This is a genomic window from Bartonella sp. AC329YNZD, assembly GCF_042196685.1.
In the GTDB taxonomy this organism is placed as follows: domain Bacteria; phylum Pseudomonadota; class Alphaproteobacteria; order Rhizobiales; family Rhizobiaceae; genus Bartonella.
This window is the reverse complement of record NZ_JBHIQS010000003.1, coordinates 115,344-173,014: the sequence shown is the minus strand read 5'-3', so window position 1 is coordinate 173,014 and position 57,671 is coordinate 115,344. Positions and strand designations below refer to the sequence as shown.

At 35.9% G+C, this 57,671-nt stretch carries 40 protein-coding genes and 7 pseudogenes (2 of these 47 cut by a window edge); 14 read left to right on the top strand and 33 right to left on the bottom strand.

The features are described 5' to 3' along the window. From ACFIMW_RS03045 to ACFIMW_RS03025, 5 genes are all read left to right on the top strand, one after another. Positions 1-580, top strand: partial view of a BID domain-containing T4SS effector gene (locus tag ACFIMW_RS03045; protein WP_375608077.1) — the final stretch only. The gene continues 1,076 nt to the left of window position 1, outside the view; only the last 580 of its 1,656 coding nucleotides appear in the window; the start codon falls outside the window, past its left edge; the stop codon is at positions 578-580. A 778-nt stretch (positions 581-1,358) separates the two neighbouring features. Continuing rightward, on the top strand, positions 1,359-2,930 hold the full coding sequence (murJ, locus tag ACFIMW_RS03040) for a murein biosynthesis integral membrane protein MurJ (protein WP_375608076.1): 1,572 nt from the start codon (positions 1,359-1,361) through the stop codon (positions 2,928-2,930). A gap of 60 nt (positions 2,931-2,990) precedes the next feature. Then, the gene (gene trpS, locus ACFIMW_RS03035) at positions 2,991-4,061 is read left to right on the top strand and encodes a tryptophan--tRNA ligase (RefSeq protein WP_375607239.1); all 1,071 of its coding nucleotides are present in this window, start codon (positions 2,991-2,993) and stop codon (positions 4,059-4,061) included. A 62-nt stretch (positions 4,062-4,123) separates the two neighbouring features. Next, on the top strand, positions 4,124-4,615 hold the full coding sequence (locus ACFIMW_RS03030; protein ID WP_375607238.1) for a universal stress protein: 492 nt from the start codon (positions 4,124-4,126) through the stop codon (positions 4,613-4,615). 59 nt (positions 4,616-4,674) lie between these two features. Further along, positions 4,675-5,253: a NifU family protein gene (locus ACFIMW_RS03025; RefSeq protein ID WP_375607237.1), complete on the top strand. Its 579-nt coding sequence runs from the start codon at positions 4,675-4,677 to the stop codon at positions 5,251-5,253. A 444-nt stretch (positions 5,254-5,697) separates the two neighbouring features. Here ACFIMW_RS03025 and ACFIMW_RS03020 read toward each other — a convergent pair. The 3 genes and pseudogenes from ACFIMW_RS03020 to ACFIMW_RS03010 form a co-directional block, all read right to left on the bottom strand. Beyond that, positions 5,698-5,780: pseudogene (locus ACFIMW_RS03020) on the bottom strand (DUF4102 domain-containing protein); the annotation flags it as partial. 1,051 nt (positions 5,781-6,831) lie between these two features. Continuing rightward, positions 6,832-7,167 (bottom strand): zinc ribbon domain-containing protein YjdM, encoded by a 336-nt coding sequence (locus ACFIMW_RS03015; protein ID WP_375608075.1) that lies wholly within the window; start codon positions 7,165-7,167, stop codon positions 6,832-6,834. 1,276 nt (positions 7,168-8,443) lie between these two features. Then, on the bottom strand, positions 8,444-10,072 hold the full coding sequence (locus ACFIMW_RS03010) for an alpha-D-glucose phosphate-specific phosphoglucomutase (RefSeq protein WP_375607235.1): 1,629 nt from the start codon (positions 10,070-10,072) through the stop codon (positions 8,444-8,446). A 217-nt stretch (positions 10,073-10,289) separates the two neighbouring features. Between ACFIMW_RS03010 and ACFIMW_RS03005 the strand changes: the two genes are divergently transcribed. After that, positions 10,290-10,814: a peroxiredoxin gene (locus ACFIMW_RS03005; protein WP_375607278.1), complete on the top strand. Its 525-nt coding sequence runs from the start codon at positions 10,290-10,292 to the stop codon at positions 10,812-10,814. A 554-nt stretch (positions 10,815-11,368) separates the two neighbouring features. On the opposite strand, the gene ACFIMW_RS03000 is transcribed toward ACFIMW_RS03005, so the two are convergent. The 3 genes from ACFIMW_RS03000 to pyrF form a co-directional block, all read right to left on the bottom strand. Then, positions 11,369-11,914, bottom strand: coding sequence for a replication protein (locus ACFIMW_RS03000; protein WP_375608074.1), 546 nt, complete (start codon positions 11,912-11,914; stop codon positions 11,369-11,371). Between the two features lie 1,119 nt (positions 11,915-13,033). After that, positions 13,034-14,527, bottom strand: a complete 1,494-nt coding sequence (gene hisS, locus ACFIMW_RS02995) for a histidine--tRNA ligase (protein ID WP_375608073.1) — start codon at positions 14,525-14,527, stop codon at positions 13,034-13,036. A 513-nt stretch (positions 14,528-15,040) separates the two neighbouring features. Beyond that, complete coding sequence (pyrF, locus tag ACFIMW_RS02990) at positions 15,041-15,886, bottom strand: orotidine-5'-phosphate decarboxylase (RefSeq protein WP_375608072.1); 846 nt, start codon at positions 15,884-15,886, stop codon at positions 15,041-15,043. 520 nt (positions 15,887-16,406) lie between these two features. Between pyrF and ACFIMW_RS02985 the strand changes: the two are divergent. Continuing rightward, positions 16,407-16,556: pseudogene (locus ACFIMW_RS02985) on the top strand (transcriptional regulator); the annotation flags it as partial. Positions 16,557-16,999: 443 nt separating this feature from the next. Here ACFIMW_RS02985 and ACFIMW_RS02980 read toward each other — a convergent pair. Together ACFIMW_RS02980 and ACFIMW_RS02975 are read right to left on the bottom strand one after the other, a co-directional pair. Beyond that, positions 17,000-17,190, bottom strand: a pseudogene (locus ACFIMW_RS02980) (helix-turn-helix transcriptional regulator). A 97-nt stretch (positions 17,191-17,287) separates the two neighbouring features. Then, entirely contained in the window at positions 17,288-17,437 is a 150-nt protein-coding gene (locus ACFIMW_RS02975) for a hypothetical protein (protein WP_375608071.1), read from the bottom strand. Between the two features lie 846 nt (positions 17,438-18,283). On the opposite strand from ACFIMW_RS02975, the pseudogene ACFIMW_RS02970 reads away from it, so the two are divergent. Next, positions 18,284-18,948 (top strand): annotated as a pseudogene (locus tag ACFIMW_RS02970) (lysozyme). After that, positions 18,945-19,171 (top strand): annotated as a pseudogene (locus ACFIMW_RS02965) (hypothetical protein). The pseudogenes ACFIMW_RS02970 and ACFIMW_RS02965 overlap by 4 nt, the downstream one beginning before the upstream one ends. Before the next feature lie 636 nt (positions 19,172-19,807). Here the strand turns inward: ACFIMW_RS02965 and ACFIMW_RS02960 are convergent. Continuing rightward, positions 19,808-20,105 (bottom strand): annotated as a pseudogene (locus ACFIMW_RS02960) (integrase); the annotation flags it as partial. A 332-nt stretch (positions 20,106-20,437) separates the two neighbouring features. Here ACFIMW_RS02960 and ACFIMW_RS02955 point away from each other — a divergent pair. Both ACFIMW_RS02955 and ACFIMW_RS02950 read left to right on the top strand, forming a co-directional pair. Then, entirely contained in the window at positions 20,438-20,617 is a 180-nt protein-coding gene (locus ACFIMW_RS02955) for a hypothetical protein (RefSeq protein WP_375608070.1), read from the top strand. A 180-nt stretch (positions 20,618-20,797) separates the two neighbouring features. After that, positions 20,798-21,070, top strand: coding sequence for a hypothetical protein (locus ACFIMW_RS02950; RefSeq protein ID WP_375608069.1), 273 nt, complete (start codon positions 20,798-20,800; stop codon positions 21,068-21,070). Between the two features lie 339 nt (positions 21,071-21,409). Here ACFIMW_RS02950 and ACFIMW_RS02945 read toward each other — a convergent pair whose 3' ends face one another. The 3 genes from ACFIMW_RS02945 to ACFIMW_RS02935 form a co-directional block, all read right to left on the bottom strand. Further along, a complete protein-coding gene (locus ACFIMW_RS02945; RefSeq protein WP_375608068.1) occupies positions 21,410-21,607 on the bottom strand; it encodes a hypothetical protein in 198 nt (65 codons plus the stop codon). A 1,323-nt stretch (positions 21,608-22,930) separates the two neighbouring features. Beyond that, on the bottom strand, positions 22,931-24,082 hold the full coding sequence (gene lldD, locus ACFIMW_RS02940; protein ID WP_375608067.1) for an FMN-dependent L-lactate dehydrogenase LldD: 1,152 nt from the start codon (positions 24,080-24,082) through the stop codon (positions 22,931-22,933). Between the two features lie 1,156 nt (positions 24,083-25,238). Beyond that, positions 25,239-26,327: a 2'-deoxycytidine 5'-triphosphate deaminase gene (locus tag ACFIMW_RS02935; protein WP_375608066.1), complete on the bottom strand. Its 1,089-nt coding sequence runs from the start codon at positions 26,325-26,327 to the stop codon at positions 25,239-25,241. A 278-nt stretch (positions 26,328-26,605) separates the two neighbouring features. On the opposite strand from ACFIMW_RS02935, the gene mutL reads away from it, so the two are divergent. Both mutL and ACFIMW_RS02925 read left to right on the top strand, forming a co-directional pair. Then, positions 26,606-28,459 carry a DNA mismatch repair endonuclease MutL gene (gene mutL, locus ACFIMW_RS02930; protein WP_375608065.1) on the top strand — a complete coding sequence of 618 codons (1,854 nt, stop codon included), beginning with the start codon at positions 26,606-26,608 and terminating at the stop codon, positions 28,457-28,459. A gap of 109 nt (positions 28,460-28,568) precedes the next feature. Beyond that, positions 28,569-28,805, top strand: a complete 237-nt coding sequence (locus tag ACFIMW_RS02925) for a DUF2093 domain-containing protein (RefSeq protein WP_375608064.1) — start codon at positions 28,569-28,571, stop codon at positions 28,803-28,805. A 19-nt stretch (positions 28,806-28,824) separates the two neighbouring features. Here ACFIMW_RS02925 and lpxK read toward each other — a convergent pair whose 3' ends face one another. From lpxK to ACFIMW_RS02880, 9 genes and pseudogenes are all read right to left on the bottom strand, one after another. After that, positions 28,825-29,865 (bottom strand): tetraacyldisaccharide 4'-kinase, encoded by a 1,041-nt coding sequence (gene lpxK, locus ACFIMW_RS02920; protein ID WP_375608063.1) that lies wholly within the window; start codon positions 29,863-29,865, stop codon positions 28,825-28,827. After that, positions 29,855-31,177, bottom strand: coding sequence for a lipid IV(A) 3-deoxy-D-manno-octulosonic acid transferase (waaA, locus tag ACFIMW_RS02915; protein WP_375608062.1), 1,323 nt, complete (start codon positions 31,175-31,177; stop codon positions 29,855-29,857). The genes lpxK and waaA overlap by 11 nt, the downstream gene beginning before the upstream one ends. Before the next feature lie 675 nt (positions 31,178-31,852). Next, a pseudogene (locus tag ACFIMW_RS02910) lies at positions 31,853-32,416 on the bottom strand (integrase); the annotation flags it as partial. 996 nt (positions 32,417-33,412) lie between these two features. Beyond that, entirely contained in the window at positions 33,413-33,658 is a 246-nt protein-coding gene (locus ACFIMW_RS02905; protein WP_375607340.1) for a DUF4170 domain-containing protein, read from the bottom strand. A 45-nt stretch (positions 33,659-33,703) separates the two neighbouring features. Further along, on the bottom strand, positions 33,704-34,507 hold the full coding sequence (locus ACFIMW_RS02900; protein ID WP_375607339.1) for a 3'(2'),5'-bisphosphate nucleotidase CysQ: 804 nt from the start codon (positions 34,505-34,507) through the stop codon (positions 33,704-33,706). Beyond that, the gene (locus tag ACFIMW_RS02895) at positions 34,494-35,825 is read right to left on the bottom strand and encodes a TldD/PmbA family protein (RefSeq protein WP_375607338.1); all 1,332 of its coding nucleotides are present in this window, start codon (positions 35,823-35,825) and stop codon (positions 34,494-34,496) included. Before ACFIMW_RS02895 ends, ACFIMW_RS02900 begins: the two co-directional genes overlap by 14 nt. 1,156 nt (positions 35,826-36,981) lie before the next feature. Beyond that, positions 36,982-37,431, bottom strand: a complete 450-nt coding sequence (locus ACFIMW_RS02890; protein WP_375608061.1) for a hypothetical protein — start codon at positions 37,429-37,431, stop codon at positions 36,982-36,984. A 544-nt stretch (positions 37,432-37,975) separates the two neighbouring features. Further along, entirely contained in the window at positions 37,976-38,542 is a 567-nt protein-coding gene (gene rsmD, locus ACFIMW_RS02885; protein ID WP_375607336.1) for a 16S rRNA (guanine(966)-N(2))-methyltransferase RsmD, read from the bottom strand. Continuing rightward, positions 38,523-39,923 (bottom strand): pseudouridine synthase, encoded by a 1,401-nt coding sequence (locus tag ACFIMW_RS02880; protein WP_375608060.1) that lies wholly within the window; start codon positions 39,921-39,923, stop codon positions 38,523-38,525. The genes rsmD and ACFIMW_RS02880 overlap by 20 nt, the downstream gene beginning before the upstream one ends. A 269-nt stretch (positions 39,924-40,192) precedes the next feature. On the opposite strand from ACFIMW_RS02880, the gene ACFIMW_RS02875 reads away from it, so the two are divergent. After that, on the top strand, positions 40,193-40,639 hold the full coding sequence (locus ACFIMW_RS02875) for a nucleoside deaminase (protein ID WP_375608059.1): 447 nt from the start codon (positions 40,193-40,195) through the stop codon (positions 40,637-40,639). 647 nt (positions 40,640-41,286) lie between these two features. Here ACFIMW_RS02875 and ACFIMW_RS02870 read toward each other — a convergent pair. The 12 genes from ACFIMW_RS02870 to mutM all read right to left on the bottom strand — a co-directional run. After that, the gene (locus tag ACFIMW_RS02870; protein ID WP_375608058.1) at positions 41,287-41,772 is read right to left on the bottom strand and encodes a hypothetical protein; all 486 of its coding nucleotides are present in this window, start codon (positions 41,770-41,772) and stop codon (positions 41,287-41,289) included. A 178-nt stretch (positions 41,773-41,950) separates the two neighbouring features. Continuing rightward, complete coding sequence (ileS, locus tag ACFIMW_RS02865; protein WP_375608057.1) at positions 41,951-44,866, bottom strand: isoleucine--tRNA ligase; 2,916 nt, start codon at positions 44,864-44,866, stop codon at positions 41,951-41,953. A 247-nt stretch (positions 44,867-45,113) separates the two neighbouring features. Beyond that, a complete protein-coding gene (locus tag ACFIMW_RS02860; protein WP_375608056.1) occupies positions 45,114-46,904 on the bottom strand; it encodes an outer membrane beta-barrel protein in 1,791 nt (596 codons plus the stop codon). Positions 46,905-48,143: 1,239 nt separating this feature from the next. After that, positions 48,144-48,272, bottom strand: coding sequence for a hypothetical protein (locus ACFIMW_RS02855; RefSeq protein ID WP_375608055.1), 129 nt, complete (start codon positions 48,270-48,272; stop codon positions 48,144-48,146). 343 nt (positions 48,273-48,615) lie between these two features. After that, on the bottom strand, positions 48,616-49,494 hold the full coding sequence (locus ACFIMW_RS02850) for an outer membrane protein (RefSeq protein WP_375608054.1): 879 nt from the start codon (positions 49,492-49,494) through the stop codon (positions 48,616-48,618). A 183-nt stretch (positions 49,495-49,677) separates the two neighbouring features. Further along, positions 49,678-49,809 (bottom strand): outer membrane protein, encoded by a 132-nt coding sequence (locus ACFIMW_RS02845; RefSeq protein WP_375608053.1) that lies wholly within the window; start codon positions 49,807-49,809, stop codon positions 49,678-49,680. A 1,055-nt stretch (positions 49,810-50,864) separates the two neighbouring features. Continuing rightward, positions 50,865-51,734: a porin gene (locus tag ACFIMW_RS02840; RefSeq protein ID WP_375617357.1), complete on the bottom strand. Its 870-nt coding sequence runs from the start codon at positions 51,732-51,734 to the stop codon at positions 50,865-50,867. Between the two features lie 337 nt (positions 51,735-52,071). Next, on the bottom strand, positions 52,072-52,905 hold the full coding sequence (locus tag ACFIMW_RS02835) for an outer membrane protein (RefSeq protein ID WP_375608051.1): 834 nt from the start codon (positions 52,903-52,905) through the stop codon (positions 52,072-52,074). Between the two features lie 969 nt (positions 52,906-53,874). After that, positions 53,875-54,204: a hypothetical protein gene (locus tag ACFIMW_RS02830; RefSeq protein ID WP_375608050.1), complete on the bottom strand. Its 330-nt coding sequence runs from the start codon at positions 54,202-54,204 to the stop codon at positions 53,875-53,877. Between the two features lie 782 nt (positions 54,205-54,986). Beyond that, entirely contained in the window at positions 54,987-55,607 is a 621-nt protein-coding gene (locus ACFIMW_RS02825; protein WP_375608049.1) for a ribonuclease D, read from the bottom strand. Continuing rightward, on the bottom strand, positions 55,600-56,994 hold the full coding sequence (locus ACFIMW_RS02820; RefSeq protein ID WP_375608048.1) for a M20/M25/M40 family metallo-hydrolase: 1,395 nt from the start codon (positions 56,992-56,994) through the stop codon (positions 55,600-55,602). Before ACFIMW_RS02820 ends, ACFIMW_RS02825 begins: the two co-directional genes overlap by 8 nt. 85 nt (positions 56,995-57,079) lie before the next feature. Beyond that, positions 57,080-57,671, bottom strand: partial view of a bifunctional DNA-formamidopyrimidine glycosylase/DNA-(apurinic or apyrimidinic site) lyase gene (mutM, locus tag ACFIMW_RS02815; RefSeq protein WP_375606811.1) — the 3' portion only. Its footprint extends 284 nt past the window's final position; 592 of the gene's 876 nt are visible here — the last part of the coding sequence; its start codon lies off the right edge, out of view — the gene reads right to left on this strand; its stop codon occupies positions 57,080-57,082.

The window sequence follows — 57,671 nt, the reverse complement described above, 5'->3', positions numbered from 1 at the left end:
TAAAGCCATTGATCGTTATATCAATATTTCTAAACAAACAGAAAGAGACATTCTCCATACCCATCATGTAAAACAAAGGCGGTGTGAACAGTCGGTAGAAATACCTAAAGCTTGGATAACAAATCTCTTTTCCGTGTCAAAAACACAACAGCAAGAAACGTTATCAAACTCTCCCGAATTAAGGGGGGAGATAAGGACTTATATCAAAAAAATCAATGAGCGCTTATCCTCAAGCGAGCATGAAGCTATAAAAGAAAATAATCCTGAAAGACTTGCGAAGAGTCTTGGCACATCAACCATCAAAGCAAAAGAGATTATGGAAATAGTCAAGCAGATAAAAGAGATAGAACAGCATATACAACCCATGTATTTTTATAATCATAAATTCGATGAGCGTTTCGCACCAAACCAGCATCAATCTATAAAGAAAAACAATGAAAAAAAATGTTCCAACACTCTTGATAAAGAGGCAATTAAAGTGCAAAAAATGACAGAAAACGTCAATCAGAATCCCAAAAGACAAGAAAATATTCAACCTCACAAAACGGCACACGCAAAAGCAATGGCAATGAATGTCTAAAAGGTTCATAAACTTTAACTTTTTCGCCCTCTCTGGTAAAAATGATAGCCTTTATCCCCCTTGCCTTCATCGGCAAATCAATCGCACCTCAAAGAGAATGGAAACCATGAGAGAGTAATTTTTATCTTATTTCCTCAGATTTTATCCTCATCAACTGTGAAAAGAAACCTGAACAGGAAAAATGCTGTTGAAAGATCATGTCTTCCTATCCTCTTGTTTATGTAATCTCTAAAATGGGAGGGCCGGCAAATTTGGGGAAAACATAAAGCCGTAAAAGTGAAAACCAATCACCAACTTTACCATTACCTTTTAGCTCAGCCTTACGACTTTTTAAAAGATCTAAAGCGCTGTTTTCTTAATAATGAATAAATAATGGAAATGGCGCATTGCTCCACGCTTTTATTTTATTGGAGTTCTTTTAATAGGGTCACACCCCTCACATAAAACAGAACGGTATTGGCTTACACTATTCACGATATCACACCATAAAGGGAAATGATCATTATATATCCCTTCAAACTGTTATGATATCACTCGCATATTTCAGTTTGAAAAAGAAATTTTAATTATTTTATGGCAACAATAAAAATTTTAATGCAACAGTAAACAAGGAGCATAAAAAAGTCTTCAAGCACCATTGTTGACAGAAAGATAAACACCGTCGTAAAACGCTTTCAAAAAGTCTCCTTGATTAGGATAGAGATCAGATTTTTACGATTTAAAACAGTTTATTTCTCCTGTCATCGCTTCTCTTTTACAACAAAGTTGATATATCTTTATGACATTGATTAAAAAAATTGCGACAGTTGCTTCCGGAACCCTCATGAGCCGTATTTTTGGCTTCGTACGCGAAATGCTTATGGCAGCAGCCCTAGGGACAGGTCCTGTTTCTGATGCCTTTAACGCTGCTTTTCGTTTTCCCAACACATTTCGTCGTTTTTTTGCTGAAGGTGCCTTTAACGCTGCTTTCATTCCTCTTTTTGCAAAAAAAATCACTGAAGAAGGCCACGAAACGGCATGCAAATTTGCAGAAGAGGTCTTTGGCGTTCTCTTTTCACTGCTCTTACTGTTAACAATTGCGATGGAACTCAGTATGCCTTTTTTGGTACGAACCATTATTGCTCCAGGTTTTACAGAAGATGTAACAAAATTTAACGCTACAATTCACTTTACTGCAATCATGTTTCCCTATTTAACCTGCATGTCGCTTGCTGCCATGATGGGGGGTATGCTTAATGCTCTACGACGCTATTTTATTGCCGCCATTGCTCCACTCTTTTTAAACATTGTTCTGATTGGTGTGCTTGCCTATGCTTGGATCTATAAACTTGACGCTTGGCATATCGGTTTAAATCTCTCTTGGGGTGTGTTGGCAGCAGGGCTTCTTCAACTCACCTTAATTGCCCTTGCTTTACGTCAAAGTGGAATGAAAATTTCCTTCCGCCAGCCCCATTTTAGTCCTAATGTTCGCAAGCTGTTAACTTTAGCATTTCCAGCAGCCATCACGGGTGGCATCACGCAAATTAATTTGCTCATTAATACCAACATTGCTTCTAGTCAATCAGGTGCTGTTTCTTCTTTAATGTATGCGGATCGTCTTTATCAATTGCCTTTAGGCGTAATCGCCATTGCCGTTGCAACGGTTCTTTTACCAGAGTTAACACGCGCTTTGCGGAGCAAAAAGCATAAAGAAACCCACCATTTACAAAACCGCTCTATTGAATTAACATTGTTGTTAACACTTCCAGCATCCATCGCTTTTTTGCTGCTCTCCACTCCCATTGTCAGTTTGCTCTTTGAACGAGGACAATTTACCAGTCAATCAACACACCATGTTGCACAATTACTGGAGCTTTATGGACTAGGACTTCCAGCTTTTGTTCTTATTAAGGTCTTTATTCCTAATTTTTTTGCCCATGAAGATACCAAAACACCGATGATTTTTACAGGTATTTGCGTTTTTATCAATATCGGTCTCGCCTTAACATTATTTCCTATTCTATCTGCACGAGGCATTGTTATTGCTGAAATTACCTCTGGATGGGCCAACACCCTGTTGCTGTGGAGTGTCCTTATCAAACGCGGTTATTGGAAATACGACTTCCAACTAATAAAGCGAATATTATGTCTCATGATGGCAACTCTTTTGAGTGCACTAGCCGTCTATTACGGATTGAATGTATTTAGTTTTTTGTCTTTTCCTTTATCCTCACAAGCATCCTTTTTCTTGCGCGCGATCACCTTAGCTGGGATCATGATTGGCATATTTTTGATCTATTTTAGTACCTATTTTTTATTCAACACCCGTTCCTTTTTTCACACGCTTAAAAATTTGAAAAAACGCTCATAATATCTATACTTTGTCAAAAACAATAAAATGAATAACCTTAATTGAAGAAAGAGCACTCCTATGGATACCTTCACACCACTTGTCTTTTCCGGCGTACAACCGAGTGGTCATTTACATCTTGGCAATTATCTTGGAGCCATTCAGCGTTGGGTTGAACTGCAAAACTCTCATCACTGTCTCTATTGTGTTGTGGATATGCATGCGCTCACAGTCAACCCAGATCCCCTTACTTTACGCGAATCCACCAGAACAGTGACAGCAGCTTTTTTAGCCGCCGGTATTGATCCTCAAAAACACATTATTTTTAACCAATCACGTGTTTTTCAACATGCTGAACTCGCCTGGATTTTTAATTGTGTTGCCCGTATCGGCTGGCTTCAACGCATGACACAATTTAAAGATAAAGCGGGAAAAGATCGCGAAAAAGCATCCATCGGGCTTTTTGCTTATCCCACTTTGATGGCTGCTGATATTTTAGTCTATCGTGCAACCCATGTTCCAGTAGGCGAAGATCAAAAACAGCATGTTGAACTCACACGCGATATTGCACAAAAGTTTAACAACGACTATGCACAGCGTATTGCCGAATTAAATTTTGGCGTCTCTATGCAAACGGATGAAGAAAAAAGACAAGGCTTTTTTCCTCTTCCAGAAGCACTGATTGGAACAACAGCCACACGCGTTATGTCTTTGCGCGATGGGACGAAAAAAATGTCAAAATCAGATCCTTCAGATTTTTCACGCATTAATTTGACCGATGATGCTGATCTTATCGCAAAAAAAATACGTAAAGCCAAAACGGATTCGGCCCCTCTTCCCGATACCCTTGCCGCTTTAAAAGAACGACCAGAAGTAGATAACCTGCTTGGTATTTATGCCGCCTTTGCCAAAGTTAGCAAAGAAAAGATTCTTTTAGAATTTTCTGGTCAACAGTTTTCGCATTTTAAAACAGCTCTAGCCGACCTTGTTGTCCATAAGCTTGCCCCTATAACAGAAGAATTACGTCGCCTTCATAAAGAAAGCGGTTATATCGACTCTGTTTTGCATGATGGCGCTAAACGTGCTAGTATGCTTGCAGAAGAGAATATGAAAAAAATTCGTGAAATTGTTGGATTTTTGCACGATACATAAAAATAATAAAACTAAAAACTGTAGAGAGCAAAAAAATCGTTTGTACAAAATAGAGAAAGTGCATGATTTCCAAACCCCAAAATCCGAAAAAAGAACCAAAGAAAAAAAACTTAGTTATTATCGATGAAACACCAGAGTGTCGGCGTGCCGTTGCGTTTGCCGCACAGCATGCCCAAAATACCAGTAGAACATTGGTATTACTTTGTGTCGTTGATAGTGTAGAATTTCAACATTTTCTGGGTGTAAACAACCTTATGCGTACAGAATCAAAGCAAAGTGCTCATAAAATATTAGGAGACATTGCCAGTGAAGTCCGCACCACCCATGCGCTTGAAACAGAAATAGTAGTGCGTGAAGGAAAAAAAATTGATGAGATTTCTAAACTGATCGACGAAGATAAAAGGATTGCACTGATTGTTTTAGCAGCCAGTGGACATACAGAAGGACCAGGACCCCTTGTTCAATTAATCGGGAATAAAGGGACAGCTTTTTCAATCCCTGTCATTGTTATTCCTAGCAATCTTGCCGATGAAGATATTAGATCTATTGCCTAAAAAATATAATTTTCTACAATGTAAGATCTTCCCAAGCCTTCATTATAAAAGGAGAATCTATGTTTATTCAAACTGAAACCACCCCAAACCCTGCAACACTTAAATTCCTGCCAGGACGCGTGGTTCTTTCTGAGGGCGTATTAGAATTTCGTGACCGTGAAGAAGCAGCTAAAAACTCACCTTTAGCGGCTAAACTGTTTAATATTCCCAATATCAATGGTGTCTTTTTAGGCTATGATTTTATCACCGTGAGCAAAAAAGAAGGAGAATGGCAACATCTTAAGCCCGTCATTTTAGGCACAATTATGGAACATTTTCTATCCAATGAGCCAGTGATCACCACCAACGCCACAACACAAGCACAAACCCATGCCCTTAACGAAGAATTTTATGACGAAAAAGATGCTGATATTGTCTTAACCATTAAAGAGCTCCTTGAAACGCGTATCCGCCCCGCAGTTGCCAATGATGGTGGAGACATTACTTTTCGTGGATTTGAAAATGGTATTGTTTATCTCAATATGCGCGGCGCCTGCGCTGGATGTCCCTCTTCAACGGCAACCCTCAAACATGGTATTGAAAATCTTTTACGTCATTTTATCCCTGAAGTTTTAGGCGTTGAAGCCATGCCACAATAAATATTGACCTCAATAGGTAAAACAACCACATTGATTGCCCTTCTTCAACAGCGCTCAAACATGGAGTGCAAAAATCTTACATCATTTTATTCCTGAAATTTTAGAAGTGAGCTATGCAGCCATAAAAATACAGTACTGTAAAAAAATCTAAACAAAATGATCCCTTCGCTCACCTTTCACCTCCACATATGCCTTAAAAAGCTTTCTGCCCCTTAAGAGCATAAGTTGTTTCAATAAACCAATCGCATAGACAGAAATAGAACGCATAGGGATGTGCATTTTAAATTTATTTTGTTTCATAATCTTGTCATGCAATTTTAACTAGGAAAACACGACCTCGTTACAAAAAAAGAAAACCCCAAAAAAAACATTGCAAGATAGAGTGCCCATTTGCTTTATCTTTCTCAGCTCTCCCAACGACAAAATCATGCAAAATACTTCTTGTAGCAAACCGGCACCATCATTATATCTGCCAGCCCCCAATGTTGCGACAGCCCTTGGCACTTAAGACGATTCATAAGAGCCATTTTTAATCCTTTCTTGTACAGTTTTTACCCACACGCCAGCCCCACTTGTGGTGTGCAAATAAGTGATTTTAATTGATTCAACATGGAACAGATTTGAAATGAGAGAATCCACGTTATTCGGGATTCTAATTCAATATGAATAACGCTAATTTATTATTATAAATCAATATGTTGTAGCAGAAAATTGACAAAAATCATATTTTGCAACTTGAATGAGAATTCTGACATTCTTCTTATTTCAATTCTGTTTTTATTGCATCAATGAAAATCGTCCGCTTACACAGCACAAACTGGATAATAACAAAAACTATTTTTAATAGCGCTTATAAACACTTTTAAATATAGGAACTGTTGCAACATTGAGAGCTGGAAAAAAATGCATGATGATGCTACCTTATCAGTATCTCGTACCGATCTTTTCCTATTTTTGAGTCAAAAATTCCCCTCTAGCACCTTGAATCTGATCTCCATAAATATAGCGAGGAAGGTGTGTACAAATACTTGTAAAAATAAATAAATGTAAAATCAGATCTATTATGGTTGTTTTGGAAGTCATTTGAAAAAAAGTGGGAATATTTTTTCAATTCAGCAGAAATAAGTTTGTTACTTTACGGCATCGTTCTCTTCATAAAGCGCATACCTTTATTGTTGCTTGTAAATCAACATCTACCCCTTCTCATCACAATATGTTTAAAAGAAAAGACAGTGTCAGTATTTCTCTACTATATATATTTTTCCAACCCTCAAGGTTGCAATAGCCCTTGGCACTTGAGATGGTTCATAAGAGGCCTTTTTACTACTTTCTTGTACCATGTCACTCCACACGGATCTCCCCGCCTGTAACATGCAAGAGACATGATTTTGATTGATTCAACACGGAACAGATCTGGAGCTCTCATTCAACATGCAAAATAGTGAATTATCTTTATAAATCAAATTATTGCTGTACGTATTTTTATATCCCAATAAGGGCATATATTGCATCTATCTGATTGGCATAATCAGTGAAATAAGAAAAGAAATACAAAAACAATTGCAATAGGATAAACGTCTAAACTTTTTTCACAAACTCCGACTTTAAACTCATCTGCCCAATCCCAGGAATTTTGCAATCAATATTATGATCCCCATCTACCAAGCGAATATTCTTTACCTTCGTCCCCCCTTTTAAAACAGATGAAGCGCCTTTTACTTTCAGATCTTTTATCACCATAACAGTATCGCCATTTGTCAAAATCTGACCATTGGCATCATAAACAGTATCGGAAAGAACAGCGGCATCGTTCTTTTGTGGCCATTCATGTGCGCATTCAGGACACACAAAATTTCCACCATCTTCATAAGTATAAAGACAATCACAACGAGGACATTTGGGATATTGGGTCATAAATTCCCCTTTTTTAGAAAAATCATTCATTATGACGGTCATAAAACAAGAAATGCTTATTGTCCATCATTTTAGAAAAATACGTCCCTTTGTTTCATTCCCCATCTGCCAACTATGTTTGTCAATGCGATCACCACAGACAAGACGTTAATTTATAAGAATGATTTATCATTGTACACCTTAAATAAGCCCCTACCTATCATAAAATTTACTCCCTTCATTCTCTCTTATAAATCAATCAAAATCATTTTCTTATCCGTCACAAATGAAATTAACGAATGGATAAAAAATGAAAAAAGGAACATCTCTTAATAAATTCTCTCAAAGAGCGAAGCACGATTGAATATTGCGAGAAAAGAAAGTGATGCCCTAACTTGACCTTTTATTTTAAGTAAAATAACGGTTATAATATTAGAGAATATGTTGATTTATAATCATCATCAATGGTTTTGTATGTTGAATAGAACACCCGAATATTTTAAGATTTTCTTATTTCAAATCCTCTTCTATTGAATCAACCAAAGCCTTGCGCTTGCATGTTACAAGTGGAAAGATGCACATTGGGAACTAATCAATAAGTGTGATGGAGCTGGGCTTACTCTCTCATAAAAATGGTGGTGCTCAATGTTGTCACTGCCCTTGGCACAAAAGATGATTGATTCATAAGAGGTGCTTTTAGTTCTTTTTTGTACAGTTTTTATCCACACGGCTCTCCCCGCTTGTTATGTGCAAATGAATGGTTTTAATTGATTCAACATGGAATAGATTTGAGATGAGATAATCTTACAATATTGGAGAGCTCTCATTCAAATTGAATAATACTAAATTATTATTATAAATCAATTTATTATCCAATATATATCGACCATTATATTCTTCTCGAGGATTTACCGTTATCTCCTACATGAACAGCATTCCATAAAGAAGGGCGTAAGTGTATTGAGAGAGGCTTTTTAAATAAGCATATGAAATGCGCAATAACGACAGTGTTCTGTTTTGCATGAGGAACATCATCCTATTAAACAAACACTTCTATCAAACCATCAGAAACCATTGGGCATAAATGCTCCGATTATGCTGGATTATAATTGCCTACAGCATTCGGTTTTAAGAAGCACGCAGTTTTAGGAATCGGATCGATATGTAAAGGTGAAAAAAACAAAGCGAGCTTGAAAATGGAGTTAAGCTCTTCCTTATGGCAAATAAAATCATGCCCCTAAAAACATACCCCATGTGATCAATCATCATACCTTTACAAAAAAACATTCCAATGATCTTAGGTAATAATATCAGGGTGGTCTCGTCCCAATACTTGTTGTATGTTTAGTAGTTTTAGTGCCACCTGTTGCAAAGGTTGGAGAACTTCTTGCGGATTAAAATTGTGTTTGCGTGGATCACTTTCATACTGTTCAAAATAAAGTCGTAAAGTAGCACCCAGTGTTCCTGTTCCCGACAAACGGACTACCAACCGTGCTCCATTCTTGAAAAAAATACGGATACCTTGCCGCGTGCTAACGCTCTGATCAACAGGATCATGATATGTAAAATCGTCTGCTTTTTTGACGAAAAATCCAGAAATTTCAGTTCCTGAATGTGGTAAGTGTGCACGCAAATGTTCTATAATTTCCAAAGCTTTATCGGCTTCGACTTCTTCATAATCATGCCGTAACGTGTAAAAACGCCCATAGGTGTACCAATGCTGTTGAACAATTTGTGCGACAGTTTTTTCTGTTACCGCTAAAAGATTTAACCAAAATAGGACAGCCCATAAACCATCTTTTTCACGGATATGATGAGACCCAGTTCCAAAGCTTTCTTCACCACAAAAGGTTACTTTCCCCGCATCCAAAAGCGTTCCAAAAAACTTCCATCCCGTTGGTGTTTCAAAAAATTTTAATCCTTTTTTTTCCGCAACCAGATCAGCAGCACGCCCCGTCGGCATAGAACGCGCTATCCCCACAACACCTTTTCGATATCCTTTAATGAGGTGTGCATGCTCAGCCATAATAGCCAGAGAATCTGACGGCGAAACAAATTGCCCACGACCAATAATGAGGTTACGATCTCCATCACCATCAGAGGCTGCGCCAAGATCTGGTCCTTTCTCTGACATCAATAAATCATAAAGAGCCTTAGCATAAACCAAATTGGGATCTGGATGACCACCTCCAAAATCTGGCAAAGGAATACCATTAACCACCGTCCCTTCAGAAAATCCTAAGCATTTTTCAAAAATTTCATGAGCATAAGGCCCTGTTACCGCATGCATGGCATCAAACCGTAAAGTAAGACCTCGAGCAACAGCCTTGGCAATACAGTCAAAATCAAAAAGCTCCTGCATCAAAGCAACATAATCAGCGACAGGATCAATAATATCAATCCGCATGGCTCCCATAAAGATCGTACCTTGCCTATCTAAATCAACATCTGGTGCTTCAAGAATTTTATAAAAAGAAAGACGTTGCGATGTTGCAAAAATAGCATCACATAAAGAATTAGGAGCGGGTCCCCCATTAGAAATATTATATTTAATACCACAATCTCCTTCTGGACCACCAGGATTATGGCTTGCAGAAAGAATAAGTCCACCATGGGCATGAGTTTTACGAATAAGATGCGAAACAGCAGGTGTAGAAAGAATACCGCCCCTTCCCATTTTAATAAGAGAGACACCATGCGCCGCTGCCATCTTCAACACAATCTGAAGGATAGTACGATTAAAAGTGCGCCCATCCCCCCCAAGAATTAACATTTTTCCTTCAAGAGGCCCAATGTTATTAAAAAGAGACTGTATAAAGTTTTCTACATAATGGGGTTGTTGAAAAACAGACACTTTTTTGCGCAAACCAGATGTTCCCGGTTTTTGCCCCTCAAAAGCCGTGGTCAAAACTGTCTTTATGGTCATATCCATACCTTTATATTCTTTCCTATAATTTTAAGGTGAAGAGTATCCAAAGTCGACCATTAATTCTACTTGACGGAAGTGTGAAATATTTGCACACTCGTTAGAAGTAAGAATTTTTTAAGAAGCCCTTTTATTTAAAACGATCTTTCCCATATGTTTTTAAATACGAAGGCTGTTTTAAAACAAAATTTTCGTAAAAGAATACAGGAGCATCATGATGATGAAAAAAACAGTTCCCAATGTAACATTCCACACACGCGTACGCGATGAATCAATGGCTGGAGACAATCCTTATCGGTGGCAAGAAGTTAGCAGCGATGCTTACTTTAAAGGAAAGCGTGTTATTCTTTTTTCTCTTCCTGGAGCTTTTACCCCTACTTGCTCAACCTTTCAGCTGCCTGACTTTGAAAAACTCTATGATGAATTTAAACACGCTGGTATTGATGAAATTTATTGCCTTTCCGTCAATGATGCTTTTGTCATGAATGCTTGGGGAAAAGCACAAAATATCAAAAACGTGAAATTAATTCCCGATGGCTCTGGTGAGTTCACACGCAAAATGGGTATGCTGGTTGCAAAAGACAATGTTGGTTTCGGCATGCGATCATGGCGCTATGCAGCTGTTATTAATGATGGTGTGGTTGAACAATGGTTCGAAGAAGCAGGTTTTTCAGATAATTGTGCAACAGATCCTTACGAAGTTTCTTCACCACAAAATGTTTTAAAAGCCTTGAAAAGCTAATTCCAACCAAAAGTTATATATTTAAATTCTACGACACAAATTCCTTTTAGAGAGGGGATTTGTGTTTTTTGTATCTCTTGAAACATCTATTCGACATTTTAATTTACATAGCGTTTTTCAATTTGAATTAGCCCCTTGAATATCGTAATATTCCTTTATTTCAAATTTTTCTCTACTGAATCAATTATGATTACTTGTTTGCACGTCATAAGCGGGTGTGGCGTGTAGGTAAAAATACGCTTAAAGCACTAAAAATGCTTCTCGTAAGCGCTCCCGAATGCCAAGGCATTAATAATCCAAGGTTCACAAAAGCATCAAAAGAAAAAATACAGATCAAACATTTATTTAAAAAGGCACACACTTGAAATTGAGTTATGTCTCATAAAACTAATCGAATATAGCATAAAAACTGCTCTGGATAAATAACCGTTGAGGAAAAGAATTGAATCAAAACAGATCCCGTAAACATTCCAATTCACATACCATAAACAGACTCATTGCTGTTCTCATAGCAATTTATTCTAAGCTTTTATTTTTCTCTAAGAGAAAAACGGTTAAAGAAGTCGTTTATTTGGATATTCTACCATAAAGTGTGTTTTCATTTCTTCCTCTTCTATCTCTTCCTCTTCATCGAGCTCAAAATCTTCATCACATTCAGGAAGACCAAAAATATCTGGATTGATGAAATAACAATCTCTTTTTGTCCCCTTCGCTACAATTTTATTCTTTTCTAATTCTTTGATACCTTCTTTAAAACTTTCAAAATTAAGATATTCTGGTTCTTGAGTTGAAAGATCGCAAGTCAAAAATTCCTCAAGAATATCATGATCCAATGTTATCTGATCAAACCATAAATCCACATCATCTTCATCTGACATTTTCCCTACTTGCCACAACATCACAAAAAAAGCTTTCATACCACTAAATGATAGTGCAAAAATCATACGTCGACACGACGAGGCGCCTGAAAAAGTGATTTGCGGAAGATCTTCAAATCCAAAATTTGAAGGAGGAAGTTTAAATGACTTTCCAATCTCTTCAGGTTTTTTCAAAATAAAGGGATTTCTTTCATGTAACACTGTAAAATCATATTTGGCCATTTTCATTTCTCCGTAAAAAATTTATTTGTTATAATAAATGAATAATTTCAAATGGTTGTCACTATAATTTCTTATAATGCCTCTCATATTTTCCCTTTAAAAATTGTCTGATTTAAGTTATTCGTTGTTTCTGAAACTAAAAAAATCTTCTAAAATAAAACTTTTGAGATCTCTTTCATCTCTTATGGATGTGAGATTGCAGACTGTTGACAATAAAACAGTAGAAAATATGATACCAGCAAATGAGAATTCAAAAATTAAATCTATATGAATGATCAATATTTCTATAGACTAATGGATTTTTATAAACCTATTGGTCATCAATTTTTCTAAACATAGTTGCGCAAGTCCTCAAGCACTTCACTTTCCAGTGTTTTTCTTCACGAAGATGTTCCCATCAAACCCTCAAAAAAATGCATTTTATCGCCTTCAAAAACATTCATTTTATTGAATACAAAATGTTTTTACCTTTTAAAAGAATTTTCTTTTTATGCCATACGAACTTAAAAAATAACGCAATTTGTTGCTTTTCAGTTTTTAGATATGCGTTAAAATGAAATGATTTATTAGGTATTAATTCATTAAAATTGTACAGACAAACAGAAAATTTCTCTTTTTTCTGCTTGTCATTTTTTTAATTCTCTGCGAATTCCTCCAACACTTTCAGTATTCACAAGTCCAGAAGAGACGCATTCATCCATTAATTAGGTACCTAAAGAAGTCCTAAAATGTGAGTTTTCATATTTAATTACATCTATTTTAATTTTATCGTTCGCTTTTATTTTTTATTGAATCACCCAATGTAGCTCCTATTACAAACCTCTATCGAGAGCGGAGAGCTGTTTTTTTAATTATCCAGTGTATTTTTTTCTGTTCCTAAGGTTTTAATTAAATACCATTTTTTTTCTTTTTTAATGCGTTTAATATCATTGTTTTCACTAAGCACTCCAAACCTTTTAACAATTTCAAAAAAGCCACGCGAAGCTGTATAAGCTGTTATGAAAAGAACACGACCGTCATCAAGATAAAGATAAGAATATCTAAACAAGTAAAAGACAAATTCTGAAAATTGAAGAAGAAAATTTCAAACTTTTCCCCACAATCGCTTTCACAAAACTTTTACCATGCCCCTTTTTGGGCTGCCAAAATATCTTGTACTGTTTGAACCAATTGCTCTTCATCAATCATCACTTGCGCAGGGCGGCTTTCACGCCATGTTTGATTATCCTTAATTTCATGAGACAAACGCGCCCCTTCAATCAAATCTTTGATCTGTATTTTTCCACTCTCACGTTCTTGTGAACCTTGGATAACCACACAAGGAGCTTGGCGACGATCTGCATATTTCATCTGCGCTTTAATTCCCGATACTCCCAAATAGAGTTCAGCACAAATTCCCGCATTTCGCAATTTCATCACCATTTTTTGATAGCGCGCAACAGCTTCTGGCTCTTTATCCATCATCAGCACCACAACGGGTCCAAGAGTATTTTTTACCGGCAATTTTCCAAGGTTTTGCAAAGCAGCGATCAAACGTGAAACTCCCATTGAAAAACCTGTTGCCGGAATATTTTCTCCACGAAAACGCGCGACCAACCCATCATAGCGCCCGCCCCCACCAACAGAGCCAAAAACAACTTTTTGCCCATCATCATTGAAAACATCAAAAAGCAATGCCGCCTCAAAAACAGGCCCCGTATAATATTCCAATCCGCGGACCACCGAAGGGTCAATTTTAATGCGATTATGATAACCATTAGCGGCAAAGATTGCTTGCATTTCTTCAAGCTCGCGAACCCCTTCTAGCCCTTGAGTACTCTGACCAACAACTTGTCTGAGAGCATCAAGCGTTTCTTCTGCTGTTTTTGCATTTACCGTGAGTAAGGAAAGAATACACTCAATCTCTTTATCCTTAAGCTCAGCCCCTTTTGTAAAATCACCACTGTCATCCAAACGCCCCTTACCTAAAAGCAACCGTACGCCTTCAGGACCAAATTTATCAAGCTTATCCATTGCTCTTAAGACAGTTAAGCGCTTTTCAATCTGCTCTCCTTCATCTAAACCAATCAACTGCAAAACACTTTCCAGAATTTTTCGGTTATTCAAACGAATGGCATAATCATGTTGCTGAATTCCTAATTTTTCCAAACTATCCGCTGCCATCATGCAAATCTCAGCATCTGCCGCAACGGTTGGTGTTCCAACAATATCAGCATCAAATTGCATAAATTGCCGAAACCGCCCCGGTCCAGGCTTTTCATTGCGAAAAACAAACCCCAACCGATAACTGCGATAAGGTTTTGGTAACGTTTCAAAATTTTCAGCAAAATAACGGGCAAGAGGAGCAGTCAGATCATAGCGCAAAGACATCCATTGTTCATCATCATCTTGTAGCGAAAAAACCCCTGCATTGGGACGATCTGAATCAGGTAAAAATTTCCCCAACACATCCGTATATTCAAAAATTGGTGTTTCAAGCGCTTCAAAACCGTAAAGTTCATAGACTTCACGAATTTGCGCAATCATGGTTTCAGTTGCATACAATTGTGCACTTGTGCGATCAACAAAACCACGCGGTAAACGAGCTTTGGTTTTTTCTTTTTTCAATGACATGTTATTCTCTAGCAACAATATGTGTTCACAGATAACCATTATCCCATAGAAACAAACGCTGCAATGACTTTATCAACCTAGAAGCTTTTAACAACATGTTAGAGGTTTTTATTTTACAAAAGCACTACCCTTATCAGGCAATAGTCTAAAAGAATTTCCCTTTAAAGGAATCAGAGCCATAAAACGAAAACACTCTCTAAATTCTCTTAAGCCTCATTTTAGCACGGTTAGCGTCCTTTTTATATTTTCTTGCCTATCTTGTCTCCTTAAAACAATTATTCATATATTTTCCAAAGTTTCTGCATTTTCTTCAAACACTTGACTTAGGTATTTGATCCCCCAATTCCAACAGAAAATGAGAAATATATTGTGCCTCTTTTTGAGAAGATAAAAAGCAACTCTTGGCTTTGAGATAAAGCAAAGTCACTTCTTGAAAGCAGTGTCTTCCTTAAAATTTGATAAGCCTCCCCTTCTTTATAAGAGCTTTCTCTCTTTGATGGCTTAGCAAAAAAATTAAGACAGAAGTGTATTTTTAGATTGCTCAGCAAAGTTATGAATGACACTTTTTAAATTAACACTATTTCGGCCCGCTTCTGTAATCGATCTTGAAATTGAAGGAATAATATTTTGCCATAACCTTTGAGGAAACTGTTGAGTTAATTGTGTTATCGTTCCCCCTTGAGCACCAATGCCAGGAACGAGAAACAAGCTATTTTCTAACTGTTCGATTGTATCTTTTGCTTCATGACCCAATGTTGCTCCAATAACTGCCCCGATAGGGCCAACCTGATGAGACTGACTTAAAGATTGGTTATTATATTCAAAAATACGCTGCGCCAAATGAACCGAAACAGTTTGATCACCAATGCGCGCATTTCGAATTTGCTTTCCCTCTGGATTAGAAGACTGAACAACCATAAAAACGGCTGTTTTTGTTTCTTCTGCAATCTTTATCAAAGGAATGAGAGCATCAAATCCTAAAAAAGGATTGACGGTTATGGCATCCGCTTTGAATGGACTATTGGGGCCAAGCCAAGCTTTACCATAAGCTTCAGCGGTAGAACCAATATCTCCTCTTTTTGCATCAACGAGAACTAATAAACCTTGTTCGTGCGCATTTTCAATGAGTTCTTCCAAAGCTTGAAGCCCTTCCGCCCCATATAACTCAAAAAATGCGGCTTGCGGCTTTATTATCCCCACTTTGCCCACAACAGCTGTTAAGAGAATATTACAAAAATCTTTTAGACCTTTATAATCACAGCTTAAATTCCATGATTGCAAAACTTTATAACTCGGATCAAAACCAACACAAAGGGGTCCATATTTTTCACTATTTTTCAAAAAAACTGAACAAAACATTTTATATCCTAACATAGCCTCTCTTTAAACTTTCTAATACAATCAAAAAAAAGCATTTGTCAAAATAATACAATACTGAACAGTGACACAGCAACTATCGAATTTTTGTGATAAAAACGTATCATGAACTGTTAACATGATAGCTGCTTTTCATTCCATTTGAACGTTTACATGCATTATAATGTTTGCATCATAATTTGCTTTTATAGTCTGTTCTATACACGGCAATCTTTTATAAAAAATGGTCAATTGAATCATGCATAAAAGTGTGAATTCTAAAGGAATTTATATAAAAATAAATTGATTCAACCCACTAATTTTATTGCATTTTTATGTAAAATTCTCCTATGCTAAATTGATAGCCTTTTAAAGCCGATATCCAAGCAAATGATCTTGTCTTCTCGGCGTCTCATTTCCCCCAACCCGCTCGTACCAAAGCATTTCCTGTAAAAATTGGTATAAACTCTTTCAGGACAATGCTACTCTCTTCTGTCGTCATCTTGCATTCGCAGAATGAGTGGCAGAGCTTTATAGAAAGTTGCAAGAGCGTGTTCAAAACATCAACGATATGGAAGAAGTAAAGCTTACTTTGCCTCTTCTAAAATTGCATTTAAAGTGTCAAATAGAGACTGAAAATGCACATCTACAAACGACACAAAACGCGGCTTAATTCCCCTAATATGCAAAATGAAAGTGGAAGACTTTTTACATGAAAATTATACAACCATTTGATTTATAATTATATATTTCATCAAAAAATAGATAATCACCAACAAATGAAAATCTTTTTTGCTTTTTGGATCATTTGGCGTTGATTTTGATGCAAGACTTCACTTTTTGTTTAATTTTTCTCACAGGGTCTTCAAAGATGATTTTCTGGGCTTTCAAAGCATTTTCAAAAACCTTTCAAAGCTTTCTCTTATTTTACCATTGAAACGCTCTTTTTTTGATTTTCGGTAATTTTTACAATTTTAGATGACAAAATCTAATTTGAAAAAACGAGCATTTAATGGTAAAAATTGTGCATAAAAATAACCAATTAATAAATAATCCCCCTAATTTCACCTCTTTCCACATACTTGTCACACTAGAATAATTTTATCTAATTTGCTCTCATTTATCCCATATTTTTTCTTTAAAGTACGTGCTAAAATCTCTTTTTTTACACTTCACTGCTTTACCTATCCTATACGGTTTTGGATATAGTCCTTGAAGAACCAAGTTGCGAATTATTGTTGTGGATACACTAAAAAGCTGTGCACATTCATGGTTGCGATATATCTATCGCTATTATTAAAAATCATCTCATTTAGCTTTAGTGAAGGACTTTTTCCTTATTTTTCTTTTTTTATATTACATAAATGAGTGGAAATGCTGGGAGGACAAAGCCTCCCCATAACTTCAAGCGGATTTCGTCAAAATTCTTTGCGTCTCTTCTGCTATTGCTCCTAAAAAGATTTCAACAGCTTGATTGATTTGTTTAAGATGTTGCGAAAAGGTAGCCAATACAACACCAGACAAAGATGCCACCATTGTCCCCGCACGCTCCACAAAACACTTCATATGAAGAAGACGAAGGCGTTATTCATATGAAAAAGAAAATACATGAAACGGAACTCATCGTTCAAGTTTATTACAAGACAATATTCTTTACAAAACTATCAAATAGCATTGGTCTATATGTTGAATATGCTCTAATGATATATTGTTTCAGTTAGAAATAGACTACTAAGAGAGGGAGAAAATATTCATTATGTTTTATGTAATAGTTTATTTCACATCCTTCATAAAGGTATGTTTTTAAGTAAATTAAGCAATTAGAGAAAAAAATAAAGCATAATTAAATTAACTATAGCTTTTTTGATTAAACATGTATAATATATTATGTGTTAAGTATTGTTGTTATCTAAGATAATTGGTAGATGTATAACGCTTGATTATAATATCTCTTTTTTTATAAAAATTTCTACTACGTAAGTTATAGATTATATAATTATTTAAAAACCAATATCTATTATTTTTTCATTATTACATTTCTTATTTTTATTGAAAAGAACTTGCCTTCACTAGAAATATTGGAAAATATTGATTTTTTCAAGTAAGATTCCTTTAAATCATTCTAGATCAACTATTAGAGTTTGTGAATGGAGTTTCGTTGATTATAAATTTGGTTTATTAAAAGTTCTTGTCTTTTAAACAGAGAGGAGATCAATTACTGAAAAATAAATAGTGATTAGCGCAATTTTTGTTCCAACAAAAAAACGATATGAGTTTTTATAGGGCCTATTATAGTGATTTTAGTGTTATGAGACCCTTTCAATGTTTCGTTTTTTTAATGAGTAAATGTAAGTTTTGAATTCATATCCTGATTTTTGTAGTTTTTTATAGGATAGAATAATGCGAAAAATATCAAAAGAAGAGCTTACACTGATTAAGCAATTGGAAGGCTTACGTTTACGAACCTATAAAGATTCTGGTGGTGTATGGACAATTTGTTATGGACATACAAGTACAGCTAGTGCACCAACTGTCCATAAAAACATGCAAATTACGGAAAAAGAGGCTTTAAAAAATCTTTCGTCAAGACTTGAGAGAATGTGAAGCCGTTGTTGAAAAAGCCATTACCGTTATTTTAAACGATGAACAATTCGCGGCATTAGTATCATTTTGCTTATAATGTAGGAATAACAGCCTTTTGTAATTCTACACTTTTAAAAAAGCTCAATAAAGGTGAATATGAAGCGGTACCAGCAGAATTGCAAAAATGGACAAAAGTAGGAGGAAAACGTATCCCAGATCTTGTCAATCGTCGCGCGGCCGAAGCCGGATTATGGGCAAAAAGAGCTCACGTTGCTCCCAATTATCATGTAGTAGAATCAGAAGGTGTAACAGGTATTTGCAAAGTAGAAGCTCTTGCACCAATCATAGGTTCTTTTTCAGGGCTTGGAGGGATTTTTGCGGGAAATGGCCCTGTTTAATGGGTTTTAGCAGGTATTATGGTTTTAGCAGCTTGTACAGCTATGGTCTATATTGCTAAACGCTTTCAGGAACACCCTCTCTGATCTTATGGATAAAAAAATATCTGACAATGACGTCAGCGATCATAGCAGCTTTTCTTATAGCTTTAGTGAAAGCCTTTTTCCTTGGAAAAAAGTTGAGAAACAAAAGCAAACAAATGAAGCTTTCAAGATAGCGAAAACACGGCTTGAGGTAGAAAATGAAATTAACAAGAAAAGTGATGCTGATGTGCGCACTAAGCTTTCTAACTGGTTGCGTGACGAATGAACGAACTTCTTGTATTGGGTGGCTGCCCATTTATTTGAATCGATAAGATATCAATGTCATTAGTCCAAATTTGGCGAGAGATATTCTAAAACATAACGAACAAGGTGAACATTTATGTGGTTGGAAACATAAACAGAAAATAAAATGATAAAAATACAATTCCTCTGAGACATTACTCGATGAAAAAATTTGAAAGAGGTGAAGGCATTCAGATTAAAAGCAGCAACACTTAAAGGATTAGAGCACTTTGATGGTTCATTGATTTAATTGAAATGACAAAGGTGCTCAAATGACAACCAAAGGATTTAAGCGGTTATATTTGCATAAAATGATTGAGTGTATCGATATATTCTAAGGGTATCCCTGTTATACTCTCAAAACAAGATGATAAAGGATTTTATGGATTACTTCGCTATCGCCGTATAAAGACGTGATGATACAAAAAAGGGGGTGCTTTCAATAAAAATAATATCTAGAGATCTGGCACCCTTGAGAAAACTAATCCACGGAACTGTACCATGAATAACGGTATTGGTTTTTTATGAGATTTATGAATGATGTTATTTGAGCTTTCTAACTGTAATGACATTGAAGATAAAGTAAATACTCTCACACTGAAGCTGCCTTTTCATGCTAAAGTGGTGCAAAAGCATTGTGAATAATGTTGGCTGTTAATTTTTCTATAGGTAAGCTACCCTCGTGAAAAATAATAGGCAATTCTAGTGAAAAAAAACAACCATTTTTTCCTTCACTTTTTAACCCAGCTTTTTAACCCAGCTTTTTTACTTTCAATAATCACTCAAACAACTTCTTTAAAGATATTGCTTTATTGTTTTAAGATAATTTGTTCCAGAAATAAGATGAGATCATTGCTTTCTTTAAAAATATCACTGTCATATCTTGCAATCTCCCGCGCTTTTTTTAAAGAAAGTTTGTAACAGATAAATATTGATTTATATAGATAATTTAGCGTTACTCATATTGAATTAGAACCTTAAGTATCGTAAAATTCTCTTATTTCAAATCTGTTCATGATAAATCAATCAAAACTATTCACTTTCATGTCACAAACGGGATGAATGTGTGAGTAAAAAACACTGAAAGAAAAGAGTAAAAATACCTCTTTATGAATCTATTTAAATATAAGGACTGTTGCAATGTTGATCAATAAAATAACAATGCTGACTTGTTCATGACAAAGAGTAAATAGTCCATACAATTGCAATTTGAAGTGATTATTTTGTAATTCTTCTAAAGGGGGAGAGTATGGCTGATGCAACCTATAAATCGGATGTTCATGATGTAATTTATGCTCCTGATCTGTATCTTAAAATACTTGAATTCATTAGAAAAGCAAAATCCGGTCATACAACGGCAATTCCCTTCTATATTGGTATAATATCTTATACAAATATTTCTTCAAATAAACCCAATGCGTATTTATGATCTCCATCGCGATTGATATATTCAAAGTAAAGGACATACGGTTGAAATATTGTATATTATCAGAAATAGGATATTTGGGTCCTAAACTTTTTGATACTTATTTATAATTTAGTTCAGATTTTATTGGACATGTAACTCAAAAAGTCCCTAGAGTTGAGTAAAATACGGATTCTCTTAGCCATGATTTATATGACTTTTTCTGGACAGCTTAATTTTCAATCCTACCGTGCGTTCGTGCTTCTTGGCGATAGAAAAATGATAGAGGAATCTGTTTGGGAGGCTGCACTTTTTTCAGCATATTATATACTCAGCCATCTCATTGCGATTGTTGATAGAAATCGGTTTCAAATTACGGATAAAACAGATGCCTTAATAAAAACAGAACTCTTCACAGATCAATTTACAAGTTTTAGATGCCATATTGTAAAAATTATTGGACACGATATAACATAGATTAAAAAGGGGGTTAGGATTACTCTCATTTTATCAAGATAAACCAACAAACCATATTTATGAATACACTAAAGAGATGTCGTATTTCCTCCATGGAAAATGATATAAACTGACATCACAAAGTTCCAATAAATGAGAAATATAATATTTCTATCAATGAAATTGAGAAAAAATTCAATTTATGAGAGAATGCGTTTGTATACTCCTCATCATGACAGCACAAACTTCTATGAAATTTTTCAACCTTGAAGATCTTAATAAGATTCTTAATAAAATAGCGCAATTTGATAAGGGTATTACTGTTTTTACGGCGGATTCAAGAATATCTGGACAAATTGATCAATTTGCAAAATGATCTCTAGAATATATTGTAGAAGCTGGAATTGCCAAACCAAATTTAATCGGCGTTGCAGCGGCTCTTGCCTCCTGTAAAAAAACATTTGTTGTTTCGCTGGCTTGTTTTTTGACAACACGTGCACTTAAATAAATAAAAACAAATGTTGTTTCTTGTGAAATCCCTATTTGACTGATTGGCATTAGCGCTGGTATTCATTATAGGCTACTGAGAGCTACACATCATGCTATTTCTGATTTTTCTTCGCTTTGTACTATTATAAACATACACATCATTACTTCTGCCAATAATAAAGAAACAAAAGCTGCAATTTTTTCTACTCTCAGTCATCCTATAACCCGTTTATATACATTGAGAAAAGCGCGCTGTTAAAAATATTCATAATGATGCTTTAAAAATCGCTATTCATGAAGCTTTTGTTATAAAAAAGAGAAAAGATATTCTCTTCCTTGCTACTGGAGAAACTCGCCAGATTTGTTTTGATGCCGCTGAAAAACTCTAAAATTATATCAAAGGTTATAAGCGTAGCAATAATTCGATTTTTAGATAATATATCTGTGTTAGAGTTATGTAAATGCTATAAATCTGTAGTTATTTGTGAAGAAAATAATATCAATAGAAGGCTTGCAGTTGTAATGACTGTATTGTTTATGGAACAAAACATTAAATGCCAATTTGTATTATTAAATATACCAAATAAGCCTATCTATAATGGAAACTGACTAAAGTTTTTAACAAATTATGGAATCAATAAAGGAAGTATAACGAAAATAATATTAGAAATGACATAATATATACAAAATATTAAACTTTTCTCTAATATGCTCACCAGTTCAAAAACAGCATAAATCATTAAGAATGCAAGAAAATAAGATAGGTAAACCTATTAAGTCGCGCAGCTTTTCTCACAGTAAACGAGCTTTTCTAAAGACAGTACACTTTTTCATTACTTAAAACATACTACATAAAAAATATCATATCTATATATTATTTATTAGATCAATTTTTTATTATAATTATAGATTACAATAATACATATTGACACTTTTAATAATTTTAGTATATTAATATAATTAATATTATTCCATATTTATTTAAAACTAAATGAAGTTTATAAATTTGTGTTTTGTGCTAATGTGGAAAATAATTAATTAACATATTATATTTTAATGTTTTTATATAGGAGGGAAAAATGCTTACAGCATTATTTATATCTATTTTTTCTATATCAACAGTTGTTTTACCTTTAATAGCAGCGTTTGTTCCTTTTTATCCATAGAATGAGTTTTTAACAAAGTGAATACAAAGTTATATGTGTTTTTTCTATGTTGATTATTATTAAGCTTTTTTTATTATTGTAGTGGTTGGGTATTTCCTGTCATTTTATAGAAGAGATGTTTTACCTTTTCTATTTAATGCTTATGGTCAACATATCTGTACAATACACAATTATGCTCATCTATAAAAAGACTTTCTTTCTCTAAAAGCAGCATAACATACTGCTTTTAGAGCTTAAAAATATCTGTATTCACTAAACTCTTGCGTGTAATATCTTTGATTGTCTGAGTACCGGTCAGTGTCATAGCTACCCGCATTTCGTTGGCAAAAAGATCAAGGAGATGCATAACACCTTTCTTACCAGCTGCTGCAAGCGCATAAACAAAAGCACGGCCAATCATAACAGCATCCGCACCTTGTGCTATCATGCGTACAACATCAAGACCAGAACGAACACCAGAATCCGCTAAAATAGTCAAATGATCCTTTACAGCATCTGCAATTTCAGGCAACGCTCGTGCTGTTGATAATACACCATCAAGCTGGCGTCCACCGTGATTGGAAACAACAATACCATCAGCACCAAATCGTACGGCTTCTCGCGCATCTTCTGGATCAAGAATACCTTTCAGAATCATTTTTCCTTTCCAAAAATCGCGAATCCATTGTAGATCATGCCAACCAATTGAGGGATCAAAATTTGCACCAAGCCAACCAACATAATCATCCAATGCAATCTTCTTTTTGAGATAAGTGGAAACATTTCCAAGATCATGAGGGCGCCCCATAACACCAACGTTCCAAGCCCAATATGGATGAGTCAAAGCTTGTAAAAAACGACGTAAACCAGCATAAGGACCAGACATACCCGAATGCGCATCACGATAACGTGCACCAGGAATTGGCATATCAACTGTAAAAACCAACGTGCGTACACCAGCCAACCAAGCCCGTTCTAGTGCATCACGCATGAAACCGCGATCTTTGAGAACATAAAGTTGAAACCAAAATGCACCTCCAATCGCTTCTTGCACTTCCTCAATGGAACAAACTGAAACCGAAGATAGCGTAAAAGGGATCCTTTTTGCTGCCGCAGCACGCGCTGCTTTTACCTCACCACGACATGCATACATGCCTGTTAGCCCAACAGGTGCGAGCACAATCGGTAGACCAAGTGTCTGATCAAAAAGCTTGATTGAAAGATCAACTTCACCAACGTGGCATAGAATCCTTTGACGCAGTGCAAGTGCTTGAAGATCTGTACAATTACGTCGCATCGTTTCTTCAGCATAAGCCCCACCATCAATATAGTGAAAAAGAAAGGGGGGAAGACGACGCTTTGCTGCCTTACGATAATCAAATGTTGAAGAAATAATCATTGATGGCCCATTATTCCTGAATTAAAAGGGAAAATACCCTAAAATGCATAAAAAAAACCGTGTACCTTCCTCTTCAATGTTCTCCCAAAACGCTCTATTGAATTGATAAAGGTAACAGGAATTGCACTTTTCTAAAAAAACTAATTGATAAAAACAACGTCTTTATTTCTCTTTTCCCAATTTAAAATCTCATAGTATAGGAGCAGCATTAATACCGTACCACTTATACATTGTTCATATACAGTTGAAATGTTATACTCTCTTTAAACAAATACCTCTTTGTGAGCAATTGCTTTACAACTTAGTGCGTTGTCATTTAAAGTAGTTTTTCCCTCCAAAGAGTCCTTATCGTTTATAAAAATAGAAAGTCTATACTCATTAAAGATAAACCATCCCCCCCAAAAGATGAAAAAAACCTTTAATTAATACTTTAAATAAAGTTGTCGCGTACATCTAAAAATCTTCTCATATCAATATTCAAAACTGAAACCTGTTACTTGTCATGAAATTTTATAAAAATATACCGTGCCTAATTTACATAAAGTGTAAAAAACTTTTAATGTTCATACTCATGAAGTGCTTTACCTTTAGTTGAAACATTTTCTAGCTATATTATATCTTGAGGCTATAAATGTCTTCCTAAAATTAGAACACTATTCATTAAAAAAATTGTTCCTGAACTATCGTGAAAAACTTATTTATCTTCTCTTAATGATAATTTTTATACAAAATAAAATGTACTGGCACTTAAGATCTAAAAAAATGAAGCAAAGTGCAACATCCAATCTTGCATATTTTCTTTGAAAAGAAAACAATCTGCTGTTATATCGAATAAGTAAATTATTGATTTATTATCACAATACATATGCATGACATATTGAATAAAAATTGATTATAGCCAAATTATTTCATTTTAGATTTTTTCATAATAAAATAAGCAAAACTATTCTTTTCCGCATCATAAACGAGAATTTTTATGGATAAACACGCCTGAAAAAAGAAATAAAAATGCCTATCATATCCTCTCAAATACAAAGCCCTAATGTTGGAAACTGAAAATAGAATGCATGGCGACGGTTTTTTAAAGAACAAAAAATTTTCTTTTATTCACAATATATTTCCTGCGTACATGTTATCAAAATTCGTGGTTTCCAACTCATTTAAAATGCTTAGACAACTTTAAACCCTGTGCTTGATAATGTGATCCAACATCATGTCCATAAAGGGTTGAGGGCCGATTAAGCATATGTTCATAGACCAAACGACCAATCATTTGGCCATGCTCTAAGATAAAAGGAACTTCATGGCTTCGCACTTCTAAAACCGCTCTTGCTCCTTTTCCACCCGCTTCCATATGCCCAAATCCTGGATCAAAAAAGCCTGCATAGTGCACCCTAAACTCACCAACTAAAGGATCAAAAGGAGTCATTTCTGCGGCATAAAGCGGAGGCACATGAACAGACTCTCGTGAAACTAAAATGTAAAACTCATCAGGATCAAGAACTAGCTCTCTTTGATCTCGACCAAAAAGAGGTTCCCAAAAATCTAAAACGTGAGCAACGGCGCGTTTATCAATATCAATAACGCTTGTATGATGTTTACCACGATAACCTATAAGCCCATTTTCATCTCCCTTTAAATTAATAGAAAGTCCAATACCATCAGCACTAATATTAGGAAGATCCTCCGATATCAGTGTTTCTTGCCTTTGCAAAGTGTGCAACTCAATTTCATTTAAATAACTTTGCCCTTTTCTAAACCGAAGCTGTGATAAATGTGAGCCAGTACGCACCAAAATTGGAAATGTTCGTGGACTAACTTCCAAATAAAGTGGACCATGATAACCAGCACAAATTTTATCAAATTCCTGAGCATTATCCGTAATGACACGTGTAAAAACATCTAACCGCCCCGTAGAACTTTTGGGATTGGCAACAGCAGATAAAAATTCTGGTAAAGCTAAAGTTTCCAAAAGAGGAACAATATAAACACACCCCGTTTCTAAAACGGCTCCGTCTTGTAAATCAAACTCATGCAACTTTAACCGTTCAAGCTTATCCAAAACTTTTGCATCAGAACCCGGCATAAAAGAAGCACGTATACGATAAGCTTTCTCCCCTAAACGAAGATCAAGGCTTGCTGGTTGTATTTGAGATCTATCAAATGGATACTGAGCCTTGAGAAAGTTATTATCAATCAAAGCTTGTATATCACTATCTGCTAAAATACCGCTTATACGCGCCATATATTGCCTTCCCTTTTTACTGTATTTCTTTTTGACCTAGATGATCCGTTGGTGCAAGCCATTTTTAAGGTGATAAAAACTATTTTTTTGTTTTTTCAAACTGATTTGTTAACATAAAATAAAATACTTTGAATAATGAAGAACATTTTGCCTCTCTTTAAAAGTAAACAAGAGGTATTGTAAAAATAATATTTTCATGCTCTCTTATTCTTGAATGTCGCGCAAATGGTGTTATCATAATTTCTTATAAACCCTTAAGATTCCTGTTAGAATTTATTATGATTATACGCCATCTTAGCGAAAATATTATTAATCAAATCGCCGCTGGTGAAGTTATTGAACGACCAGCAAATGTTGTCAAAGAACTTGTTGAAAACGCTATTGATGCTGATGCAACGCGCATTGAAATCATTACAGCAAATGGTGGAAAAAATTTTATCAAAGTTAGTGATAATGGTTGTGGGATTCCTGCAGATCAGTTAACTCTAGCAGTTTCTCGTCATTGTACCTCAAAGATTACCGATGATGTACACAATATCTGCTTCCTTGGGTTTAGAGGAGAAGCCCTCCCCTCTATTGGTTCTGTTGCAAAACTTAAACTCACTTCACGAACAAAAAATGCTGAGAGCGCTGCTGAAATTTCCGTTACTGCAGGAAAAATTGTAGGTCCCAAGCCAGCTGCTGCAAATCCTGGAACAATTGTTGAAGTTCGTGATCTTTTCTTTGTCACACCGGCACGATTAAAATTTATGAAAACTGATCGGGCTGAAACAAATGCTATTAGCGATATGATTAAGCGAATTGCTATCGCATTTCCACATATCCGCTTTTCTCTTTCAGGACTAGACAGAACTTCTATAGAACTGTCTGCTACAGAAAATAATACTCAAGGACAATTACAACGTATTACGCAAATTATGGGAAAGGAATTCGCCCCTAATAGCATTGCACTGAATGCTGAACGCGAAGCAGTGCGCTTAACGGGTTTTGCTTGCTTGCCATCTTTTAACCGAAATAACAGCCTACATCAATTTGCTTATGTTAATGGGCGTCCCGTGCGTGATAAATTTCTATGGAGTGCACTCCGAGGTGCTTATGCTGATGTTATGCCCCGTGATCGTTATCCTGTCGCTATTCTTTTTATTGATCTCCCACCTGCTGAAGTAGATGTTAATGTTCACCCAGCTAAAGCTGATGTACGATTCCGTGATCCAGGATTAATTCGTGGTTTAATTGTTGGAGCTATTCGTGAAGCATTGCAGCAATCTGGTATTCGTCCAACTTCAACCCGTTCTGAAGCAATGCTTACTGCATTTCAAACACAACAACCATTGGCACAACAACCATTAGGCAATTTTAAGAACACGCACCTGTTCTCTTCTTATAACCCACAGCCTCATCATTTTACCAGCGCTTCAATGGTTCACAAACCCCTAGATATTACTAGCTCTTTTGATTTAAAAGAAGATGCTACTCCTATTATGGAGGGCTTAAATATACCAAGTGGAGATGCATACATTCCAAGCACTATACCTTCATCAGAAGAGTTATCTTATCCACTAGGAGCGGCCAGAGCACAAATTCATAAAAACTATATTATCGCCCAAACACAAGATAGTTTGATCATTGTCGATCAGCATGCAGCTCATGAACGATTAGTTTATGAAGCACTCAAAAATGCACTTTATTCCAAACCACTTCCTTCACAGTTATTACTTATTCCTGAAATTGTAGAACTCTCTGAAGAGGATGCAACATGCCTTTTAACGCATAAAGATGCTTTGCAAAAATTTGGATTAGGAATAGAATCATTTGGACCAGGAGCAATTGTTGTGCGTGAAACCCCTTCCATGTTAGGAGAGATCAACGTCCAAGCTCTTATTAAAGATCTTGCAGATGAAGCCGCTGAGTATGATACAACAAACAATTTAAAAGCAATGCTTGATTATGTTGCAGCAACGATGGCCTGTCACGGCTCAATACGGTCAGGGCGCCTTTTACGCCCCGAAGAAATGAACACACTATTACGACAAATGGAGGCAATACCTAATACAAGTACATGTAATCATGGACGCCCTACTTATATTGAACTCAAATTGGCAGATATAGAACGGCTTTTTGGCAGAAAATAAGCTCTTCATCATTTTTACAAGAAAAATATTTTAAAATTAACTCTCGACTTTATAATATATTTTATGGCACTTTTCTTGAATCTCTTGTATCAAGTAAAAAGGAGTTATAATGTTTCCCAATGGTGAACGCGAAGCAAAAATTCATTATTCTAATAACGGATATGACATTATAGAATATGGTACCTATACCATTTGTGCTGTTAGCGGGCAAAAAATCCCTATAGATGATTTAAAATATTGGAATCATCACCGCCAAGAAGCATATGCTAGTTGTGAAATATCCTATCAGCGTGAACTTGAGTGCAACCCATATCTCAAGCAATTATTAAAAACAAAAGAAAAATAACCCCTCGAAAGCTACAAATTTAGCCTTTGCCTTTTAGACAAGAAAATTCAAGGGAACGTTTTCTAAAGCGGGTCATGACCTCTTCAAGGACCATACGACAGAAGTCTTTTTGAACAAAATCGACATTCACATCAAAGACAATAAGATTTTTCAAACCTTTTTGCGTGTGAATTGTCTGTATACGGATATAATCTTTAGCTGTTGTTGCTAGCCATAAATTGTGCATTTTAGCCTTTTGTATAAGGCTTTTTAAATTTTTATCTGTGAAAAAATAGTGGTCTGGATATATGTAAGTTTGCACCACATGACCGGACAATTCTTTAATAGATTTAAAAAATTTATCTGGATTGCCAATACCAGCAAATGCCAAAAATGATTTTCCTGAAACCTCATCAGAGGCACTGGCTTTAAGATGAGCACGATATAAAGGCTTTCCAGTACGCGAAACAAGAAAAGCGACATTATCAGGCGCATCGGAATAACCAATCAATAAAACACTATCCATAAAAGAAAACTGCGTTTTTAATGGTACGCGCAAAGGTCCTGCTGGAAAGACAGCTCCATTACCAAAACCGCGCATCGCATCAACAACGAGTAACGCATAATCCATATAAAGACGGCGACTTTGAAATCCGTCATCCATTAAAATAAGATTACATCCCTCTTGTTTAAGCCGTTGTGCTGCTGCATAACGATTAGGTGATACAGCTACAAAAGCATGCTGTGCAAGTAAAAGTGCCTCATCTCCGACACTATATGGAGTATCATATTTCTCATTTACAAGATGTACCCCTTTAACTGATCCACCATAACCACGAGATACAATACCAGGTACAAAACCAAGTTCTTTAGCCACTTTTGTAAAAGCAATAACAACCGGCGTTTTACCCGCACCGCCACATGTAAAATTTCCAATACACAAAACTGGCAGATCAATCACGGGAGGCTGTCTTGTCATAAAACGACTTGAAAAATAACCATACCCCCATGAAACTGGAGCTAACACAAAACGCAAAAAGCTTTTATTTTTCCACCAAAAACGAGGGGCGCTAATATGCATATCTACCCTGACGCTGACGTAAACCTGTTTGTATTACAAGGGGTTGTAAAAATGGATCTAAAATCTTTAATGTGCGCTCAAATGCACCTGCCATACCTGTCGCCACTTCATGAGCCTTATCAACCATTTCTTGCCGCAATGTTTCATTTGTTAAAAGCCTATACACCTGAATAGCAAGCTGTTTTGTATCTTGAACCATATATGCTGCATCATGTGTTAGAAATTGTTTGAACATCTCTTGAAAATTTGAAACATGGGGTCCTGTCAAAATAGCGGAACCAAGCAAAGCCAATTCCAATGGATTGTGTCCACCATTTCCACATAAGGATTTACCAACGAAAGAAACTTTCGATAAGCGAAGAAAAAGTCCCATTTCTCCAATGGTATCTCCCCATAAAATATCGGTATTCATGTTTGGAACAGCATCTCTACTCCTACGAATAAAACTTAACCCCTTATTATCGCATTTTCTGATAAGATCTTCTGAACGTTCAGGATGACGAGGCACAATAATTGTTAATAAATCTGGCAAATAATTTTTAACAATTTTATGGACCTCAAAAGCAATCTCCTCTTCCCCTTCATGCGTTGAAACAGCAGCCCAAACTGGGCGATTGCCGATAGCATTACGATAACGTGCAAGCAATTCTTGATTTTCAATCAGAAAAACATCAGCCTTGAGATTACCAGAAAACGTAACAGATTTTACGCCAAGTGTATGGTAATAAGCTACATCTCTTTCATTTTGACCAATCGCCAAATCAATATCCTTAAAAATATGTTTGGCAAGAATACGCCGTTTTTGCCAAGCTTTAAAAGAACGTTCAGACATATGGGCATTAACCAAAATCTGCGGAATACGCATTTTTGCAAGTTCTTTAATACGGAGAGGCCAAATTTCTGATTCACAAATCAAGACGAGATCAGGCTTCCAATGACTAATAAAACGCCGCACTGCAAAATCTAAATCCAAGGGAGCATATTGATGAATCAACCGATGACCAAAATGTTTTTTTACAAGAGTGGAAGATGTCACAGTCCCAGTTGTTAATAACACATTGATTTTTAATGATAAAATATAATCAATAAGTGGAACAAGCGCAAGTGTTTCTCCAACACTTGCTGCATGCAACCAAACTAACGAACCTTGGGGACGGGCATGAGAACTTTTGCCTAAACGCTCTTTTTTGCGACACCACTCTTCTTTTCCACGGATAGAACGAAAAAATAAATAAAAAGGAACAACAGGACATAAGCAAAAACCAATTATTCGATAGGTTAAAAGAGCCGCATGTGCCTTTAATTCTACCATTTAAAATCACCTCATCTAGCTATTTTGAGATATCTATATGCTTATTTTGTTAAAAAATTCATCAACACTATTGGGTGCATCAATTATTTTAAATACCATCCGTATCTTGGATAAAAAACGCTTCACCCATGAAAAATTGAATACACAAAGAAAAAAGAAACATAATTTTATCCCACGTTTTTTCAAAAATCTTCTTATAAGAATAACATATACACATTATTTGAATTCCCTTTAATGAAGTTTTTTCAATTATATCGATTTATCATTTCAATTTGCACCCTATAAAAAATTTACTCAAAAATAACAAAACTATATTTCAGCAGATTATAATTTTGAAAATATAACCAATAAATACAATACAACTTGTAATATAGGTTGTATCAATTTTTCAGATTACTTAACAAATAATTCTTATAATTTTAGTGAATTATTAAAATATATCTTAGGGAAAAAACACATGATTTTTTAAAGAAAACAATTTATTGTAGTGCTATCAAGATGCATTTATAGATTTTAATGAGACTTTGAATTTTGAAAGTTAGTATTTTGGGAAAAAACTTATTTTTAAATACGTTAGATGTTATCAATTTTTCAAAAAAAACAACAGACATTACAACCTGTATAAATACAACAAATAAAATATGTTTAAGCGGTAGCTCAATCTTTATGATTTTATCCCAATGCAGCAGCATATTTAAAACAAAATTGAGGCGGTTCAATGCAGTACGAGCTACTCCAAGCTTTTGTATGCCAGATAGGGGCAAGTGTATTGTGTATCTCTGTTTGGGTAATCTCTGAAACGTGAAAATAGCCTAATTTAGGGAGAATATGAAAACGTAAAGGTGCAAACCAGTTTCCATCTTTACCATCATTTTTTAATTCAGCTTTAGGATTTTCAAAAATATCTAGAGTAATATCTTTTCAATAATGGAGATTACGCATTGCTTCATGCTTTTGTTTTTCACGTTCTTTAATAGGGTCACGTCCGTTATAAAGAACAAAACGCCCCAAACAAATAATACACTTGAGTTGCACATTCCCAGGCTTTTTTTAAGAAACATATCCCAACGCCCGCTCCCAAGCCCGTTTCACAACGACTCCCGTGAAAGGCATAGCGTAAAATCTATTGAGCCTCCCATCTTTACGCTTGTTGCAATAGCACGCCGGCATCATCACACTATTTTTCAACTCCTAATGTCGCGACACCCCTTAGCTCCTAAGACGGTTCATTATAGGCATTTTTGCTCCTTTCTTAAACAATTTTTATTCACATGTTGGCTCCACTTGTGGTGTGCAAACACGTGATTTTGATTGATTCAACATAAACAAGTTTGGAATGAGAAAAATCTACGATATTCGGGACTCTCACCCAACTTGCAAAACGATAAATTATATATATAAAATTAATCTTTAAACAAAAATTTTGCAAAATATAGAGCTATCATTTTAAATTGTGAAATATAATCTCTTAAAGGTAATCCCGAAAAATCTAATCTTGTTTAATAGAGAATTTCTTAAAAGTATTAAAACAATTTGAATAAGAGTTTTCAAAACTTTAAATCCTCTCTTTTGAAAAGAAAGCGCAATATATGATTCCTTTTAAGATTGTATATCATCAACACAAAATGATTAACTTATAGATTATAGCTTTAAACAAATACTCAAAAAAACTTATAAGGTAAATTAACTGCAGAAATCTATTTAGTTTCTCTAAATTTCTAATTTTGGTAAGCTTCTAACGACTTTCATGGTTTCTAAGCTTATAGTAATAACTCGTTGAAAAAATTCCAATATATAAGTAAAGTTGTAAACGTTCTCAACAGAGCAGTGATTAGCATCATTAGTAATGCTGTGCTTTTTATCAGCCGTAACTAACGCATTAATGTCTTATACCTCATTCAAGCGCAGAGTGACTATTCACACTATAATTATGAGCTTTGAGAAAAACCTGTCATGATAATATTGCTGTTGTAAATAGTTTAATGGAGCTGTCTTACACTTTATATTAAGCGTAAAGATAATAATGCGAAACAGATTTTATATCTTGACACGGGAACCATTATGAAATGACCTGATAGCTTTGAAAGATATTTCCTTAAGAAAACATATAGGTTTTAAACAACATGAATATTCTTTTCTACGGCATCTTTTTTTACCCGAATAACAATGCCATGGAAGGGACGATCACAAAAGCATGAAGCAATCTACAGGCTATAATGACCAAATATTTAAGCTTTATTCTGCATTGCTTGATTCAGCATCAAGAAACTGATGCAAATCTACAATGTAATAACGTTGCAATGCATTATCTACACTGCTTTGTGCCTTTGCCTGCCATGCTTCTTGAGCGGATTGATAATCTGAAAAAATACCAACCACATCTAAATCATCAGGATTCTTAAATTGATTACTGTTAAGATTTTTTAATTCCCCACCAAATACAAGATGTAAATATTGTTTTTTTTCCTTTGTTTCAGTCATATGTGCCTCCATATCATTCAAATGATTTTAGCGCTTTTTATGTGATTAAACTAACTTTGCTTGACGAACAACATCTATCATATCCTGACAGCAATTATTTTTACCAGCAATTAAAAGCCCATATTGGTAAGGTTCAATTCCATAAGATAGTAAAGGAGTATCAAGTGATAAAAAACACCCTCCACACTCCTGCAAAATAAGATCAGCAGCGGCAATATCCCATTCATGACAATTTGGACGAACTAATACGATATCAATTTCATCTTGAGCAACAAGAACAATACGATAAGCAAGAGAAGGAAGATAATGGTAAAGACTGACTTGATTGAGAAAATCATCTGGTAATTTTTGTGCGAGCGATTTATCAAGTGAAATTTTATATTTTCGATGAACCTCAAAGGCTAAACGAGGAAGTTTTATTCCATTTAATGTTGCTCCTTCACCCGTTACAGCTGCATAAACATCCCCTTGAGCCGGACATTGTAAAACGCCCACAATAGGACGCCCATTCTCAATAATAGCAACAGAAATACACCAATAAGTACTGCCAGAAAGAAAACCACGTGTCCCATCAATAGGATCAACGACAAAGGAGCGCTTATAATCTTGTTGTTCTCGATTATCTTTTGTTTCTTCTGAAATCCATCCATAATTTGGACGTGCTCCAAGAAGCTTCTCTTTCAAGAAATGATCGACAGCAAAATCTGCCTCACTGACCGGGGAATTACCTTCTTTAATCCAGACATCTAACGTGCATCCAAAATACCGCATTGCTAAATCTCCTGCCTCTCGACAAACGTCACGCAAAAGATTTAAATCAGAAGAATGATGCATGTTATTTTCCTGCAAGTGTCATCCCTTCAATTAACAATGTTGGAGCTGCTGTACCATAACGCCGATCAATATCATTGGCAGGTGTTAAATGTGCTAACATATGAAGCAAATCAGAGCCTAGGGTTACTTCACTCACCGGATAAGCAATTTCACCATTTTCAATCCAAAAACCGGAAGCCCCACGACTATACTGACCAGTAATAAAATCAATGCCATGACCGAATAATTCGGTCACATAAAATCCATTTCGCAAATCTTTTATCATATCGCAAGGCGATACTAAACCCGGTTCAATAGCAAAATTTGTACTGGTCGGCTGCACTAATGATGCCGAACGCATACCGTGTCCATTTGTTTTAAGTCCCAATTCACGCGCTGTAGATGATGAAAGAAGCCAATTTTTTAAAATACCATTTTCAATAATATTGAGTGTTTTCCCCTCTACCCCTTCTCCATCAAAAGGATGAGAAGCATTTCCACGTAATCGCAAAGGTTGATCGGTTACATTAACATTAGGCTTCATCACTTCCTTGCCTAGGAAATTCTGTAAAAGACTCGTTTTTCGAGCCACAGAGGCTCCATTGACCATAGATGCGATATGCCCTGCAATTCCACGAGCTGTACGCGGATTAAAAATAACATCAACGCCCCCAGTCGCCGCACGAACTGCACCCAAACGTCGAACTGCACCAAGCCCTGCATTCTTTCCCACAGTTTCTGCTGCCTCTAAATCAGAAAAATGTAAGGCTGTTGTATAATCATAATCCCGCTCCATCTGTGTTCCTTCACCTGCAAGAGCACTACAAGAACGTGAAAAACAACTGGAACGATAGGCTCCACAAAAACCATCACTGGTCACAAGAATAAGTCCACTACGGCCATAAGCTGTTGCAGCGCCACCAGAATTGCTTACACCTTTAACATCAAGAGCTGCTGCCTCCGTTTTTAAAGCATCTTCTGTTAAAAAATGACTGCTGGGTATAAAATCATCAAAAAGATCAAGATCTTTAGGGTTCTTAACCAAACACTCTTTATCTGCCAAACCTTCAAATAAACTATCGGGAGAAGCTTTAGCCATTGCAATAGCACGTTCCGCAAGTTCTTGCGGATAAGATCCTAAATTAGCAGAAACACTTGCTACTTTTTTTCCAACAAAAACCCTTAGAGTAAAATCATTGCTCTCTGCAGATTCTGTCGATTCGACTTTCCCAAAACGAACAGATACACTGGTGGAATGTGCATGAACAATAACAGCATCAGCAGCGTCGGCCCCAGAACGCCTTGCTGCTTCAACCAATGAAACAGCTTTCTCAATCTGGTTCTTGTCAGTCATTATAGACTCCCTAAAATATTTTATTATTTACATTGATAAGCATTCTGACAAAAGATTATGCACATTTCATGCATTCTTTTTCTTTTAATGCATTAAATCATTTCCTTTTTCGCTTCTTTATGAAAAGATGCAATATGTCGTAAAATCTCTTTAGTTGCAAGATTGCTCATTGGACCTTATCATTTTAGAAGCCAAATCTCCACTGACAATCAAATCAACAGAACATTGACAATTAACAAAAGTCTTAGCAATAACACTTGAATTTAAGCCAAAATCCTCAAAAATTCGAAAAGCATAAAATGATCTAAATCACAGGTCTTCCTTCCTCTGGGTAGTAAAAAACCTACCTCATCTCTTTCCTATAGCATTCTTTAATTTCCAAGCAAGAATCAAGAAAATGCCTTATATTTGTATACACTTCTTTTCTTCTATAAACTCTCTCATAATGAAACGGCACTCTTGTAAATGAAACAAAACTTAAACAGAGTAAAAAATATTTCCTTCCATTATGGTTTCAACAAAATGAGCAGTCATAAACTTCTTTACCCTAATGGACGTAATATCATAAAGAACTCATTTTTTATATTTAAAAGTAATCAAAGAAATTATATTGTAATCTTTCAATAAAATTAATATTTTGATTTATACTTATAATTTATTGTTTTGTAATTTGTATAAAAAAGCCTAATAGCATAAAATTCTCTTTGTTTCGAACCTATTCATGTTGAGTCAATCACAACTATTTGCGAGCATATCATGAATAAGGGGCATATGAATGAAAACTATTTAAGAAGAAAACAAAATGCCTCTTATGAAGGTTTTAAATGCAAAAGCTATCGCAACATTAGAAACCAGCAAATATCATGACGATATTGGCCTACATCATAAGAGAAACAATGAGCTTCTGAAACTTTCTCATTTTCAATGAAGAGAGCATCTTATAAGCTTTTATATATAAAAAAAATTCAATGAATTTCATAAGATTTTTAGCGCAAAATTAATCCCGTAAGATGATTTGAATCGATTTCAACAGCTAACTAAAAAATGCTCCGTAGCTCATTGGTTTGCCGTATACCCATAACTGATTTCGTTCTAATAATAAGTTACAATTTCTGCACCTTTTTTAAGGTGTTAACTTCTTTATAAACGCACACCCTTACAAGATGGTTTTGTTTTCAGTAAGAGCACGCCTGCTCATTTCAATCATTGCATCGCGAAGATGTAACTTAATTTTTGATCCAATAATCATTCCAAATAAAGGAGCAAGTAAGCCAGAAATAATTACAGTATGACGAATTTTGTTATTTGAAGAACCCGATTTTGTTGAACAAATATATTCATGATTAAAACTCATACGTGTAAAAGGAAGTTTAGCATAATCAGAAAAGCAAATATTTTTTATAACTTTATCAAGTGTAAAAGTTACTGTAGGTCCTTTTTTAGGTTTCATGCGTCCTATAGCGCCTTCTTTGAAAGGACCAGAAAGTTCTACCCACTCAAGTTCACTATCCCAGCAAGGCCATGATGCCACATCTTCCCATATAGCCCAAATTTTCTCAGCACTTGCTTCTGTACTAATTTCTTCACTATATATCCATTTAAACATGATAATCTCCCCTTTTTTATAAATTACTTATCTTTAGTGATAAAAAATAATATAAAAAAGTATCCTTAAAGCTGCACAACGATAAGATACTTAATACTCTAAGATCTACTTAATATGTAATGATTAAATCAACAAGCGATACTACTAAACTAAACACACAAATATTCAGGATAAATGAACAATATTTTCAATACTAAACAAAATATCTTTTTTAAGTTTAGACAATAACAAAAAATAAAAGTTACGCATCATTAAAATATAAATGCAGACTGCATAGCTTAAAGCTTTCAACTGCTGATGAAATGTAATGATTAAGGTATAGCAGAAAGAAATTAGACAAAAAAGATCATAACTATTATCGAGGATATATATATCCTATTGGAGAAAAAACATCCTTCTGTAGTAAAGCTAATAAAACTTCATCAATTCCTTTAACATTAGAATCTTTTATTTACTTTCTGCTTGACCTTTTAAAAACCATATAAAATGAAGAAAACTGTGAAAAAACATTTTTTTATCTTATCGGATAAAAACAAGAACTTTCTCAAGATGTAAGCAATCGTAATTTATAAAGACGTATTGCTGTCTCACCATAAAAACGCTCATCGTCTAGATAAAAAATATCTGGTAAATGAATAATCGTATCTTTCTTTTCTTCGAGCACGAAGAGTGTATCAGCTTTTGCCCAACCTCCTCGCAAAGCTTCTACAAAAGCACGTTCACCTAAACAACGGCTATAGGGAGGATCAGCGCAAATAACATCAAATGGAAGCATTGTTCCAATATTGCCAAGTTTGGTTGCATCACGACGCAAAATCCGTCCAATCCCTTGCAATTCAAAAGCTTCGATATTTTTTTGAAGTACTCCACGCCCCTCAACTGAATTTTCAACAAAAACAGCAGCCTTTGCTCCACGTGAAAGTGCTTCAATGCCTAAAGCCCCCGTACCAGCAAAAAGATCAAGAATGCGTTTATTGGTCCAAAATTGTTCTTCACGGCTAGAAAGAATATTAAAAAGGCTTTCACGTGTACGATCACTCGTTGGGCGAATCGACTGATTAACAGGCGAAAATAAAACACGACCAGCAAATTTACCGCCTATAATCCGCACGTGGACCTCCAAATCGCTTCGAAGTTTTTGCACCATCTCTCTGTGATTTAGATTTTTTCATAGAACCACCAAATGTTTTTACTTTTTTCTTTCTCTCAAAAGAACGCTCATCATGACCACCTTTTATCATTTTCTCTTTATCCTTTAAAAAGCGATCTTTCTTACCAAAGGGATGCGTCTCGTCATAAGATATTTTGCCACGTTTTTGAACAAAACTTTCCCTCTTCTCTTTGTGTGACGAACTTTCTTTTAGTTTTTCCTTGCCTCGATGAAAGGACTTTCTACCATCCAAATCGCTCTTATAACCATGCGATTTCTCCTCACTATAGGAAGGCTTTCTACGTGCACTTTGCGGACGTGCACCAGGAGCCATCCAAACATTAGCACGGCGAGAACGCGGTAGAAAACGCTCTACTTTTCCTTCTTCACTTTTCTCCTTTTTTACATTTTCATGAGATTTTGTACTTAATCGTGCGCGACTATGTTCAACAGAACCATCTCTTGAGCGACGTCGTATCACCCTTTCACTTGAGAAAACCCAACCATCATTTGCAACAGAAAGATCTTTCTGGCTTTTCTTTTCTGCAACAACTGCAGAATTTGAAAATGGCTTAAGAATAGGAGCATCAAAATCTGCATTGGCTTGCATAATCAAACGCTCTCCCAACTGATCTCGTAACATCCGCCCTTTTAACTCTTGCACAGCTCCTTCTTCTAAATCAGAGAGATGAAATGGACCATAAGATACACGTATTAATCGATTAACTGATAATCCCAATGCCCCTAAAACATTCTTTATTTCACGATTTTTTCCTTCTCGCAAAGCAACAGAAAGCCATATATTCGACCCTTGTTCGCGTTCAATTGATGCTTCAATTGAACCATAAAAAATACCATTAATCGCAATACCATTTTTAAGGTTATCCAGCGCACTCTGTTTTACTCTTCCATGAGCACGGACGCGATATTTGCGGACCCACCCCGTTACAGGAAGTTCTAATACACGCGCTAAGCCACCATCATTGGTTAAAAGCAAAAGCCCTTCCGTGTTAATGTCAAGCCTTCCTACAGAAAGAACACGCGGCATTCCTTTTGGTAAATTACTAAATACTGTAGGTCTGCCTTCAGGATCACGGTTCGTGGTGACAAGACCTGCTGGCTTATGGTAAAGCCATAAACGCGTTCGTTCTATAGGAGGTAAAGGTTTGCCATCAACTTTAATAACATCAGAGCGGCTAACATTAAAAGCTGGCGTTTTCACGACTTTACCATTCACAGAAATACGACCTGAAACAATCATCATTTCTGCATCTCGACGCGAAGCAACACCAGCACGCGCTAATCTTTTAGCAATTCGTTCACTCTCATTATTTTCATTCATTTGCGTTTCAAACCAATCTTTGCAAGTATGTTCAGAAAATTATTCACATGCACCATACCGCTTATCCTGAAAAATGAAGTAGCATAATCATTTATCATTTTCTATCCTTTAACGACAATAATGTATCTGTTGACTTGCAAGTTTGTTTTAAACTCTTAAAAAAATAGAGGTATTCTTTTCATTATAAAAGCGTAATAAATTATTCATTCCATAGCATTCCTTATCGAGATAACCTTTAGATTTTCTATACCTTCAGTAGGAAGAATATTATGACTTTGACGCCCATGGAAATAGCCCTTTTAGAAGCGCAAGAAGCTGCAAAAAAAGATGAAGTTCCCGTAGGTGCTATCATTACACGTGGAAAAGCTATCATTGCACGCGCTGGTAACTTTATAAAATCTGCATATGACCCTACAGGACACGCAGAAATACGCGCAATCCGTATGGCTTGCAAAACATTGCAAAGCGAAAGGCTTCCTGATTGCGATCTTTATGTAACACTTGAACCTTGTGCTATGTGTGCTGCTGCTATTTCATTTGCACGCATACGACGTCTCTATTACGCAACAAATGATCCCAAAGGAGGTGCTATAGAAAATGGTCCACGTTTTTATCAGCAACCAACCTGTCATCACAAACCTGAGATTTATTCTGGTTTTAAAGAAAAAGAAGCAGCTCAATTACTTAAAGATTTTTTTGTACAAAAACGATACTAAAAATAATTCTTCTTCCATAACTTTTACTCTTTAGAAACTATCCTATTTCTTAAAAAAGATTATTCATCCTTCTGATATAGCGAAAGCTATTTTGAAGCATTTTTTTCTCTTTTAATCCTGCATATGCTTCTATAAAATGATACATTCATTCATAAGAATAATTCATTATTTTGTATATAAAATATAAAGTCCAAAATATCGTAGATATACTCTTATTTCAAATTACATTGAAGCAATAAAAATCTCTTTCTTGGCACTCATAAGTGAGGTTACTGTCTAGATAAAAAACGTTTTAGAAAAGACTAAAAATGTCTTTTATGAAAGCTCTCAAATGCAAAAATTGCCACAACATTGAAATCTGGAAAATAAAATGATGGTATAAGCTCTCTCCTTCATAAGAATAAAGCTGCTAATTTTCAATGGCTTTCACGTTATACTATCCACAAAAACAACGTTGTGAAATGGACTTAAAAGATATTTCTTGTTAAAAAAGTGACGCCGAACCACTCTCTCGGTGCTATCGCCATATTGCTATTTCATGGAAATAACAACCAGCTTGCAGCAGCATTATAACTCTGAGTGAACGAGAACTTGGCGTTATAAGTAATGAGAAGAATACTTCACATACTTTATATTTTGTCTTTTTCTTATCGACCAATAGGTGCAATTTTTGCCGGTTGGCGATAACTTAAAGGTGGTTCAGTGAGATAGCGACGGTATTTTGAACTTCCAACTTGTGCTCTCTGACGACGTAAATATTCTTGTCGTTGCTTCGCACTCAACTGTGAAGGATTTTCTGAACCAGCGCCATTAACTAATGATCGCTTGTGAGGAAAAGGAGTACTTTCCCGATGCTGCTTCGATGCTGCTATTTTATTGACAGATTTATCTTGTTGTGGCACCGGTAAAAACCTGCGTGAACTAGGACTTGGTATTATAAGCTTTGGATGGGGTTTCATAACAATCTGGCTGCTGTTATTTGTTGGTGTTAATGAAGTGATATTAGCAACATCTTCAAAAAACTGTATCGAAACTGGTTTATTGGTACCATAGGTAGGCGCATTACATCCCGTTAAAACAAAGCATATACCTAAAATTCCTATTGGAAATATTTTTACTTCACATTTTCTCACTGCTTATCCCATTTCCTAAGTATATGGCTGATTAATATTCCCGTTATTTATGAGAGAACGGTCCATATACAAATTTCCCCCCCTGCAGATAAAACAACGGAATTTTTTTCGTACCACAAAAAACTATATTCATCAATACGAGAAATATACTTGCATTTCTTTCCTTTGATCTAAAACTTTAAATCTTGCCAAGAATCCGCAATTCCCGCAAAGCAGCTGCATCACGAGCAGATACATCCGGATAAGCTGGATCACTTCCAACATCTTGTGTATAACGCCATGATCGAGCACATTTTTTTCCCAACGCTTTCTTTGGATATACACCAACACCTTCAACATCATCCAAAGTAAACGCATCGGAAGGCATTGTATCCTGCGTAATTGTGAGTGCGCTGGTAATACAGATCTCCGCCATATCCACATTTTCTAATGCCTCTCGTAAAACCAGATTGGAAATAAAAACAATAGGCGCAGCTTCCAAAGAGGATCCAATACGCTTATTAGCACGTTCAAGTTCTAAAGCACCTGTCACAACTTTACGGACCTGCCGAATTTTTTTCCAACGCTCAGCCAAAGATTGGTTTTGCCATTCTTCTGGTACAGAGCGAAATTGTTCCAAATGCACTGATTGGCTTTCTGGGTAACGCTCTAACCAAGCTTCCTCCATAGTAAAAGGCAACATTGGAGCAAGCCATGTTACCATACGCTCAAAAACCTCACGGACAACCTGCAAGGAGGCCTTGCGTTTTTTTGATGAAGGCGCATCACAATAAAGAGAATCCTTTCGGATATCAAAATAAAATGCCGATAACTCAATGATTGAAAAATCCAATAATGCACGCATAATCTTTTTAAAATCAAATTCATCGTAAGCGCGATTAATCAACTGATCAAGTTCAAAAAGCCTATGCAATATAAATTTTTCAAGATCCGGCAGTGCACCATAAGATATTTCTTCTCCATCATCATGTGCTAAAGTTCCAAGCATCCAACGAATTGCATTGCGTAGTTTACGATATGAATCCACATTTGTCTGAAGAATTTTCTTGCCTAAACGCTGATCTTCCCAATAATCTGTTGTCATCACCCAAAGACGAAAAATATCAGCTCCAGATGTTTTAATGATCTCTTGCGGAACAACCGTATTGCCTAAAGATTTAGACATTTTCTTACCATTCTCATCCAAAGTAAAACCGTGTGTGATCACTGCCTTATAAGGAGAGCAAGCACGCGTACCACAGCTTTCCAAAAGAGAAGATTGGAACCATCCACGATGTTGATCAGAGCCTTCAAAATAAACATCTGCAGGCCATTTTAAATCAGCCCGATCTTCTAATACAAAGCTATGGCTTGCTCCAGAATCAAACCAAACATCCAAAATATCATGAACCTGCATCCAAGGCTCATGCGCACGGTCACCTAAAAAACGTTCACGTGCTCCTTCAGCAAACCATGCATCTGCCCCTTCTACTTCAAAAGCCCGTAAAATACGTTCGTTCACGCTTTCATCTTTCAAAACAACACCATCCTCATTCGCAAAAATACAAATAGGAACTCCCCAAGAGCGCTGACGAGAAAGAACCCAATCAGGACGATCTACTATCATAGAAGCTAGGCGGTTTTGCCCAGAAGATGGTACAAAACGCGTTTTTGAAACAGCTTCCAAAGCCCGACTGCGTAAAGTTGAACCATCCCCAAGATCTTTATCCATTGAAATAAACCATTGCGGCGTATTACGAAAAATAACGGGTTTTTTCGAACGCCAACTATGGGGATAGGAATGTTTCAAACGACCGCGTGCAAATAATCGATCTGCTTTAATTAAAGCGTTAATGACCTCTTTATTGGCATCACCCATTTTTCCATTATCATCAATAACACGTGCTGCTCCCCCTTCACGATCCGGTCCCAAACCCGGAACATCTTTCGTATAGAAACCCGCATCATCGACAGGAAATGGTATAGATGAATCAATCCCTGTTTGCTCCAATAGAGGCTTATAAGCATTCCAAATTTCAAAGTCCTCACGCCCATGACTTGGTGCTGTATGGACAAAACCTGTACCAGCATTCTCTGTCACATGCGCCCCCTCAAGCAGTACTATCTTATAATTATACCCTCCCGCCAAACCTTTGAGTGGATGAGAAAGAACAAGAGCTTTCAATTCATCAGTAGAAATAACACGCAAACGCTTCAAAACAAGTTTGGCTTTTTCTGCACAACTCATCGCTAGAGCATCTGCAAAGAGAAGCTTTTCTCCCGCTTGAGGACCAAAATCATTTTCAGTACTTTCAACTTCGTAAATACCATAAGAAATCTGCGAAGAATAACTCACTGCACGGTTAGCAGGAATTGTCCATGGTGTTGTTGTCCAAATGACGACATAAGCACCATATAAATCATCAGAATTTGCTTCAAAAACAGGAAACTTAACCCAAATCACCTCTGATTCATGATCATGATATTCAATCTCAGCCTCTGCCAAAGCCGTACGCTCCACAACAGACCACATCACCGGCTTGGAACCACGATAAATCTGATCTGACATAGCAAATTTTATCAATTCACTAGCAATGCGTGCTTCTGCATGAAAAGCCATTGTAGTGTAAGGCGTGTTAAAATCTCCCACAACACCAAGGCGTTTAAATTCTTCGCTTTGAACGGTTACCCAATGTTGTGCAAATTCACGGCATTCTTGACGAAACTCATTCAGAGGTACCTCGTCCTTATTTTTTCCCTGTGCTCGATATTTTTCTTCAATTTTCCATTCAATTGGAAGCCCATGGCAATCCCAACCAGGAACATAATTTGCATTAAAACCGCGCATTTGGAATGAACGAACAACCACATCCTTTAGAACTTTGTTTAAAGCATGCCCGATATGAATATGACCATTTGCATAAGGTGGACCATCATGAAGAATATAAAATGGACGATCTTTTGCTTGTTGGCGCAATTGCGCATAAAGCCCTATATTTTCCCAATGCGCCATCAATTCAAGCTCTTTTTGCGGAAGACCTGCACGCATGGGAAAATTTGTCTGTGGGAGATAAAGAGTTTTTGAATAATCTATTGTTTCATTTTTCACAGTCATTGTGAAATATTCCTGTCCACTTTTACGAGTTTACTTTTGCATAACTTCCCTGAACCCTGCAACTCTGGTTTTTATCTATAGGGAAATCCGAGCTTATCATTCGTATTAAGCAGCGATCAAGAAAATATATCATTACACTTTATGGGCTTTAACATGAAATTCACAAGAAAAGAAACCAAAAAATGATTTAAAAAAATAAAGGCTCCACTAATAGTGGAGCCTCTTAGAAATTTACTCTTAAAAAAGATCAAAATTTGTAAGCTACACCAACACGGAAATCATTGGTTTTGTAATTAACTTCAAGTTTTTCTTTTGCAAATTTCTTTTTACCAAAATCGGAATAACGATATTCTGCACGTACAATCACATTATCCAACATCGCGAAATCAATGCCACCACCCAGAGTGTAACCAATCATAGTTTTTGTCTCATCAGTTAAGTTTTTAGAAGAAACGACACTTCCGTCCTCACCCTTAACAGATATTGATACAGTGTCTTGGAACTGCCCATAAGCAATACCACCAGCGAGATAAGGCATAAAGCGATCAGCAGCAAAACCAATACGGACCCGTGTAGCACCACCCCAATTTTGTTTGAAAGTATGGTTTAAAGCTTCAACTTCATCTTCTTGATCCAGAGCAAGTTCAGAAGCAACCTTTTTGATTTGTTCTATACCGTATACACTGGAATTGCTCTTATCTGCCGCTTGGGGACTTTGTGCACCGTGTCCAGCCATATTCTGTCCACCATGAGGATGAGAAGTATGTGGGTGAGAACCATGCGGATTAGCACCAGAGCTGTATCCACCGCCGTGAGGTGCACCATGTGGATGAGCATGTCCACCTCCATTAGAAGCAACGCGCGAATGAGAGTTATTACCACTATAACTCTGAATACTATGATGACCTCCGCTTGTTCCATTAGAAGCCTCTTTCTCAGATCCAGATGATCCTGATCTCGCTAGTACAAGTGATGAACTCGGTACCGTTTTCTCTACTGCTGATGGCTGTACTGATGTGGGTGCTTTTGCTACTAGCTCATTTGATTCTTTTATTGAATGAGAGGATACTGGTGTTTTTCCAACCGTTTGTGCAGATTCTGATCTTACAGACGCTTTGGGTTTACTTACTCTCGCTTCTGATGGTTGCTCTCCTGTAGATGACCTTGCCAAAGAAAGCGGTTCTGACGCTTTTGATATCGATCCTGTCTGTACACTGGGAGATGCTGATTTTGCTACTACTTTTGATACATTCTCTCTTAATGATGTTTCTCCTGTATCTGATCTTAATAATGAAGCTGATACTGGTTGCTCTGAGTTTGTCCCCGTGGTGGAAGATGTTTGTTTAGATATAGCTGTTTGCTTTAACATTGCTGTTGGGCTTGACCTTCCTGATACTGATTTTACTGAATTAGTGCTGCCAGCTGCTGGTGATTGCACAGTTTTCTCTGATTCTAATAACGTTTGTGTTGTAGAATTTTCTGGCGCTTTTGGATTAGCGTTAGTCTCTGTTAACCCTTTTGATTGTTGTATTCCTCCTTCTGCTTTTGTTTGTACATTTAGCGTTGATGGTACTGATACTGTTGATATTGATGCTTTTGGGGTTACAACTTCTGCTGATCTGCGGGCTCTTCCTACTGCATTCTCTACTGTAGCGTTATTAGATGCACCTATGGTTATGGTTTTTGTGTGTTTTTTTCCAGATAACATTAAATCCGTATCAATACCAAAAACAAAGCTGTCACCGAGATCGATATTAGACCCTGCATAAAAACCACCTGCAAAACCTGAAAGTTTAGGAGAGAACTCTTTATCCAGCGAGAAATTCTTTTCTTGATCAATAAGAGCCATATCCGCTTTGCTCGAAAAACCACCGGCTTGGACACCTAAATAAAGACCTGTCCATGAAAAAGTAGGAGCAACAATGGCAGAAGAAGTCGATGATGCTGGCTGATGAGGAATCAGAACATCAGCAGCTAACGCTGTAGATGCCGAAATTAAAGAAAAAATAGACGCTGTTATTAAACATTTTGTGTTCATAAAATCTCTCCAAATATCCAAAATGAAATGTATATAGAGTATCTTTTTTGAAATATCTGTAGCAAAAATAACACACTCACAAAAAAATAAAGGATTTTTGAAAATAAGCTTTCTTAACTATTTAGTTTTGTTTTCAATGAGGATTTGTAAATTAAATCACACTAAAATTATGTGTCTTAAAATTGGATTTATTTCCATTAAATTTTCGCGTGACGGTTAATGACAATATTCTTTACAAATTTCTTTTTACAGAAATCTCAATAACAATATTCTGCACACAAAAAACATTGTCTATCACTCAAAAAATCAACGCCAGTGCAAACCGTAAAATCAATCATTACATTTTTTAAAACCAAGCACCATAAAAGTTTCATGAAATAAAACATTCACAAAAAAACTTTTAGATTTTTTTCAGAAATATTGTCGTCCTAACACATCACTTTGATTTATAAAGATAACTTATTGTTTGTATGTTTAATAAAAAAATCTAATACCGTAGGATTCTCTCGTTTAAAACCTGTTCCATGTTGAATCCATCAAAACCATGTCTCTGTGTATGTCATAAACGGGATGGAGCATGTCAATAAAAAATATTAAAGACAAGATTAAAAATACTTTTTATAAAAGCTCTTAACAGCTAAGGTCTGTCTGAAACATTGGTGGCTATTACAGTGTATGATGGTGCCAGTTTACTCTTTTTATTAAGCATAAAGGTCGTAGTACTCAATGGAGTTATTATATTGGGGGATTATCGCTTTATACTATTCACGAATCTTGACATGAAACAGATATGATATGCCCTGAGAAATATTTCTTTAAAACAAGCGTGTGAATACGTAACAACGATATAGTCCGTTTGGGGCATTTTGTTTTCATAAGAGGTGTGATCCCATTAAAGAATGCAATAAATAAAAGCGCAAAACAATACATCATCCTCACTATTAAAAAAACATTGCTCTCAATGCTTTTGAAAATCATAAAACTCAATTAAAAGAAGAAGGTAAAGTTGAAAACTGATTTTTATCTTTATAATTTCATATGCTTCCCTAATGAGACTGTATTTCCGTTTCAGAGAGTACTCTAACAGGATATATGTAGCACGATCGTTCTAAACTAGCATATAAAAGGCGGCTAAAGTTAATCACTGGTTATGATCTTTTCCTGTTTTTGAGATTAATTGAACGCTTTTCACTTAGGTGTGAAATAGCAGCAGTGATATAAGATTTTATTAATCAGTAATTATAAAATCTCTCTATATATGTAACCAATCCGCTTATGGAGAAGCAAATCGGCACCATCACACATTTTGCCAGCTCGTGAATACTGCTCTCTCCCTTTCCTTGCATTAAGATGGTTCATAAGAGCCATTTTTAATCCTTTCTTCTATAGTTTTTATCCACACACTCATCCTACCTATGATGTGCAAGCAAGTGATTTTTATTGATTCAACATACACAGATTTGAAATGAGAAAATTTTACGGTATTTGAGGATCTAATTCAACATGAATAATATTAAATTATCTTTATAAATCAATATGTTGCAAGACATTTATAATAGACGACTTTTTTCTTTAAAGCTTTATAACACAAAATGAAATAATAAAAACAAGAAGGGTTTAAGAAAGATTAAAATAAAGGGCTAATAAAATAAAGGCCTCGTTAAACGAGGCCTTAGTATCTTTTTGTGCTTATAATTTCATTTTTACGAAATTAGAACTTGTAAGCGACACCTACACGGAAGTCATTGGTTTTGTAGTTGAATTCACGTGTATCGTTTGCGAATTTCTTTTTACCAAAATCGGAGTAACGGTATTCTGCACGTAAAAGAACGTTTTCTGTCATTGCAAAGTCAACTCCACCACCAATAGTAAAACCAACCATTGTCTTCGTGTCATCAGCCCAAGTACCACCAGTCAAATCTACATTTTGCTTAACTGGTGGGTTTTCCATCACATCAGCTTTCTGCTCAACTTTAGCTCTCTCTCCTTTTCCTGCAACTGACTGAATGCCCTGTACCTGCGCATAGGCAATACCACCAGCAACATAAGGCATAATACGGTCAATAGCAGCAAAACCGATACGAACGCGTGTAGCACCAGACCATTTTTCTTTATAACTGTGTTTTTCCGTTACTTTGTCACCTATTTCAAACTGCTGATGATCTTTTAGTTCAACCTTAGCTTTTTCAAGGGCATTATTAAAAAATGCCACATCTTCTTTAGTAAGAGTCAATTCACGGGCTGTTTTTGATTCTTCACGGTCTGCCCAAACTGCATCAGTTTCAACACCCAGAATGAGACCATTTCCGAGGTCTACGTTAGATCCTGCATAAAGGCCACCCATGAAACCAGAAGGACTAGGTATATTATCTTTTTTGAAAAGTTCTTTGTCTGCTCCTGGAACAGTTAATTTCGTTTTACTCGAAAAGTTACCAACTTGACCACCAAGATAAAAGCCTGTCCAAGAAAACGAAGGGGCTGTGATAACTGCTGGTGCGGCTTCATGAGGAATCACGACATCAGCTGCATATGCTGCAGAAGATGAAATCAAAGCGACAACAGAAGTTGCTATTAAAAATTTTGTATTCATAATTTTGCTCCTAAATTAACTACAAGATGATCCTACAAGATTATAAACAGAAAATCTGTAGTAAAAATGTCACAATTGTACAAATAAAAATCTTAGAAAACAGGGTTTTTGTAAAAGTCAAGATCTTTTGGAAATTTAATTTTTTATTAATACTTTGTATTCATAATTGCGCTTTTGACAAAATTAGAACTTGTAAGCAATACTTACACGAAAGCCATTGGTTTTGTAGCCTAGTTTACCCTCATCCTTTGCAAATTGCTTCTTACAAAAGTCCGAGTAATGGTATTCTGCACGCAACAGAACATTGTCTGTCATTGCAAAGTCAACACCTAGGGTGAAACTAACCAGTGTCTTTGTCTTCATCATGCAAATTATCAGAAGCGATCTTTTGATCAGTATTATCAGCCAGCCTCTTTTTTCACTTCAATTGTGGAAATGCCCTACATTTGCGTATAAGCAATACCATCAGCAAAATAAGGTATTATACGATTAGCAACTACAAAACTAATACGGGCCCATGTTAAACTAGACCATTTTTCTTCTTCAGTAAAAATTATAAACTATTGTATCATCATCGTGAAGCTTTTCTGCATCAGCCAAAGTAACGCCAGCATTTATAAGATTTTGGCTAAATTTTTATATCTCATACGCCTCAAGATCTTCTAAGTGCGTTTTTGTTTTTCCACGGTCATGCCCAAACTGCATCTGTTGCAACACCTAAGATGAAGACATTTCCAAGATCAAAGTTAGACCCTGTATAAAAACCGCCAATCAAACCTGAAAGTTTAGGCAATCCATATTTGTATGGAGTTTTTTTTATCTCTAAATCAAATAGATCAACTTGGCTTAAAAAGTTGCCAACTTGACCACCGATATAAAACCCTGTTCAAAAAAAGTAGGAGCAGCAATACCTGTTGGAGCTACTTCACCAAGAATGATAGCATTAGCAGCTTGTGTCGCAAAGCTGTAGTTATAATGATAACAGAAATTATGATTAAAGATTTTATATTCGTAAACTTTGCTCCTAATTTATTTAGAACGAAGTATTATACAACTACAGAAAAAACGCTGTAGTCAACATGATACAACCATAGGAAACGAAAGACGAACCCAATATAAAATCATTTCATAACTTCACTTCGTACAAAAAACTGTAAGTTATAAATATATACATAAGATATTGATTTTACACCGTAGTTATTGTCTCTTGTTTATGAAAATCTTTTTAAGAAAATCCGAATAATATCTTTTACATCCCCAACAAATATAAGGTATGTGATAATATATCAATAGAAAAATAAAAGAGGCTCCGTCTTTAACAGAGCCTCATAACAATTTATTTTGTCTTCATCATTTCGTTTTTGACGAAATTAGAATTTGTATGCAACACCTACACGGAAGTCATTGGTTCTGAAATTATATTCTTTTTCTTTTGCAAAAAATTTCTTTTTACCATAGTCCGCGTAACGGTATTCTGCACGCAACAGGACATTATCAGTCACTGCAAAATCAAGACCGCCACCAATAGTGAAACCAACCATTGTTGCTGTTTCATCAGATGAACCTGAAACAAAAGTTTTATTACCTACCTTCACTTCTCCATAAGCAGCCTCTAGCTGTGTATAGGCAACACCTCCAGCAACATAAGGCATAATGCGGTCAGCAGCAGCAAAACCAATACGTACTCGCGTAGCACCAGCCCATTTCTGTTTAAAACCAACACCTTCTGATACATCCACAATTCCTTGTGCAGCTGTATTTCTAACACTTAAACTCTTTACAATTTCAGTTCCACTAGCTGGAGGAGTTTCAGTTCCACTAGCTGGAGGAGTTTCAGTTCCACTAGCTGGAGGAGTTTCAGTTCCACTAGCTGGAGGAGTATCAGTTTTAGAAACTACTCGCACATCCTTTTTGCCAGACCAGATCATATCTGTTTCAACACCTAATATAATGCCATTTCCAAGATCAAAGTTAGATCCTGCATAAAAACCGCCAATCAAACCTGAAAGTTTAGGTGACAAGTCTTTAAAAACTGAAGTATCTTTATCTTTATCTTTTAATTCAACTTTACTTGAAAAACCACCAATCTGACCACCAATATAAAAGCCTGTCCAAGAAAATGAAGGGGCTGCGATGACTGCTGGGGCTGTTTCACGAGGGATGACAACATCAGCAGCTTGTGCTGCAGAAGCAGCCGCCATAGCGATAATAGAAGTTGTTACTAAAGATCTTATATTCATAAACTTTGCTCCTAATTTATTTATGAGACAGTGCTACAAAATTAGAGAAAGAAAAGCTGTAGTAAAAATGATACAGTTACAGAAAATAGAGGGATCATCCAAGACGAAATGATCTCATAGCTTCGTTTTGCACAAGAAACCGTAAGCTGTATAATGTAATAACTTATTGATTTTAAATGTAATTATTCTTTATTGTTTATGAAAAACTTTTTAAGAAGATCTGAAGAATATCTTTTCATATCCACAATAAATTATGTGTTGTGTGATAATATAGCAACAGAAAATAACAGAGGCTCTGTCAAAGACGAAGCCTCTTCGTTATTTAACTTACCATCTATTAAAATTTGTAAGCAACACCTACACGGAAATCATTGGTTTTGTAAGAAGTCTCATATTTATCATTTGAGAATTTCTTTTTACCAAAATCTGAGTAACGATATTCCGCCCGGACAATAATATTATTGGTCATTGCTAAATCAACACCAGCACCAAAAGTGTAACCAACAAGGGTCTTTGTTTCATCAGAAAGAGTACCAGAAGCGATTACTTTGTCTGAATCTTTATCTGTTATTGAAATCAACGCACTATCTTGAAGCTGTGTATAAGCGATACCACCAGCAACATAAGGCATAATGCGTTCAGCTGCAAAACCAATACGCACGCGCGTTGCACCAGCCCACTTTTCTTTAAAAGTGAAACTGTGGGTTCGTTTAGCACCAGCTTCAAGCGCGTCTTTACCAATATTAATTCCAGATTCTGTTAATATCTTCTTAATATAATTTATGTGATTTGGAGCAATAATGTATGTTTTTCCTGTCTTCGTGTCATCTTTATTAGACCACATAATATCCGTATCAACACCTAAAATAAGGCCATTGCCGAGATCAATATTGGAACCTGCGTAAAGACCACCCATGAAACCAGATAGTTTAGGCAAATAATCGTCATCTACTGGAATCTTTTGTCCACTAGCAAGAATATCCATCTTTGTTTTACCCGAAAAACCACCAAGCTGCCCACCAAGATAGAAACCTGTCCAAGAAAAAGTTGGAGCAACAATAACGGGAGCAACAGGAGTTGGACGCGGGGGAACAATAACATCTGCTGCCTGCACCGCTGAAGCTGAAACAAAAGCGAAAGCAGAAGCTGTTATTAACCATTTTATATTCATATTTTCTCTCCATAGCTGAATATTTATTTGAACACGTCATTTCATATAGAGCCCTATCTCTAGATATCTGTAGCAAAAATGATACACTCATAAAAAAAACAAAAAGCCTCTCCCGCCACCCTTAATTGCTTGATCTGTAATAAATAAGAATTAAACTATGCCCACAAAGGATCTCTTTTCGTCACATTTTCTCTCCTTTATGAATTTTGCAAAAAATCTACACTATCCCCTCCGTGTAAAGCATGTATTATTGGCTATGAAAGATTGTCTTTTATAGCTTACCTGCACTATTGAAGATGCTCTCATTTATATTTAAATAACGAAAACCATTCCCCTGCACATCACAAAAGAGCAAATGTGTGTGGATAAATAAAACTATTAAAGGCTAAAATGCCACCTATGAATACTCTCAATATCAAAAATAGCGAGAACTGTTAAAGTATTGAAAACAGCCAAATACAACCGTTCTATTTAAATTCATACAAACAAAATTTTTAGCTTCACCCTTCGCATGACCAAAATGCAAATAGCTCTCTGATTGTTTTTTTAGATTGTAAAGGACACTTGTATCGCACAAAATAAGACTCCCAATATTCCATAAATTGCAACAAAATCACAGGTAATTTATCACACATGCTCTTTGTTTTAATTAGTCATTTATTATTTTTTGAAATACTTACGCTTCTGCTTAACTTTCTAGAAAATCTTTTTCAGAGCTTTAGCCCTATTTGTAGGCTATCATTTCATACTCTTTTTAGTTAAATTGAAAAAATACCTCAAGAAAGACACCAGCTATGATAAACATCAAAACTTATATAAAAACACTCCTTAATGCTGAAAAAATGAAAGATCTTTCTTAAAGCCTTCAAACATACCTTTCTTAAAAAATCATAGATTTAGCAGAAAAATATCTCTCTTCTTCAACTCCCTCACACATATATACATCTCTTAATGTTGTTTTTTCACTTTTTAATAACTCATTGGACCTCGTGCAAATAGGTTTGGTCGTCTTCTTTTCCCTGATCCTTTTTTAGGATAATGATCTCTTTTTTTACCAGAATGTAACACAGGGACTAACTGAGCTGCTGTTATGCATTCGCTGTTATTTGTGCAAGAAAGTTCTATCTGAAAAACTTCTGATAAGATCTTTCTAGATCGTTCACTAGAAAAAAGATCTATAGGAGGAACAATCGCAGATATGTCCTGTATTAACTTTTGAGAAAACAAAACAGAAGAACCCTGCGCTACAGAAATTGAAGCAAAAGTAGCAAAAGTTGTCATAAAATATTTTATATTCATAAATTTAACCTCACAAAATATCCACAATGGATTTTATTTAGTATCCCCATTGAAAATTTCCAGAGAAAAATAACATGTTGATAGATGAAAGGTGAGAATTCTAAAAAACAAAACTTTGGAGCATTCTAATTTTAAAATAAATGCAAATTCCCCTGCTCTGCCAACATAGAAATCATTTGTTTGGTAGTAAATAAAGACATGAAGTATCGTCTAAAAATAATAAACAACGGGAATTTTACATCAACATATTGATTTATAAAATACCCCCATGAATGAACGCTCTAAATATCGTAAGATTCTCCCATTTCAAACTTGATCATGATGCATTAAGAAAATTTTTCGCTTACACATCATAAATGAAGTTGATTCATGGATAAAATTCTTAACAAAGGGGGACTGTTGAGCTGTTTAAATACAAAAACTATTGTAACATTTTGACTAGGCAAAAAGCACTACTGCTGTCTTGTTTTTTGCGCACTTTTCTAAGAGTCATTTTTTGTATCGTTCAGAGTTATCGTGATCATCTTTATATATTAAGCCTTCCAACCTACCGTATGTTTCCAGCCTCTCCTCAAAATTGCTTTGTTTCAAATAAAAGCTGTTACAAAAATAAAAAATATGAATGCAAAAATACTTTTATTGCCTAAATTTCAAATGAAATAGCACTTAAAAATTTATTATAATTCTTATCAGAAAAAATGAGAGGATAAAATGCCCATAATGTACAAGCATTTTGCCCTCTCACATCAATAATTAACTCCATTTAAAAGCCAATTTTAAAGTTAGCTATGCGCAAAAATATCAACTTCCGCCCATCCTAAAAGATCAAGCCTAGCTCTCATAGGCAAAAATTGAAAGCATGCCTTGGCAACATTTTCTCGCTCTTCACGTCTTAAACGTTCTTCAAATATAACCTTTAAACGATGCAAATATAACACATCCGACGCAGCATATTCAATTTGTGCCTGTGATAACGTTTCTGCTGCCCAATCGGAAGATTGTTGCTGTTTAGAAATATTCACATTCAGCAATTCATTACAAACTTCTTTTAAGCCATGACGATCCGTATAAGTACGCGTGAGTCTAGAAGCAATTTTTGTACAAAAAACAGCTTCTGGCATAACACCAAATGTATGCGCTAAAATAGCAAGATCAAAACGCCCAAAATGAAATATTTTGGTAACCGCGTTATCTTCAAGAAGCTTGACCAAATTAGGTGCACTCTTTTGTCCTTTAGCAATTTGTATAATATCAGCAGTACCATCTCCGGCAGAAAGCTGCACAACACATAAACGATCACGATGCGGTTGTAAGCCTAAAGTTTCGGTATCAATCGCAATAGCATCAGTTTTATAATTGTCTAAGTTTGGTAAATCACCTTGATGAACACGAATCTCAGCCATTTACCCTCCTATTTGCTAAAGCTGCAAGAATACGCGCCCAAGATCGCTGCCCCTTATGAAACGATTTTAAATTATACTTTTCATTGGGAGAATGAATACGATCATTATATAATGCAAATCCAACCAGAACAGATTCCATATCAAGAATTGACTGAAAATCTCCCACAACCGGAATTGATCCCCCCATAGCGTCGAGTATAGCAGGATTGCTCCATTCTTGCGACAAAGCTTCTTTTGCGGCCTTGATAAAAGGTGAATCATAAGGAATTTGAATTGCAGAAGAACCACCATGCCCCTTAAATTCAACAGTACAATCAGCAGGAATAAGACCGCACACATAATGACGGAAAGCTTGGCGTATCTTCTCTGGATCTTGCTTATGCACTAAACGAAAAGATACTTTCGCATTCGCTTGAGAAGCAATAACTGTTTTTATTCCTTCTCCTTCATAACCACCACTAATCCCGTTAACTTCTGCTGTAGGACGCGCCCATACAAGTTCTAAAATGCTCCGTCCTTTTTCACCAGCAGGAATGGAAAGTCCTATAGGACCAAGAAAATTTTCAGCAGTACAATTCAGGGCATTCCATGATTGCAAAATCTGTGAAGGTGTTTCTTCAACTCCATCATAAAAACCTGGAAGCGTTACACGACCATTGTCATCATGAAGTCCTGCTAAGATTTTTGTTAAAATATGAATAGGGTTAGCAGCTACCCCTCCATAAGCACCAGAGTGCAAATCACGATCGGCTGCTGTAATCGTAACCTCTTCTCCTAAAATACCCCGAAGAGCAATACAAACAGATGGTGTATCGGCATCCCACATTGCTGTATCACAAACCAATGCACAATCAGCCTTAAGTTCATCCCTATTTTCTTTTAAAAAAGGAACAAGAGAAGGAGAACCACTTTCTTCTTCTCCCTCAAATAAAACAGTAACCTTAATGGGAAGTTGCCCCGTTTCTTTCTTAAATGCACGACATGCCTCAACAAAGGTCATGAGCTGACCTTTGTCATCAGAAGCGCCACGAGCACAAATAACTTTTTCTCCATCTTTTTCCTTTAATGAAGGATTAAATGGATCATCTTCCCATAAATTTAATGGATCAACAGGTTGAACATCATAATGTCCATAAAATAACACATGCAGACAATCATCTGAAGGCCCTGGATGATGTCCAACAACCATTGGATGACCTGGTGTATCACGCCGTGAAGCCTCAAAACCTATTGTTTTTAAATCTTCTACCAACCAATCAGCTGCTTTACGACATTCATCCTTATAAGCCAAGTCTGTAGAAATCGATTGGAAACGTAAAAGAGAAAAAAGGCGTTCAAGGCTCTTTCCTATATTCTCATCAAGATGTGTTAATACTTTATTCAACATAAAAAAACCTCTCAAGCCTCGTATATTCGTATAATTGTAAGAACCTGACTTTAAGCCTCTTGTAGGATTTTGCAAGACACCTTATTCATTTTTGACACTGTGAGCAGTAAAAACTTGAACGCCCAGCCTGTAAAATACGTATAATAGGCGTTCCACATTCCAAACATTCCTTGCCTTCTCGTCCATAAACTGAAAAAGCGTGTTGAAAATAACCAAGTGAACCATCTATATGCATATAATCACGTAAAGAAGAGCCACCGGACAAAATGGCTTCAGAAATCACATTGCGTATATTTTGTGCTAAAGAATCTGCAAATTCACGTGCACGTGTCGTTTTTGATGCCAATGTAAATGCACTACGTTGTGGAGATAAACGACTCCGCCAAAGTGCTTCGCAAACATAAATATTCCCAAGACCCGAAACAATAGACTGATCAAGTAAAACGCCCTTGAGAGACATTTTTTTATTAACAAAAGCCTTTTGTAAATAACGACCAGAAAACGAATTACTCATAGGTTCAAGCCCTAGCTTATTTAAAAGCGGATGTTCATAAAGCTTGTCCGTATCGACTAAAAGCATAAACCCAAAGCGACGCACATCATTATAAATAAGGTGATAAAATTCACCATCCCTTGTCTGAATATCCATGATAAAATGGTCATGCTTAACCAATTTA

Excerpts from the sequence above, each read along its gene's own strand:
- ACFIMW_RS02820 (WP_375608048.1), bottom strand. The coding sequence starts at position 56,994 with ATGTTGAATAAAGTATTAACACATCTTGATGAGAATATAGGAAAGAGC.
- ACFIMW_RS02845 (WP_375608053.1), bottom strand. The coding sequence starts at position 49,809 with ATGACAGACAATGTTCTGTTGCGTGCAGAATACCATTACTCGGACTTT.
- ACFIMW_RS03025 (WP_375607237.1), top strand. The coding sequence starts at position 4,675 with ATGTTTATTCAAACTGAAACCACCCCAAACCCTGCAACACTTAAATTC.
- ACFIMW_RS02880 (WP_375608060.1), bottom strand. The coding sequence starts at position 39,923 with ATGAATGAAAATAATGAGAGTGAACGAATTGCTAAAAGATTAGCGCGT.
- ACFIMW_RS02875 (WP_375608059.1), top strand. The coding sequence starts at position 40,193 with ATGACTTTGACGCCCATGGAAATAGCCCTTTTAGAAGCGCAAGAAGCT.
- lldD (WP_375608067.1), bottom strand. The coding sequence starts at position 24,082 with ATGATTATTTCTTCAACATTTGATTATCGTAAGGCAGCAAAGCGTCGT.
- ACFIMW_RS02895 (WP_375607338.1), bottom strand. The coding sequence starts at position 35,825 with ATGACTGACAAGAACCAGATTGAGAAAGCTGTTTCATTGGTTGAAGCA.
- ACFIMW_RS03000 (WP_375608074.1), bottom strand. The coding sequence starts at position 11,914 with ATGGCCAAATATGATTTTACAGTGTTACATGAAAGAAATCCCTTTATT.
- ACFIMW_RS02945 (WP_375608068.1), bottom strand. The coding sequence starts at position 21,607 with ATGCCAATCAGTCAAATAGGGATTTCACAAGAAACAACATTTGTTTTT.
- ACFIMW_RS03030 (WP_375607238.1), top strand. The coding sequence starts at position 4,124 with ATGATTTCCAAACCCCAAAATCCGAAAAAAGAACCAAAGAAAAAAAAC.
- ACFIMW_RS03010 (WP_375607235.1), bottom strand. The coding sequence starts at position 10,072 with ATGACCATAAAGACAGTTTTGACCACGGCTTTTGAGGGGCAAAAACCG.
- ACFIMW_RS02825 (WP_375608049.1), bottom strand. The coding sequence starts at position 55,607 with ATGGCTGAGATTCGTGTTCATCAAGGTGATTTACCAAACTTAGACAAT.
- ACFIMW_RS02860 (WP_375608056.1), bottom strand. The coding sequence starts at position 46,904 with ATGAACACAAAATGTTTAATAACAGCGTCTATTTTTTCTTTAATTTCG.
- ACFIMW_RS02855 (WP_375608055.1), bottom strand. The coding sequence starts at position 48,272 with ATGGCTCTTATGAACCATCTTAATGCAAGGAAAGGGAGAGAGCAGTAT.
- ACFIMW_RS02925 (WP_375608064.1), top strand. The coding sequence starts at position 28,569 with ATGTTTCCCAATGGTGAACGCGAAGCAAAAATTCATTATTCTAATAAC.
- ACFIMW_RS02950 (WP_375608069.1), top strand. The coding sequence starts at position 20,798 with ATGATTTATATGACTTTTTCTGGACAGCTTAATTTTCAATCCTACCGT.
- ileS (WP_375608057.1), bottom strand. The coding sequence starts at position 44,866 with ATGACTGTGAAAAATGAAACAATAGATTATTCAAAAACTCTTTATCTC.
- ACFIMW_RS02955 (WP_375608070.1), top strand. The coding sequence starts at position 20,438 with ATGGCTGATGCAACCTATAAATCGGATGTTCATGATGTAATTTATGCT.
- murJ (WP_375608076.1), top strand. The coding sequence starts at position 1,359 with ATGACATTGATTAAAAAAATTGCGACAGTTGCTTCCGGAACCCTCATG.
- ACFIMW_RS02905 (WP_375607340.1), bottom strand. The coding sequence starts at position 33,658 with ATGACTGAAACAAAGGAAAAAAAACAATATTTACATCTTGTATTTGGT.
- ACFIMW_RS03005 (WP_375607278.1), top strand. The coding sequence starts at position 10,290 with ATGATGAAAAAAACAGTTCCCAATGTAACATTCCACACACGCGTACGC.
- ACFIMW_RS02830 (WP_375608050.1), bottom strand. The coding sequence starts at position 54,204 with ATGAATATAAAATATTTTATGACAACTTTTGCTACTTTTGCTTCAATT.
- lpxK (WP_375608063.1), bottom strand. The coding sequence starts at position 29,865 with ATGCATATTAGCGCCCCTCGTTTTTGGTGGAAAAATAAAAGCTTTTTG.
- ACFIMW_RS02935 (WP_375608066.1), bottom strand. The coding sequence starts at position 26,327 with ATGGCGCGTATAAGCGGTATTTTAGCAGATAGTGATATACAAGCTTTG.
- ACFIMW_RS03015 (WP_375608075.1), bottom strand. The coding sequence starts at position 7,167 with ATGACCCAATATCCCAAATGTCCTCGTTGTGATTGTCTTTATACTTAT.
- ACFIMW_RS02890 (WP_375608061.1), bottom strand. The coding sequence starts at position 37,431 with ATGTTTAAATGGATATATAGTGAAGAAATTAGTACAGAAGCAAGTGCT.
- mutL (WP_375608065.1), top strand. The coding sequence starts at position 26,606 with ATGATTATACGCCATCTTAGCGAAAATATTATTAATCAAATCGCCGCT.
- pyrF (WP_375608072.1), bottom strand. The coding sequence starts at position 15,886 with ATGTTTTGTTCAGTTTTTTTGAAAAATAGTGAAAAATATGGACCCCTT.
- hisS (WP_375608073.1), bottom strand. The coding sequence starts at position 14,527 with ATGTCATTGAAAAAAGAAAAAACCAAAGCTCGTTTACCGCGTGGTTTT.
- ACFIMW_RS02840 (WP_375617357.1), bottom strand. The coding sequence starts at position 51,734 with ATGAATATAAGATCTTTAGTAACAACTTCTATTATCGCTATGGCGGCT.
- ACFIMW_RS02850 (WP_375608054.1), bottom strand. The coding sequence starts at position 49,494 with ATGAATACAAAATTTTTAATAGCAACTTCTGTTGTCGCTTTGATTTCA.
- trpS (WP_375607239.1), top strand. The coding sequence starts at position 2,991 with ATGGATACCTTCACACCACTTGTCTTTTCCGGCGTACAACCGAGTGGT.
- ACFIMW_RS02835 (WP_375608051.1), bottom strand. The coding sequence starts at position 52,905 with ATGAATATAAAATGGTTAATAACAGCTTCTGCTTTCGCTTTTGTTTCA.
- waaA (WP_375608062.1), bottom strand. The coding sequence starts at position 31,177 with ATGGTAGAATTAAAGGCACATGCGGCTCTTTTAACCTATCGAATAATT.